Annotated in this window: 55 protein-coding genes, 1 tRNA gene and 1 other RNA gene (2 of these 57 cut by a window edge); 37 read left to right on the top strand and 20 right to left on the bottom strand. The window is 70.4% G+C overall.

Going from position 1 to position 54,939, the window contains the following annotated elements; all coding sequences use genetic code 11:
* Positions 1–106: the final stretch of a PHB depolymerase family esterase gene (locus CEP17_RS00535; protein ID WP_112930862.1), read on the top strand. It extends 1,199 nt beyond the left edge of the window; only the last 106 of its 1,305 coding nucleotides appear in the window; its start codon lies off the left edge, out of view; it ends in the stop codon at positions 104–106.
* A 265-nt stretch (positions 107–371) separates the two neighbouring features.
* On the opposite strand, the gene CEP17_RS00540 is transcribed toward CEP17_RS00535, so the two are convergent.
* The 5 genes from CEP17_RS00540 to CEP17_RS00560 form a co-directional block, all read right to left on the bottom strand.
* Entirely contained in the window at positions 372–1,304 is a 933-nt protein-coding gene (locus CEP17_RS00540) for a PHB depolymerase family esterase (protein WP_112930863.1), read from the bottom strand.
* 22 nt (positions 1,305–1,326) lie between these two features.
* Complete coding sequence (locus tag CEP17_RS00545; protein ID WP_112930864.1) at positions 1,327–1,971, bottom strand: dihydrofolate reductase family protein; 645 nt, start codon at positions 1,969–1,971, stop codon at positions 1,327–1,329.
* Between the two features lie 168 nt (positions 1,972–2,139).
* Complete coding sequence (locus CEP17_RS00550; protein WP_112930865.1) at positions 2,140–3,171, bottom strand: LLM class flavin-dependent oxidoreductase; 1,032 nt, start codon at positions 3,169–3,171, stop codon at positions 2,140–2,142.
* Positions 3,172–3,216: 45 nt separating this feature from the next.
* Positions 3,217–3,708 (bottom strand): FBP domain-containing protein, encoded by a 492-nt coding sequence (locus tag CEP17_RS00555; RefSeq protein ID WP_112932823.1) that lies wholly within the window; start codon positions 3,706–3,708, stop codon positions 3,217–3,219.
* A 184-nt stretch (positions 3,709–3,892) separates the two neighbouring features.
* On the bottom strand, positions 3,893–4,225 hold the full coding sequence (locus tag CEP17_RS00560; RefSeq protein ID WP_112930866.1) for a hypothetical protein: 333 nt from the start codon (positions 4,223–4,225) through the stop codon (positions 3,893–3,895).
* Between the two features lie 56 nt (positions 4,226–4,281).
* Between CEP17_RS00560 and CEP17_RS00565 the strand changes: the two genes are divergently transcribed.
* The 6 genes from CEP17_RS00565 to CEP17_RS00590 all read left to right on the top strand — a co-directional run bounded on the left by CEP17_RS00565 (position 4,282) and on the right by CEP17_RS00590 (position 10,852).
* A complete protein-coding gene (locus CEP17_RS00565) occupies positions 4,282–5,232 on the top strand; it encodes an aldo/keto reductase (protein ID WP_039411528.1) in 951 nt (316 codons plus the stop codon).
* Positions 5,233–5,252: 20 nt separating this feature from the next.
* On the top strand, positions 5,253–5,999 hold the full coding sequence (locus CEP17_RS00570) for a sulfurtransferase (RefSeq protein WP_112930867.1): 747 nt from the start codon (positions 5,253–5,255) through the stop codon (positions 5,997–5,999).
* Between the two features lie 50 nt (positions 6,000–6,049).
* On the top strand, positions 6,050–7,126 hold the full coding sequence (locus CEP17_RS00575) for a crosslink repair DNA glycosylase YcaQ family protein (protein ID WP_112930868.1): 1,077 nt from the start codon (positions 6,050–6,052) through the stop codon (positions 7,124–7,126).
* A 33-nt stretch (positions 7,127–7,159) separates the two neighbouring features.
* Positions 7,160–8,125: a squalene cyclase gene (locus CEP17_RS00580; RefSeq protein ID WP_112930869.1), complete on the top strand. Its 966-nt coding sequence runs from the start codon at positions 7,160–7,162 to the stop codon at positions 8,123–8,125.
* Positions 8,126–8,228: 103 nt separating this feature from the next.
* Entirely contained in the window at positions 8,229–9,539 is a 1,311-nt protein-coding gene (locus tag CEP17_RS00585) for an aminotransferase class V-fold PLP-dependent enzyme (protein WP_112930870.1), read from the top strand.
* The gene (locus CEP17_RS00590) at positions 9,536–10,852 is read left to right on the top strand and encodes an LLM class flavin-dependent oxidoreductase (RefSeq protein WP_112930871.1); all 1,317 of its coding nucleotides are present in this window, start codon (positions 9,536–9,538) and stop codon (positions 10,850–10,852) included. Before CEP17_RS00585 ends, CEP17_RS00590 begins: the two co-directional genes overlap by 4 nt.
* Positions 10,853–10,996: 144 nt before the next feature.
* Here the strand turns inward: CEP17_RS00590 and CEP17_RS00595 are convergent, their stop codons facing one another.
* From CEP17_RS00595 to CEP17_RS00610, 4 genes are read right to left on the bottom strand one after another with little or no spacing between them, the layout of a single operon-like run.
* Positions 10,997–11,926: an ABC transporter substrate-binding protein gene (locus CEP17_RS00595; protein WP_112930872.1), complete on the bottom strand. Its 930-nt coding sequence runs from the start codon at positions 11,924–11,926 to the stop codon at positions 10,997–10,999.
* 36 nt (positions 11,927–11,962) lie between these two features.
* Complete coding sequence (locus CEP17_RS00600) at positions 11,963–12,676, bottom strand: ABC transporter permease (protein ID WP_112930873.1); 714 nt, start codon at positions 12,674–12,676, stop codon at positions 11,963–11,965.
* Positions 12,673–13,365: an ABC transporter permease gene (locus CEP17_RS00605; protein WP_112930874.1), complete on the bottom strand. Its 693-nt coding sequence runs from the start codon at positions 13,363–13,365 to the stop codon at positions 12,673–12,675. Before CEP17_RS00605 ends, CEP17_RS00600 begins: the two co-directional genes overlap by 4 nt.
* A complete protein-coding gene (locus CEP17_RS00610) occupies positions 13,362–14,186 on the bottom strand; it encodes an ATP-binding cassette domain-containing protein (RefSeq protein ID WP_112930875.1) in 825 nt (274 codons plus the stop codon). Before CEP17_RS00610 ends, CEP17_RS00605 begins: the two co-directional genes overlap by 4 nt.
* Before the next feature lie 94 nt (positions 14,187–14,280).
* Between CEP17_RS00610 and CEP17_RS00615 the strand changes: the two genes are divergently transcribed.
* The gene (locus CEP17_RS00615) at positions 14,281–15,708 is read left to right on the top strand and encodes an NAD(P)/FAD-dependent oxidoreductase (RefSeq protein ID WP_112930876.1); all 1,428 of its coding nucleotides are present in this window, start codon (positions 14,281–14,283) and stop codon (positions 15,706–15,708) included.
* A 30-nt stretch (positions 15,709–15,738) separates the two neighbouring features.
* On the opposite strand, the gene CEP17_RS00620 is transcribed toward CEP17_RS00615, so the two are convergent.
* The gene (locus CEP17_RS00620; protein WP_112930877.1) at positions 15,739–16,599 is read right to left on the bottom strand and encodes an NmrA family NAD(P)-binding protein; all 861 of its coding nucleotides are present in this window, start codon (positions 16,597–16,599) and stop codon (positions 15,739–15,741) included.
* 95 nt (positions 16,600–16,694) lie between these two features.
* Here CEP17_RS00620 and CEP17_RS00625 point away from each other — a divergent pair, with 95 nt between their 5' ends.
* Complete coding sequence (locus CEP17_RS00625; RefSeq protein ID WP_036286201.1) at positions 16,695–17,057, top strand: helix-turn-helix domain-containing protein; 363 nt, start codon at positions 16,695–16,697, stop codon at positions 17,055–17,057.
* Positions 17,058–17,066: 9 nt separating this feature from the next.
* On the opposite strand, the gene CEP17_RS00630 is transcribed toward CEP17_RS00625, so the two are convergent.
* Entirely contained in the window at positions 17,067–17,783 is a 717-nt protein-coding gene (locus tag CEP17_RS00630) for an NAD(P)-binding domain-containing protein (RefSeq protein ID WP_275427303.1), read from the bottom strand.
* Positions 17,784–17,803: 20 nt separating this feature from the next.
* Between CEP17_RS00630 and CEP17_RS00635 the strand changes: the two genes are divergently transcribed.
* From CEP17_RS00635 to CEP17_RS00645, 3 genes are read left to right on the top strand one after another with little or no spacing between them, the layout of a single operon-like run.
* Positions 17,804–18,586 (top strand): isocitrate lyase/phosphoenolpyruvate mutase family protein, encoded by a 783-nt coding sequence (locus CEP17_RS00635; RefSeq protein ID WP_112930879.1) that lies wholly within the window; start codon positions 17,804–17,806, stop codon positions 18,584–18,586.
* Between the two features lie 30 nt (positions 18,587–18,616).
* Positions 18,617–18,997: a DUF3054 domain-containing protein gene (locus CEP17_RS00640; RefSeq protein ID WP_112930880.1), complete on the top strand. Its 381-nt coding sequence runs from the start codon at positions 18,617–18,619 to the stop codon at positions 18,995–18,997.
* Positions 18,998–19,024: 27 nt separating this feature from the next.
* A complete protein-coding gene (locus tag CEP17_RS00645; protein ID WP_112930881.1) occupies positions 19,025–20,305 on the top strand; it encodes a M18 family aminopeptidase in 1,281 nt (426 codons plus the stop codon).
* 12 nt (positions 20,306–20,317) lie between these two features.
* Here the strand turns inward: CEP17_RS00645 and CEP17_RS00650 are convergent, their stop codons facing one another.
* Complete coding sequence (locus tag CEP17_RS00650; protein ID WP_112930882.1) at positions 20,318–21,553, bottom strand: MFS transporter; 1,236 nt, start codon at positions 21,551–21,553, stop codon at positions 20,318–20,320.
* A gap of 267 nt (positions 21,554–21,820) precedes the next feature.
* On the opposite strand from CEP17_RS00650, the gene CEP17_RS00655 reads away from it, so the two are divergent.
* The 3 genes from CEP17_RS00655 (at position 21,821) to CEP17_RS00665 (ending at position 25,018) form a co-directional block, all read left to right on the top strand.
* Complete coding sequence (locus CEP17_RS00655; RefSeq protein WP_112930883.1) at positions 21,821–23,131, top strand: MFS transporter; 1,311 nt, start codon at positions 21,821–21,823, stop codon at positions 23,129–23,131.
* A gap of 62 nt (positions 23,132–23,193) precedes the next feature.
* Positions 23,194–24,090 (top strand): SDR family oxidoreductase, encoded by an 897-nt coding sequence (locus tag CEP17_RS00660; RefSeq protein ID WP_112930884.1) that lies wholly within the window; start codon positions 23,194–23,196, stop codon positions 24,088–24,090.
* Positions 24,091–24,184: 94 nt separating this feature from the next.
* Positions 24,185–25,018, top strand: coding sequence for an SDR family NAD(P)-dependent oxidoreductase (locus CEP17_RS00665; protein ID WP_112932824.1), 834 nt, complete (start codon positions 24,185–24,187; stop codon positions 25,016–25,018).
* Between the two features lie 69 nt (positions 25,019–25,087).
* Here CEP17_RS00665 and CEP17_RS00670 read toward each other — a convergent pair whose 3' ends face one another.
* Positions 25,088–26,122 (bottom strand): beta-propeller fold lactonase family protein, encoded by a 1,035-nt coding sequence (locus CEP17_RS00670; protein ID WP_112930885.1) that lies wholly within the window; start codon positions 26,120–26,122, stop codon positions 25,088–25,090.
* Positions 26,123–26,158: 36 nt separating this feature from the next.
* Here CEP17_RS00670 and CEP17_RS00675 point away from each other — a divergent pair, with 36 nt between their 5' ends.
* The 5 genes from CEP17_RS00675 (at position 26,159) to CEP17_RS00695 (ending at position 29,998) form a co-directional block, all read left to right on the top strand.
* Positions 26,159–26,806, top strand: a complete 648-nt coding sequence (locus CEP17_RS00675) for an NAD(P)H-binding protein (RefSeq protein WP_112930886.1) — start codon at positions 26,159–26,161, stop codon at positions 26,804–26,806.
* Between the two features lie 37 nt (positions 26,807–26,843).
* Positions 26,844–27,023 carry a hypothetical protein gene (locus CEP17_RS00680; RefSeq protein ID WP_039411607.1) on the top strand — a complete coding sequence of 60 codons (180 nt, stop codon included), beginning with the start codon at positions 26,844–26,846 and terminating at the stop codon, positions 27,021–27,023.
* A 70-nt stretch (positions 27,024–27,093) separates the two neighbouring features.
* On the top strand, positions 27,094–27,648 hold the full coding sequence (locus CEP17_RS00685) for an NYN domain-containing protein (protein ID WP_112932825.1): 555 nt from the start codon (positions 27,094–27,096) through the stop codon (positions 27,646–27,648).
* Positions 27,649–27,733: 85 nt separating this feature from the next.
* Positions 27,734–28,306, top strand: a complete 573-nt coding sequence (locus CEP17_RS00690; RefSeq protein ID WP_112932826.1) for a PadR family transcriptional regulator — start codon at positions 27,734–27,736, stop codon at positions 28,304–28,306.
* A 6-nt stretch (positions 28,307–28,312) separates the two neighbouring features.
* A complete protein-coding gene (locus CEP17_RS00695) occupies positions 28,313–29,998 on the top strand; it encodes an AarF/UbiB family protein (protein ID WP_112930887.1) in 1,686 nt (561 codons plus the stop codon).
* Here the strand turns inward: CEP17_RS00695 and CEP17_RS00700 are convergent.
* Positions 29,995–30,903, bottom strand: coding sequence for a hypothetical protein (locus CEP17_RS00700; protein WP_112930888.1), 909 nt, complete (start codon positions 30,901–30,903; stop codon positions 29,995–29,997). The genes CEP17_RS00695 and CEP17_RS00700 overlap by 4 nt on opposite strands.
* 81 nt (positions 30,904–30,984) lie before the next feature.
* Here CEP17_RS00700 and CEP17_RS00705 point away from each other — a divergent pair, with 81 nt between their 5' ends.
* The 4 genes from CEP17_RS00705 to CEP17_RS00720 all read left to right on the top strand — a co-directional run bounded on the left by CEP17_RS00705 (position 30,985) and on the right by CEP17_RS00720 (position 33,218).
* The gene (locus CEP17_RS00705) at positions 30,985–31,434 is read left to right on the top strand and encodes a hypothetical protein (RefSeq protein ID WP_036319929.1); all 450 of its coding nucleotides are present in this window, start codon (positions 30,985–30,987) and stop codon (positions 31,432–31,434) included.
* 26 nt (positions 31,435–31,460) lie between these two features.
* A complete protein-coding gene (locus CEP17_RS00710) occupies positions 31,461–32,165 on the top strand; it encodes a CoA pyrophosphatase (protein ID WP_112930889.1) in 705 nt (234 codons plus the stop codon).
* Between the two features lie 208 nt (positions 32,166–32,373).
* Entirely contained in the window at positions 32,374–33,090 is a 717-nt protein-coding gene (locus CEP17_RS00715) for a hypothetical protein (protein WP_204359842.1), read from the top strand.
* A 39-nt stretch (positions 33,091–33,129) separates the two neighbouring features.
* A tRNA-Ser gene (locus CEP17_RS00720) sits at positions 33,130–33,218 on the top strand.
* Between the two features lie 48 nt (positions 33,219–33,266).
* On the opposite strand, the gene CEP17_RS00725 is transcribed toward CEP17_RS00720, so the two are convergent.
* Positions 33,267–33,758 (bottom strand): GNAT family N-acetyltransferase, encoded by a 492-nt coding sequence (locus CEP17_RS00725; protein WP_204359843.1) that lies wholly within the window; start codon positions 33,756–33,758, stop codon positions 33,267–33,269.
* A gap of 20 nt (positions 33,759–33,778) precedes the next feature.
* Positions 33,779–34,126 carry a metalloregulator ArsR/SmtB family transcription factor gene (locus tag CEP17_RS00730; protein WP_112930891.1) on the bottom strand — a complete coding sequence of 116 codons (348 nt, stop codon included), beginning with the start codon at positions 34,124–34,126 and terminating at the stop codon, positions 33,779–33,781.
* Positions 34,127–34,214: 88 nt separating this feature from the next.
* Here CEP17_RS00730 and CEP17_RS00735 point away from each other — a divergent pair, with 88 nt between their 5' ends.
* From CEP17_RS00735 to CEP17_RS00745, 3 genes are all read left to right on the top strand, one after another.
* Positions 34,215–35,537, top strand: coding sequence for an FAD-dependent oxidoreductase (locus tag CEP17_RS00735; protein ID WP_112930892.1), 1,323 nt, complete (start codon positions 34,215–34,217; stop codon positions 35,535–35,537).
* Between the two features lie 19 nt (positions 35,538–35,556).
* Complete coding sequence (locus tag CEP17_RS00740; RefSeq protein WP_112930893.1) at positions 35,557–35,961, top strand: arsenate reductase ArsC; 405 nt, start codon at positions 35,557–35,559, stop codon at positions 35,959–35,961.
* Positions 35,962–36,171: 210 nt separating this feature from the next.
* Entirely contained in the window at positions 36,172–37,581 is a 1,410-nt protein-coding gene (locus CEP17_RS00745) for a dicarboxylate/amino acid:cation symporter (RefSeq protein ID WP_036286241.1), read from the top strand.
* Positions 37,582–37,603: 22 nt separating this feature from the next.
* On the opposite strand, the gene CEP17_RS00750 is transcribed toward CEP17_RS00745, so the two are convergent.
* Genes CEP17_RS00750 through CEP17_RS00760 form a run of 3 tightly spaced genes read right to left on the bottom strand, consistent with a single transcriptional unit; the run spans position 37,604 to position 42,120 of the window.
* Positions 37,604–39,850, bottom strand: coding sequence for a DUF3488 and transglutaminase-like domain-containing protein (locus CEP17_RS00750; protein WP_112930894.1), 2,247 nt, complete (start codon positions 39,848–39,850; stop codon positions 37,604–37,606).
* The gene (locus CEP17_RS00755) at positions 39,837–41,126 is read right to left on the bottom strand and encodes a DUF58 domain-containing protein (RefSeq protein WP_112930895.1); all 1,290 of its coding nucleotides are present in this window, start codon (positions 41,124–41,126) and stop codon (positions 39,837–39,839) included. The genes CEP17_RS00750 and CEP17_RS00755 overlap by 14 nt, the downstream gene beginning before the upstream one ends.
* A 13-nt stretch (positions 41,127–41,139) precedes the next feature.
* A complete protein-coding gene (locus CEP17_RS00760) occupies positions 41,140–42,120 on the bottom strand; it encodes a MoxR family ATPase (RefSeq protein WP_112930896.1) in 981 nt (326 codons plus the stop codon).
* 82 nt (positions 42,121–42,202) lie between these two features.
* Between CEP17_RS00760 and ffs the strand changes: the two genes are divergently transcribed.
* From ffs to CEP17_RS00790, 6 genes are all read left to right on the top strand, one after another.
* Positions 42,203–42,299: signal recognition particle sRNA small type (ffs, locus tag CEP17_RS00765), an RNA gene on the top strand.
* Positions 42,300–42,479: 180 nt separating this feature from the next.
* Positions 42,480–42,959, top strand: a complete 480-nt coding sequence (locus tag CEP17_RS00770; RefSeq protein ID WP_112930897.1) for a hypothetical protein — start codon at positions 42,480–42,482, stop codon at positions 42,957–42,959.
* 85 nt (positions 42,960–43,044) lie between these two features.
* Entirely contained in the window at positions 43,045–45,195 is a 2,151-nt protein-coding gene (gene pta, locus CEP17_RS00775) for a phosphate acetyltransferase (protein ID WP_039411671.1), read from the top strand.
* Positions 45,192–46,382: an acetate kinase gene (locus CEP17_RS00780; protein ID WP_036315461.1), complete on the top strand. Its 1,191-nt coding sequence runs from the start codon at positions 45,192–45,194 to the stop codon at positions 46,380–46,382. Before pta ends, CEP17_RS00780 begins: the two co-directional genes overlap by 4 nt.
* A gap of 34 nt (positions 46,383–46,416) precedes the next feature.
* Entirely contained in the window at positions 46,417–47,157 is a 741-nt protein-coding gene (locus CEP17_RS00785; RefSeq protein ID WP_112930898.1) for an HAD-IA family hydrolase, read from the top strand.
* Between the two features lie 29 nt (positions 47,158–47,186).
* Positions 47,187–49,730, top strand: coding sequence for a glycosyl hydrolase family 65 protein (locus tag CEP17_RS00790; protein ID WP_112930899.1), 2,544 nt, complete (start codon positions 47,187–47,189; stop codon positions 49,728–49,730).
* A gap of 6 nt (positions 49,731–49,736) precedes the next feature.
* Here CEP17_RS00790 and CEP17_RS00795 read toward each other — a convergent pair whose 3' ends face one another.
* The gene (locus tag CEP17_RS00795) at positions 49,737–50,900 is read right to left on the bottom strand and encodes an NAD(P)-binding domain-containing protein (RefSeq protein WP_112930900.1); all 1,164 of its coding nucleotides are present in this window, start codon (positions 50,898–50,900) and stop codon (positions 49,737–49,739) included.
* Positions 50,901–50,971: 71 nt separating this feature from the next.
* Here CEP17_RS00795 and CEP17_RS00800 point away from each other — a divergent pair, with 71 nt between their 5' ends.
* The 4 genes from CEP17_RS00800 to CEP17_RS00815 form a co-directional block, all read left to right on the top strand.
* The gene (locus CEP17_RS00800; RefSeq protein WP_204359844.1) at positions 50,972–53,176 is read left to right on the top strand and encodes a DNA polymerase III subunit gamma and tau; all 2,205 of its coding nucleotides are present in this window, start codon (positions 50,972–50,974) and stop codon (positions 53,174–53,176) included.
* A 3-nt stretch (positions 53,177–53,179) separates the two neighbouring features.
* Positions 53,180–53,773: a recombination mediator RecR gene (recR, locus tag CEP17_RS00805; RefSeq protein ID WP_036286253.1), complete on the top strand. Its 594-nt coding sequence runs from the start codon at positions 53,180–53,182 to the stop codon at positions 53,771–53,773.
* Positions 53,773–54,687, top strand: a complete 915-nt coding sequence (locus tag CEP17_RS00810) for a DMT family transporter (protein ID WP_112930902.1) — start codon at positions 53,773–53,775, stop codon at positions 54,685–54,687. Before recR ends, CEP17_RS00810 begins: the two co-directional genes overlap by 1 nt.
* A 150-nt stretch (positions 54,688–54,837) precedes the next feature.
* Positions 54,838–54,939, top strand: the 5' end (the start) of a protein-coding gene (locus CEP17_RS00815; protein ID WP_112930903.1) for a hypothetical protein. It continues 399 nt past the right edge of the window; the window shows 102 of its 501 coding nt (coding positions 1–102); its start codon is at positions 54,838–54,840; its stop codon lies off the right edge, out of view.

The following is a 54,939-nucleotide window of genomic DNA, read 5'->3' on the forward strand; positions in this document are numbered from 1 at the left end:
CATCCCGGGGGTCGGGCACACGGGAGACGCGTTGAAGCTCGGCCTGGTCGAGGGATTCACCGTGCTCTATCCCGTCCTCGGCCTCTCGGTCGGCACCAAGCTTTAGCGAGCTGTTGACTTCTTGTCAAGACTGACTTCCTCAAGATTTGCGCAAGATCCATGCGTTCCGAGTGGTCGGCACGCCCGTCCGAAGCGTTCCATTCACTCGAATGTGGAGGTCAGCGCAAGATTGGCTGTATTCGCTGGGCGTGCGCGGCTCGGGGACGTAGCGTCGTGAGTACGCGATCCGGCGCCCGAAGCCGGACAGCGACACGATGAAGGCGATCGTCGGTCTGGGGGGATGCGACGGTCGCCTTCATCGTCCTGCCCGCTCAGCCGGATGCCGCTCGCCGGTGCGCGTCGAAGAACGACCACAGCTGCGCGGTGGCGTCCCATCCGCGGTACACCTGCTCGCCCTGCGGCGTGGATCCGCCGTCGGGCGAGGGCCATTCGTGGCCGTACCCGGCGATGCTGACCAGCTGCACCGCGCGGGAATCGGGGCAGGCCGCCGTCTCGGTGCGCAGCGGCGGTGCCGAGGTGGTGACGTCCTCGTCGCACGACGCCGCGCGCGCCCAGAGCGTGTGCACATCCTGCTGTGCGGTGGCGTCGATCCGGGCGGTGCCGACGGTGGACGCACCGCCCTCGTAGAGCACACGGGTGTCGTCCACGCCGTGAACGGCGATCACCGAGATCGGGGCGGGAGCCGCGCATTCCAGCCCGACCGGCATCGTTCCCGACACGGGGCCGATCGCGGCGAACAGCGTCGTCTGGCACGCGAGTCGGTAGGCCATCATTGCGCCGTTGGACATGCCGGCGCCGAAGACGGCCCCGGTATCGATCGAAACCCGCTTCTGCACGTCGGTGACGGCCGCAGCGATGAACGCCACGTCGTCGGTGCCGTCGCGGGCGGGCCGCCCGCAGCATCCCCCACCTGCGTTCCAGGCCCGCCCATCGCCGTCCGGGTAGAGGATGACGACGCCGTGCTCGTCGGCGATCCGGTCCCACCCGTACGACGCCTCGGCCTGCTGCGCCGACCCGTAGCCACCGTGCAGCATCACGACGAGTGCCGCCGGCGCGGAGAGGTGAGCGGGCACGTACAGCCGATACGACCGGTCGTGGCCGCCGACGGTGAGGCGATGCTCCGAGCTTCCGGGGGCGCTGACGCCGGCCGTGGAGAGCGCAGGCGGGTCGAACCGAGAGCCGGCGCACGCGGTGAGGCTCGCCATGATCGCGAGCAGTGCGATGACGGCGATCGCCCGGCGCATCCGCGGCTGTCTTCCCGATGCCTCAGCGGCGGAACGTGAGGTGGGTCACGCCGCTTTCGGCTGCCTCGGCGCGCACCTCGTACCCGTTCTCCAGGCCGCGCAGGTCGTCCCAGAGGCGGATGCCGCGCCCCAGGATGATGGGCACGACAGCGACGTGCAGCTCGTCGACCAGGCCGGCATCGAGGAAGGAGCGCGCCGTCCTGGCGCCCCCGCCGATACGGATGTCACCCCCGGCGGCGACGGCGCGCGCCTGGGCGAGGGTATCCTCGGCTGACGCATCGATGAAGCGGAAGCTCGTGCCGTTGGCCATCTCGATGGACGGCCGCGGCGTGTGGGTGAGCACGAACACGGGCACGCGGAACGGCGGCTCGTCCCCCCACCATCCCCGCCAGTCGGGGTCGTCGCCGTGGTCGTGCAGGCCGAACATGCCCGCGCCCATGATCTCGGCGCCGAGGTCGGCGAAGTAGCGCTGCGCATACTCGTCGTCGACGCCGGTGGTCCCTGCGCCCGTGTCGTCGTGCAGCACGCGCTCCCGGAACGTTCGCGTCGCGGTGTAGTCGCGGGTCAGGCGCCCCCAATCGTCACCGAAAGGGTTCTCCGGGGTCTGATCGGTCGTCGTCGCGAATCCGTCGAGGGAGATGTTCAGGTCCAGGCGCACACGGCTCATGACGACCAGCGTCGGTCATCGTCAGCCTGCGCGCAAGGTCGCCCCGGCGCTCGCCCCGCGCGCATCGGATTCGGATCTGCGCACCGGATGCGGATGCCGCGGCATCCACGGTCCGCATCCGGTGCGCATCTCCGAATCTGCGCGTGCGAAACCCCCGCGAGCGACGGGTCAGGCCGACGCGAGGGTGGACTGCCAGCCGAGGGCGGGCGCGACGTGCGTCGCGAACGACTCGATGATGCGGAGGTTGAACTCCACGCCCAACTGGCTGGGGATGGTGAGCATCAGGGTGTCGGCGGACATGACCGCGGCATCCTGGAGCAGCTGCTCGACGAGCACGTCGGGCGCGGCGGCATACGTCTTGCCGAACGTCGAGCGGAAGCCGTCGATGTAGCCGATGCCGTCGCCCTCCTGGCTGTGGCCGAAGTACAGCTCGTCCTCGGCGGTCGTGATCGGGAACACCGAGCGGCTCACCGAGACCCGCGGCGTGCCGGCGTGGCCCGCCTCGGCCCACGCGGCGCGGAAGCGGTCGATCTGCTCGGCCTGCAGAATATCGAACGGGCGTCCGTCGGCCTCGGTGACGAGGGTCGAGGACATCAGGTTCAGTCCCGTGCGTCCCGCCCACTCGGCCGTGTCGCGCGAGCCCGCGCCCCACCAGACGCGCGAGCGCAGACCCGGCGCGTGCGGCTCGATGCGCTGCAGTCCGTGACCGCCGCCGAAAGGCGAGTTGGCGTCGCGCTCGGCCAGGCCCTCGCCGTCGATCGCGCGCAGGAACAGGTCCATGTGCTCGCGGGCGAGGTCGGCGCCGCGCGGGTCGGATGCCGTGTAGCCGAACTTCTCGTAGCCGCGCACGACCGTCTCGGGTGACCCACGGCTGACGCCGAGAGCCAGCCGACCGTCGGAGATGAGGTCGACTGCGGCCGCCTCCTCGGCGAGGTACAGCGGGTTCTCGTAGCGCATGTCGATGACGCCGGTGCCGACCTCGATCCGCTTCGTCTTCGCGGCCATCGCCGCCAGTAGCGGCATCGGAGCTGCTTGCTGGCGGGCGAAGTGGTGCACCCGCACCGCGACACCGTTGACACCGAGATCGTCCATGCCCTGCGCGAGATCGATCGCCTGGTGCAGCATGTCGCCGGCGGTCAGCTCGCGACCGCCGCCGAGCGGGCCGTAGTGGCCGAACGAGAGAGTTCCGAAACGTTGCATGATGATGACAACGCTACGCTTCCGATATCCATTCCGCTGAATGGGTCAACGGCCGTCGCGGACGCTGCGCACGAAGGCCTCGACGTTCTCGCGCAGCGCGGCGATGCGCGTCGCGCGCGCGGCCTCGACGTCGAACCCGATGTATGCCGACGCCGGGCGGCGTCGCACGTTCTCATTGCATTGGAAGCGGTCGCAGGCGAGCGTGCCGACTGTGTCGCCGCGCCGTCCGGCATCGCCGACGCGCTTGGCCGTGAACAGCAGCACGTCGTTGGGCAGATGGATGTCGTTGCACCACGAGCACTGCGCGCGACTCTTCGGTCGAGCGTCGGCCTGTCGCAGCAACAGCCCGGTCGGTTCCCCGTCGAGTTCGACGACGACGTAGCCCACCAGCGCGAGCTTGCGGTCGCGTGCGCCGTAGAACTGCAGCGCGTCCCAGGGTGTGTCGGAGACGCCGTTCGGGAGGGTGAGGCTGCGGCGCTCGGACTGGGTGACGTTGATGAGCGATGCGCGGATCTGCGCTTCGGTGAGTGCGTGCATGAGCATGCCTTTCGTGAGGTCGTAAGAGCGGATGCCCTGGCGGCATCCGTGAAGCGAGGTCGACGTTCGGCGCCGGGCGCGTCTGACACGCGGCTCACGGCGCCGAGGCGGACTCACCTCTCATCGGCGAAGAGCTCGCCGATGACCTCCCTCTGGCCCGCACGTCGGGGGCCGTTCCCGATACTCACCCCTCCAGGCTACGCCTCTGGTCTGCGGTGGTGGCGCGCGGGGGTCGAAGGCCGGTCTCGATCACGATGCGACCGTCCGTGATCACGCCCGGGCCGTCACCGGGAATCGGGGCGGGGGCGGGAGTGATCTGCTCGGCTTCCCACACCGCCTGCGCCTCTGCCACGCTCGGACGCCAGACCTCGTCGAACCCGAAGGAGCCGCCGGACGGCCGAGAGACGGCCTCGCCTCGCCGGCGTCGGTGCGCCGTGTCCCACGCGTACCAGCAGAACCACAATGGTGCCGCGCTGAGGATCACCAGGAAGAACCACATCACGGCAGCCCCGATCATGACGTCAGCGTAAGACCCGGGGAACACCTCCGCCACGGCGGTGGTTGGATCGAGGTATGACCCGCATCGCGCACACCGACATCGACGTCTTCCCCCTCGCCCTCGGCGGCAACGTGTTCGGCTGGACGGCCGACCGCGAGGAGTCCTTCCGGATCCTCGACGCATTCCACGCCGGCGGCGGCACCTTCATCGACACCGCCGACTCCTACAGCGCCTGGGCGCCGGGACACACCGGAGGCGAAAGCGAGACGATCATCGGCGCATGGCTCGCCGAGCGCGGCCACACCGACGTCACGGTGGCCACCAAGGTCAGCCAGCACCCGCAGTTCAAGGGCCTCGCGGCATCCACCGTCCGTGCCGCCGCCGAGGCTTCGCTGGAGCGGCTGGGCGTCGAGTCGATCGACCTGTACTACGCGCACTTCGACGACGCCGACACGCCCCTGGAGGAGACGGTCGCGGCCTTCGGCCAGCTCGTGTCCGACGGTCTCGTCCGCTACACCGCCGTGTCGAACTACTCCGCCGACCGCATTCGCGAGTGGGTGCGCATCGCCCGCGAGCTGGGCGTCGCCGAACCCGTCGCCATCCAGCCCCACTACAACCTCGTGCACCGCGAGACCGAGAACGACATCGTGCCGGTCGCCGAGGAGTTCGGCCTGTCTCTGGTGCCGTACTTCTCGCTCGCGAAGGGCTTCCTGACGGGCAAGTACCGTTCCACGGATGCCGCCGCGCACGACACCCCCCGCGCGCAGGGAGCGGCCGTGTATGCCACCCCCCAGGGGCTTCAGATCATCCAGGTGCTCGAGCGGATCGGCGCCGCGCACGACGTGTCGATCGCCGCGACCGCCCTCGGCTGGCTGCGCGCGAAGCCGACCGTGGTCGCCCCGATCGCGTCGGCCTCGAAGCTGTCGCAGGTCGCCGACCTTCTCGACGGCGGCCGCGTCGAGCTGACGGCCGACGAGGTGGCCGAGCTCGACGAGGTCTCGGAGTGGACTCCGACCGACATGTGAGCGCGCCGTAGGCTCGAACGGTGTCTGCCGCTCCTGCCGTGCTCAACGTGTCCGCTTACCTGTTCACCGCGCTCACGGATGCCGCGCAACTGCGCGGGCCGATGCGGGAGCGGGCGGTCGCTGCGGGGCTGAAGGGGACGATCATCCTCGCCGAGGAAGGGATCAATCTCTTCCTGGCGGGTGCGGCGGAGCCGTTGCGCGCCTACCTCGACGAGCTTCGCGCCGACCCTCGCTTCGCCCCGCTGCGGGCTACCGAGAGCTGGTCTTCCGCGCAGCCGTTTCGCAAGATGCTGGTGAAGCTCAAGCGGGAGATCATCCGGATGGACCGCCCGACGATCCGCCCGGCAGAGGGGCGCGCTCCGGCGGTCTCGCCGGAGACGCTGCGCCGCTGGCTCGATCAGGGGCACGACGACGCGGGCCGCGAGGTCGTCATGCTCGACACCCGCAACGCCTTCGAGGTCGACGACGGTGCCTTCGAAGGGGCCCTGGACTGGCGGCTGGAGCGTTTCACGCAGTTTCCGGATGCCGTCGCCGCACATCGTGGCGAGCTGCGCAACAAGACGGTCGTCAGCTACTGCACCGGCGGCATCCGGTGCGAGAAGGCTGCGCTCGTCCTTCGCGAGGAGGGCGTCGAGGCCTGGCAGCTCGATGGCGGCATCCTGGGGTGGTTCGCTGCGCAGGGGCAGGCGCACTACCGCGGCGACTGCTTCGTGTTCGATGAGCGCGTCGCCGTCGACAGTGCACTCGCACCGGCCACGGCGGGCTGAGGGCGGCACGGGCAGCGGTGCGTGTCCGTGACGGCGAGTAGGCTCGCGGCATGCATCACCTGAGTCGGGAGCAGGCGCGACGCATCGCCGTGCGCGCTCAGCTGCTCGACGCCGACCGCCCCGGAGATGTCGTCGAAGTCGGCGAACAGCTCGGGTCGATCAAGATCGATCCCACGGCCACGATCGCGCCCGCTGAGCAGACCATCCCGTTCACCCGGATCGGCTGGGGGTACGAACCCGGCCAGCTCACCAAGGCGGTCGAGGACGATCGGACGCTGTTCGAGTTCGACGGGCAGTTCCACGCGGCATCCCTGCGACCTGCACTGCTCGCAGGCATGCGTGCGCGGGTGTTCCGAGCGCAGGCGGCGGGCTGGTTGGAGGCGAATGCGCGTTTTCGCGCAGACGTTCTCGCGCGCCTGCGCGCCGACGGCCCGTTGCTGGCGGGCCAGATCGACGATACGAGCCAGGTCGCGCACAAGGACGAGGCCGGCTGGTACGGCTCGAACCAGGTGCCGCGGATGCTCGACCTGCTGTCCTCCGTCGGCGAGGCGGCGGTCGTCGGCCGCGAGGGCCGCCAGCGCGTGTGGGACCTGGGTGAGCGGGTGTACGCCGACGTGCCCGTGATCGATCCCGACGAGGCGGCGCGCGTGCTGCAAGAGCGCCGGCTGCAGGCCGCCGGCATCGCGCGGCAGAACTCGCGATGGACGCCGGTGGGCACCGTGGGGGAGCCGGCAACGGTCGAGGGATCGTCATGGTCATGGCGGGTCGATCCGGCAGCACTCGCCGCGCTCGACGACGACGCCGGAGGTCGGGTGGCGATCCTCAATCCGTACGACGGCATGCTCTTCGACCGTCCACGGTTGACCGAGCTCTTCGAGTTCTCCTTCGTGCTCGAGCAGTTCAAGCCCAAGGCCCAACGTCGCTACGGATACTTCGCACACCCCATCCTCGTGGGTGATCGCTTCGTCGGTCTCCTGGATGCCGAGCTGGACAAGAAGAAGGAGAACCTCGTGGTGACCGCCGTGCACGAGTTCATCGAGCTCGAACCCGAGGAGCGCGAGATGGTGGAGGCCGAGATCGGTGATCTGGCCGACTGGCTCAGTGTTCCCGTTCAACGGGCGCGGTGAGGCGCGCGGGTCTGGCGAGGGAGGGGTGTGCGCATGATCGACGAGACGGTTCGGGACTGGCTGCTCGATTCGGACCCCACGCTGCGATGGCAGGTCGAGCGCGACCTCCTGGACGAACCCGCCGAGGTGTGGCGCGCGACGCGCGCCCGAATCCCTCTCGAGGGCGACGGCGCGCGTCTGCTTTCGTATCAGGATCCCGACGGGCAGTGGGCGGGCGGCGCCTTCTTTCCGGACGGCTTCGATGTCGCCACCCAGGATGAGATTCCCGGTCAGCCGTACACCGCGACGACCTGGACACTGACGACCCTGCGCGAGTGGGGGATGGATGCCGCCGCGCTCGGCGACACGGCCGACCGGCTGGCCGTGAGCGCCCGTTGGGAGTACGACGATCTGCCCTATTGGGACGGTGAGGTCGATGTCTGCATCAACGCGATGACGCTGGCGAACGGGGCGTGGCTGGGTCGCGACATGTCGCCGCTCGCCGCGTGGTTTGACGCTCATCAGCTGCCGGACGGCGGCTGGAACTGCGAGTGGGTCGACGGGTCGGTGCGCTCATCGTTCCACTCGACGATCAATGCCGTGCGCGGCCTGCTCGCGTATGAGGAGCTGACCGGTGACAGCTCTGTGACGGCCTCGCGGCGACGAGGCGAGGAGTACCTGCTCGCCCGGCGTCTGCGCACCCGCCTGTCGACCGGCGAACAGGTCGGACCCTGGACGGATCTGCTCGTGTATCCCTACCGAGCGCCGTTCAGTGCGCTGAAGGCCGCCGACCACGTCACGGCGGCGGCCGTGCGCGACGGCATCCCGCTCGATCCGCGTGCCGCGGACACTCTCGAGATCGTGCGTGCCGGCTGTCAGAGCGACGGTCGCTGGCTACAGGGGTTTCACTTTCCCGGCGAGGTGTGGTTCCCCCTGGATGTCGAGGTCGGTGAGCCCTCCAGATGGGTGACGTTCCTCGCACTGCGCGCGCTGTCGCGGGCGGGAGCGGCGTCGGCCTGAGTGGGCCGTCACACGACGAAACGCGATTGGTCCTCGACCGCGCTCGACCGCGACGATGGGTCGGTCATCGACGCCCGATCCGTCGATGTCGACAGGAGGACCCGTGAGCAGGCGAGCATTCAGCACACGGCAGCTGCACGACCGGCCGCGGCGAGACCACGGCGCGATCGCGGCGGCCCGTGCGACACCGATCTATCTCACCGCCGGCTTCGAGTTCGGCGAGTACGACGACGCCGCCGCGCATTTCGGTCGGGGAGAGGGCTACGCCTACACGCGCATCGGCAATCCGACGATCGACGCGGTCGAGCACACCCTGGCCGCCCTGGAAGGCGGCTCGCAGGCACTGCTGCTGGCCAGCGGCCAGGCGGCGACGACGGTCGCTTTGCTTTCGCTGCTCGAAGCGGGGCAGCACATTGTGGCATCGACCCACATCTACGAGGGAACCCGCGGCCTGTTGCGCGAAAACCTGCCACGTTTGGGCGTGACGACCGATTTCGTCAGCGAGATCGACGACCTCTCCGCCTGGGAGGCCGCCATCCTCCCGACGACCCGTGCGCTGTTCGCAGAATCGATCTCCAACGCGAGCAACCGACTCGTCGACATTCCGGCGCTTGCGGCGCTCGCGCATCGGCACGGGATCGTTCTGGTCATCGACAACACCTTCGCCACTCCGTACCTCGTCCGACCGCTCGAGCTCGGCGCCGACATCGTGGTCCACTCTGCGAGCAAGTTCCTCGCCGGCCACGGCAGCGTGCTCGGCGGCGCCATCGTCGACAGTGGCCGTATCGACGCCGCGACGATCGCGCAGACCTACCCGCATCTGGTGGCGCCGGGTCGGGGCGGCGCGCCGAGCATCTTCGAGCGGACGGGCGCAGACGCGCGCATCGCGTATGCCCGTGAGTCGGTTGCTCCGCGATTCGGCCCCACGCCCTCGCCGCTGAACGCGTTTCTGATCGGACAGGGCATCGAGACTCTCAGCTTGCGGGTCGAGCGCCAGAGCGCCAACGCGTGGGCACTCGCGCAATGGCTGGAAGCGCGCCCCGAAGTGGCCGCGGTCGACTACGTCGGTCTCGCTTCGCATCGCGATCATCAACTCGCCCAGCGCGATCTCGCCGACGGGTTCGGATCCGTGTTCAGCTTCACACTCCACGGTGACGCCCAGACGGCGCGCCGGTTCGTCGAGGCCCTCGACGTCTTCACCCACATGACGCACCTCGGCGATGTGCGCTCGCTCGTGCTGCACCCGGCATCCACCTCCCACGCGGCGCTGACCGACGCCGAGCGCGCCGCGGTCGGCGTGCACCCCGGAACGCTGCGGGTCTCGATCGGCATCGAAGACGTCCACGACTTGATCGACGACCTCGCCCAGGCGTTGTCGGTCGCCAGCGACGTTCCCGTCGCGGTGCTCGCGTGAGCCGGCTGCAGCACTTCGGCTGGTTCCTGGCGCGCGGGTTCGGGCCGCATGGCTGGGGGCATCCGTACCTGGACTGGAACTGGGACTGGACGCGTCCCGATCTCTACCAGCAGTCCGCACGAGAGCTCGAACGTGCCGGCTTCGAGTTCGTGCTCATCGAGGACGCGCCCTCGCTCGGCTCGCCCGAGACCATCGACCTGCGCGTACGGCACGCCTTCGGCGGTCCGAAGCTCGACCCGCTGCTGCTGGCCCCGTACCTCTTCCAAGCGACGACCCGCCTGGGTGTGATCCCGACGGTCAACCCGGCCGCGTACCTTCCCTACACGGCCGCCCGCCAGTTCGCGACGCTGCAGCATCTCAGCGGCGACCGGCTCGGATTGAACGTCGTGACCGACACCGGAAGCGCCCGCCACTTCGGTGGCGCTCCACAGCTGAGTCATGACGCGGCCTACGATCGCGCCGAGGAGTGGCTCGACGGCATCCGCGCCCTCTGGAACTCGTGGGGTGAGGGGTCGCTGGTGCGCGATGCGGCCACCGGCGTCTACGCCGACGGCACGAAACTGGATCCGGTGCGACACCGCGGCGAGTACTTCGCTTTCGACGGCCCGCTCAATGCCGTGCCGTTCCGGCGCGGCGAACCCGTCATCGCCTCACCCGGAGGGTCGGGGCGTGGGCTCGGCTTCGCGGGCGCGAACTCCGACATCCAACTGGCGCTCGCGCCGCTGACGGAGCAGAGCGTGCGCGCCTACCGCGCGAAGATCCACGCCGCCGCCGCGGAGCGCGGGCGGGCGCCGTCCGACGTCAAGATCCTGTTCGCGCTGCAGCCGGTGATCGTCTCGTCGGCGGAGGAGGCGGACCGGGTCGTCGCCGCCTCCGCGCACCCCGACGACGCCGCTCTGCGTGTGATCGCCCAACGGCAGTCGAGCGACCTCGAGACCGACCTCACCGTCCTCGATCTGGATGCTCCGCTGCCGGAAGGCATTTTCGCTGAACACGTCTCGCAAGGATCCATCCGTCGGCTCATCGGCGACCGGGATGCCGCGACCGCGCCACTGCGGACCCACCTCACCGCGCTGTCACGGGCGGGTCGCATCTCGGACCGCACCGGCTTCGTGGGCACGGCGGAGGAGTTCGCCGATCTCGTCGAGGAACTCGGCGAGTGGGGCAACGACGGGGTGCTGCTGTGGGGCGACCTGCACCCCGTGACGATCCACCGCACGCTCGACGAGCTCGTACCGGTGCTGCGTCGCCGCGGCATCCTGCGCGACGAGCTGTCGGACGGCGGCCTGCGCGCGAGCCTGCAGTCGTTCTGACGCCGCGACCGAGGGCGCGGCGTTTCGACGCGCTGCGCTCGCTCAACGACCGGGGGGTTTGTAGCCCGGTCGTTGAGCGAGGAGCGCAGCGACGAGTCGAAACGCAGACGAGTCGAAACGCAGACGAGCGAAGCGGGGGCGAGGTCAGCCCAGGCCGTTGGACTTCAGCCAGGCGGCGGCGATGTCCTTCGTGGACTTCTGGTCGACCTTGGACTCGACGTTCAGCGCGACGAGGCCCTCGGGGGTGAGCTTCGCGTCCACCGCGTTGATGACGTCCGCCGCGTCGGCCGGGAACGAGCTTCCCACGAGCGGCACGACGTGCGACGCGAGGAACAGACCCTTCGGGTCTTCCAGCGTCACGAGGTTCTTCGTCTTGATGCTCGGGTCGGCGCTGTACACGTCGGCCAGCTGGATGCCGCCGGCGACGAGCTCGTCGACGGTCGTGTCGGCCGTGGCGCTGAAAGTCACCGTGACGCCGTACTTGTCCTTCAGTCCGGTCGGACCGTAGGGGCGCTGTTCGAGCTCGGGCGCGCCGCCGAGGACGAGGTTCGGCACGTTCGCCAGGTCAGCGATGCTCTTGAGGTTGTGCTGCGCTGCGAAGGCCGCCGTCACGTTGTAGGAGTCCTGGTCGGTCGCCGACGCCTGGTCGAGCACGCTCAGTCCTTCGGGCAGTGCCTTCTTGAGGGCCGCGTACACGTCCTCGGTGGTCGTGGCGGTGGTGCTCTTGTCGAAGTACTGCAGAAGGTTTCCGGTGTACTCCGGGGTCAGCGAGATCGTGCCGTTCTGCAGTGACGGCACGATCGCGTCGCGCTGTCCGATGTTGAACTTGCGGTCCACCGTGAAGCCGGCGCCTTCGAGCGCCTGAGCGTAGATCTCGGCGATGATCTCGTTCGAGTAGTAGGCCTGCGAGCCGATGGTGATCGTCTCGGACGAGCCGGTCGCGCCGCCGGTGGCGGCCGGCTGCTCGAGGGAGCCGCTGGAGCCGCAGCCGGTGAGGGCGAGGGCGGTGACGGTGAGCGCCGTGGCCGCCAGGGCCAGGCGCGCTCCTACGCGGGAGGTGCGCAGTGCGGACATGAGGGGTGCCTTTCGTTGGGTGCTGTGAGGAGGGAGTCAGGATGCCGTGGCGGGCCGGTTCGCCGGCCGTGCACGCGCGGCGCGACCGGCGACGCCGCGCGGCACGACGATGCGCTGCAGCAGCGCGAAGATTCCGTCGATGACGAGTGCCAGGGCGACGACGAGGAGGGAGGCGCCGAGGATCTGGGCGGTGTCGCGCAGCTGGATGCCCTGGATGATGTAGAAGCCCAGGCCGCCGAGACCGACATAGGTGGCGATCGTCACGGTGGCGACGACCTGCAGGGTCGCGGAACGGACGCCGCCGATCAGCAGTGGCAGGCCGAGCGGCACCTCGACCTTCCAGAGGATCTGGCGGCCGGTCATGCCGACCGCGCGCGCCGCGGAGATCGTGGACCGGTCGATCGCCTCGAAGCCGGCGTAGGCGCCGGCGAGGATGGAGGGAATCGCGAGGATGACGAAGGCCACGACGGCGGCCTGGCTCTTGTAGACGACGCCGACCAGCAGATACAGCAGCACGACCAGACCGAGCGTGGGGATGGCCCGCGCCGCCCCGGAGAGGGCGACCGCGAATTCCCGTCCGCGGCCGGTGTGGCCGATCGCCCAACCGGCGGGGATGGCGATGAGCGCTGCGACGAGAACCGAGCCGAAGGTGAACGCCAGGTGCTGAGCGATCGCCTCGGGCAGCGGGAGCGAGCCGGTGAGGCGGTCGGGGGAGAAGATCCACGCGAAGGCGTCGGCGAAGAGGTTCATGCCGCCCCCTCGGCCGCAAAGCGGCGCAGGGCACGTCGCTCGGCGCGACTGCCGTCGCGGCGAGGCACCCACGGCATGAGCAGGCGTCCCGCGAGAACGAGCAGCAGATCGAAGAGGAGCGCGATCAGCACCACGATCACCACGCCCGCGAGCACTTCGGGGATGATCCGCCGTTGCAGGCCGTTGGTGAACAGGTAGCCGAGGTTCTCCACGCCGATGAGGATGCCGACCGTCGCCAGCGCGATCGTGGACGTGGCCGTCACGCGAAGCCCCGCGAGCAGCACCGGACCGGCCAGCGGGAGGTCGACGGTCCAGAAACGTCGCCAGGGCCCGTAGCCGACCGCGATGGCGGCGTCGCGGGTCGCGGCGTCGACCGCGTCGAGGCCGTCGGCGACCGACCGTGTCATGATCGCGACGCCGTAGACCGTCAGCGCGATGATGAGGTTGTTCTCCGACAGGTAGGGGATGCCGAAGACCGCCCAGAGCAGCGCGAAGAGCCCCAGGGAGGGGATCGTGTACAGCAGGCCGATCGTGGTGAGAACCGACCCCCGCAGAGCCGTGTAGCGCCAGGCGACCCAGCCGAGGGGAAGCGCGATGACGAAGGCCGCGACGATCGCGATCGCGCTCTGGCGCAGATGCGCGAGGGTCAGCCCGCCGATCAGATCGAGGTTGTTGACGACCCAGTTCATGGCGCTCCGTCGACCAGCACGCCCTGCGCGCGACCCGCGGCATCCACGAGCACGGTGCCGTGCGCGGTCTTCTTCGCGGTGAGGGCGCGTGAGCCCCGCTCGACGCCGACGAATTCGGCGACGAACTCGCTGGCAGGCGCGGCGATGATCTCGTCGGGGGTGCCGACCTGGGCGATGTGGGCGCCCTTTTCGAGGATGACGACCTGGTCGCCCAGCAGGAAGGCCTCGTCGATGTCGTGGGTGACGAAGACGACCGTCTTGTCGAGGTCGCGCTGCAGGCGGATGGTCTCGGCCTGCAGTTCCTTGCGGACGATCGGGTCGACGGCGCCGAACGGCTCGTCCATCAGCAGGATGTTGGGGTCGGCGGCGAGGCCGCGCGCGACGCCGACGCGTTGCTGCTGTCCGCCGGAGAGCTGACGGGGGTAGCGATCGGCCAGAGACCGATCGAGACCGACGATGTCCAGCAGCTCGAGGGCGCGCGCTCGAGCCTGCTTCTTCGGAGTGCCGTTCAGGACCGGAACCGTGGCGACGTTGTCGACGACGCTGAAGTGGGGGAGCAGTCCTGCGTTCTGCAGCACGTAGCCGATGCCACGGCGCAGCTGCACGGGGTTGCGGTCGCGGATGGGTTCTCCGTCGATCGTGATCTCGCCACTGGTCGGCTCGATGAGGCGGTTGATCATCCGCAGCAGTGTCGTCTTGCCGCAGCCCGAGGAGCCCACGAACACGGTGGTCTTGTGCGCGGGCAGGACGAGGCTGAAGTCGTCCACAGCGGCGGTGCCGTCAGCGAAGCGCTTCGTGACGGAGCGGAACTCGATCGCCATACGTCCTCCGGGGTCGGATGATCCACCCAACCACATCCCTCCGACACCGTGACAGGGGCTGGAATCTGGCGTCACAGTCGGGTATGCGTGAGGGATGGAATCCGCAGAGTACGACCTCATCGTGATCGGTGCCGGGCCCGTGGGCGAGAACGTCGCCGACCGTGCCGTGCAGGGAGGGCTGACGGTGGCGATCGTCGAGTCCGAGCTCGTCGGGGGCGAATGCAGCTACTGGGCGTGCATGCCGTCGAAGGTGCTGCTGCGCGCCGGCGCCGCCCGCGCCGACGCCGCCGATGCCCCCGGCGCCCTGGCAGCCGCCCCGTCCGGGCCCGTCGACGTCGCGGCGGTGCTTCGCCGGCGCGACGAGATCGTGCACGACTGGAACGATTCCGGACAGGTCGAGTGGCTCGACGGTGCCGGCATCGCCCTCGTCCGTGGCCACGGGCGTCTGAGCGCCCCGCGGGAGGTCACGGTGCGCCAGGAGGGGACGGATGCCGTCGTGCTGCGCGCCCGGCACGCCGTCGCCGTCTGCACCGGATCGGCGGCGTTGCTGCCGGACATCGCCGGGCTCGCCGATTGCGCACCGTGGACCTCGCGCGAAGCGACGGGCGCACATCGGGTGCCCGACTCTCTCGTCATTCTCGGCGGCGGAGTCGTGGCGTGCGAGATGGCGACCGCGTACGCCTCCTTCGGCTGCCACGTCACCGTGCTCGCCCGTTCCGGCCTTCTGGGGGGGATGGAGCCGTTCGCCGGCGAAGCGGTGGCGACAGCCCTGCGCGCGGCGGACGTCGAGGTGCGCACCGGCGCCGAGGTCCAGGCGGTATCGCGGGATGCCGCGACCGGCGCGGTCACGGTGACGCTGGCCGACGGCGAGATCACGGCATCCGAGATCCTCGTCGCGACGGGGCGCGTGCCTCGGACGGGGGACGTGGGCCTGGAGACGGCAGGGCTCACGCCCGGCTCGTGGCTGGATGTCGACGACACGATGCGGGTTCGCGGCAGCGACTGGCTGTACGCCGTCGGCGACGTCAACCACCGGGCACTGCTGACCCATCAGGGCAAGTACCAGGCGCGGGCGGCCGGTGACGTCATCGCGGCCCGCGCCGGCGGCCGCGCCGTCGACGACCAGGAGTGGGGCACCCACGTCGCGACGGCGGACCACGTCGCCGTCCCGCAGGTCGTGTTCACCTCGCCCGAGGTCGCCGCCGTCGGCCGGACGGCCGCGCAGGCGCAGAAGGAAGGGCTCGCCGTCCGGGTCGTGGACTACGACCTCGCGAACATCGCGGGGGCGAGCACGCGCTCCGCCGACTATCACGGGCACGCGCGGGCGGTCATCGACACCCATCGGGGCGTGCTGGTGGGAGCGACCCTCGTCGGTGCGGATACGGCAGAGCTTCTGCAGGCGGCGACGATCGCGATCGTCGGCGAGGTTCCGCTCGCGCGGCTGTGGCACGCCGTGCCGGCCTACCCCACCCTGAGTGAGGTGTGGCTGCGGTGGCTCGAGGCGATCGGGCGCCCGGAGTGAGCGCCGCGCCGACCGCCTCGAGCCGTCGATTCAGCCCGCCAGCGCGGCGCGGAACGTGTCGACGACGGGAGTCGTCGGGCGGCCGATGAGGCGCGACAGCGTGCCGTCGGTGTCGGCGAGGACGCCACCGCGGATGCCGTCCTCCATGCTCGCCACGAACTCGGCGGTTCCGGCGTCGAGTCCCGATCCCTGCAGCGCGGCGACGAAGTCGTCGCGCGAAACCGGCACGTAGGCGACCTCTCGCCCGAGGGCCTCGGCGGCGGCGGCGGCGAGGTCGGCGTAGCCGAGGCTCGCATCGCCCGCGAGCTCGTAGACCTCACCGATGTGTCCGTCTTCCAGGAGCACCACCGCGGCGGCTTCGGCATAGTCGGCGCGGGCCGCGGGGGCGACCCGGCCGTCGGCGACCGAGGCTGCGATGACGCCGGACTCGGCGGCGCGCTGCACGTCGCCGACGTAGTTCTCGGTGTACCAGTCGTTGCGCAGGATCACGGTGGGCAGCCCGCTCGCGGACAGGGCGTGCTCCGTGGCCTTGTGCTCGGCACCCAGCGGCCAGTCGAAGCTCGTGGCCTTCGACACGCTCGTGTAGACGAACTTCGCAACGCCGGCGGCGACGGCTGCGTCGATGACGTTCTTGTGGCCGGCATAGCGGCGGCCCGCCTCCGAGCCCGAGACCAGCAGCACGGTGTCGACGCCGTCGAGCGCCGCCGCGATCGTCGCGGGGTCGTTGTAGTCGAGGTGCACGGTGCGCACGCCGCGCGCGGCGAGGTCATCGATCGCGGAGAGGGTGCGCGCGCCGGCGACGATGTCGGATGCCGTGGCGCCGCGAGACAGCAGTGCGTCGATGACGAGGCGGCCGAGGTGCCCGCTGGCACCGGTGACGAGGATGGTCATGGGAGGTCCTTTCCTTGGGGTCCGAGGAGAAGAACCCTGCGGGGCCTTCGATGCATTCCGTCGATCGGGTACCCACTTTTTGGTAAGGTACCCACATGGCGGTAAGTCTCGCGGAAATCCGGACACAGCACGACCAGGTCTTCACCGAGAACTGCCCCACGCGCACCGTGCTCGACCACGTGATGAGCAAGTGGGGCATTCTCGTGCTGCTGGCGCTCAGCGAGGGCACGGCCCGGTGGGGTCAACTGCGGCGAGCGGTCGACGGCATCAGCGAGAAGATGCTCGCGTCGACGCTGCGCACCCTCGAGGCCGACGGCCTGGTCGTGCGTACCGCCTACCCCGAGGTGCCGCCGCGCGTCGAGTATGCGCTCACCGCCCGCGGCGACGAGCTCATGCAGCGAGTGCTCCCGCTGATGGGCTGGATCGCCGACAACGCGGACGAGATCGTCGCGCGCTGACGGCGTGTCTCAGCGGGTCGCTCGGGCCAGGTTCGCGCGGAGCTCGTCGGCGTCCTGACGGACGACGTAGGCGGGCTGGTCGCGCTCGACCCGCCAACTCTCGGCGACCGAGCCGATGTCGACGGTGTCGAAGCCGAACTCGTCGTAGACGGCGGTCGCGAGGGCCGCGGCATCCGCGTGGTCGCTCGCGATCGCGAGCGCGCGACGACCGGGGGTGCCGGCCGGGGCGCCGTCGGTGAGGATGGCGGCGGCGGGGATGTGGTTGAACGCCTTCACGACGCGCGCGTCGGCGAGGTGGTCCTGAACCATCTGCGTCGTGGTCGTCTCCTTGGCCTCGAGTGCGTCGATGCGCCCGTCGCGCTCCCAGTAGTAGTTGTTCGTGTCGAGCACGACCTTGCCGGCCAACGGCGCGGCCGGAATGTCGGCGATCGCCTTCAAGGGAACGGTGACGATCGCCCAGTCCGCGGCTTCCGCTGCTTCGGCGGGCGTCGCCGCGCGCGCGTTCGCGCCCAAGCGGGCCACCAGCCCTTCGAGCGTCTCAGGTCCTCGCGAGTTGCTGATGACGACGTCATACCCACGTCCGACGAGGCCCTCCGCGAGCGCGCTGCCGATGTGTCCTGCTCCGATGATTCCCACAGTGGTCATGCGGGTTCCAACACCGGCCGCGCCCCCGCATTCCCACGAGGCTGCTGAGAAGACCGTGTCAAGAGGTGGTGCCCGCGGCATCCGGTGGTCAGGCTGGAGACATGACAGATGCCTCCCTCGCCGCCCGCGCTCAGCGCCTGCGCGACCTGTACGCCGCCCCCGAGATCCTCCGCGTCGCCAACGTGTGGGACGTGGTCTCCGCGAAAGCCGTCCTCGCGCTGCCCGAGACGCGCGCCCTGGCGACCGCGGGGCACTCCATCGCCGCATCCTTCGGCTACGAGGATGGGACGATTCCGCTGGAGACGACGCTCGACATGATCGGGCGCATCGTCGCCGTCGCCGGTGAGATTCCGGTCAGTGCCGATCTCGACGACGGGTACGACGACCCCGCCGACACGATCCGCCGCGCGATCGCGGTCGGCGTCGTCGGTGCGAACATGGAGGATCGCCTGCGCCCGTTCGACGAGTCCGTCGCTCGGGTCGCGGCCGCCGTCGCCGCCGCGGATGCCGAGGGCGTCCCGTTCGCGCTCAACGCCCGCACCGACGCGGTCGTCCGCGGAGGCGAGCGCCCGCTGGCCGATTCGATCGACGACGCCATCGCACGCGGACGGGCCTTCCTCGATGCCGGCGCGACCTCGGTGTTCGTCCCGGGGGTGCTCGATGCCGAAGCGACCGCGCAGCTCGTCGCGGGCATCGGTGAGCGGTCGGTGAGTGTGATCGGCCTTCCCGGTGCCCTCGCCGCGGGGGAATACGAGCGGCTCGGCGTCGCCCGCATCTCGTACGGTCCGCTGACGCAGCGGGTCGCGCTGACCGCGTTCCAGGACGTCACCCGCAGCCTCTACGCCGACGGTGTGATCCCCGCGGGCACCCGCGCGCTCAACTGACCCACCGCGCGACAGGAGGAGGATGGAGGCATGTCACGATCCGCCTCCGTCCTCCTCTTCTTCGCCCTCGACGCGGCGCTGGTCGTCACCTTCGCGGCCGTGGGCCGCGCCAGCCACGATTCCGACGTGTGGACGGGGCTCGCCATCACGGCGTGGCCGTTTCTGGCGGCTCTCGTGCTCGGGTGGCTGATTGCGCAGGCGTGGCGGGCGCCGCGCGCGCTCGCTCGCACCGGGCTGCCGGTGTGGGCGATGACGCTCGCGGGCGGCATGCTGCTGCGCGTCGTGTCGGGCCAGGGCATCGCCGTGTCGTTCGTGATCGTCGCGGGCATCGTGCTCGCCGTCTTCCTGCTGGGGTGGCGGCTGATCGCGCTGATCGTTCAGCGCGCGGCGGCACGACGCCGCGCGGCATGAGCCCGGACCCCGAACTACGCTGAGGAGATGCCCGCTTCCGCTGCCGCCCGCGCCCACGCCGACGATCTCGCCGATTTCGTCGCCGCGTCTCCTTCGAGCTTCCACGCGGCTGCGGAAGTCGCGCGACGGCTGGAGGATGCCGGATTCACCTCCCTCGTCGAGGCAGAGGCGTGGTCGCTCGCTGCGGGCGGGCGGTACGTCGTCGTGCGCGACGGCGCCGTCATCGCCTGGGTGGTGCCGCGTGCGGCCGATGCGCGCACCGGCATCCACGTCTTCGGCGCCCACAGCGACTCCCCGGCGCTGAAGCTCAAGCCGAAGCCGACCACCGGGCGCTTCGGCTGGCTGCAGGCGGGAGTCGAGATCTACGGCGGCCCGCTGCTGAACTCCTGGCTCGATCGCGAGCTGCGCCTCGCCGGCCGTCTGGTACTCGATGACGGCTCCGCCGTGTTGACCGCAACCGGGCCGTTGCTGCGTCTGCCGCAGCTCGCGATCCACCTCGACCGTGAGGCCAACGACCACCTCGCTCTGAACAAGCAGACCCAGACCCAGCCCGTCTGGGGGCTCGGCGACGCCGCGTCGGCCGACCTGCTCGGTGAGCTCGCGGCCGCCGCCGGCATCGACGCCGCACGCATTCGTGGCTACGACATCGTGACCGCCGACGCCGCGCGCGGCGCTGTCTTCGGCAAGGAGGACGTCTTCTTCGCCAGCGGCCGTCTCGATGACCTCGCGTCGGTGCACGCCGGTGTCACCGCCCTCGTCGCCGCGCCGTCCGACACCGCGCACATCCCGATGCTCGCGGTCTTCGACCACGAGGAAGTCGGCTCGGCGACGCGCTCCGGCGCCGCCGGCCCGTTCCTGTCGGACGTGATCGAGCGGGTGCAGCGCGGACTCGGGGCCGATCGCGACGAGCAGCTGCGGGCACTCGCGGCATCCTGGTGTGTCTCCAGCGATGTCGGCCACTCCGTGCACCCGAACTACCCCGAAAAGCACGACCCCATCGTCCAGCCCGTTCTCGGCAGCGGTCCGATCCTGAAGATCAACGCGAATCAGCGCTACGCGACGGATGCCGCCGGTGCGGCCGCGTGGCACGGCTGGTGCGACGCCGCGGGCGTCGTCTCGCAGGAGTTCGTCTCGAACAACGCCGTGCCCTGCGGGTCGACGATCGGGCCGATCACGGCGACGCGACTCGGCATCCGCACCGTCGACGTCGGCATTCCCATCCTCTCGATGCACTCCGCCCGCGAGCTCGCCGGCACGGCCGACCTGTTCGCCCTCAGCCGCGCGGCAGAAGCGTTCTTCTCCGCCTGAGCGCCGCCGACCTCAGCAGCGGCGGTGCGCCGCCGACGTCGCCACCAGGTTGACGAGGGCGAAGAGGGCGCCTGCGCCGAACAGCAGGGGGTACCCGATCACAGGGCTCAGCGAGGCGAGTACGGCCGGAACGAAGAAGCCGAGGTAGCTGAGGGAGTAGTAGACGGCGGTCAGACCGGCCAGATCGTCGGGGCCGGCGATCCGTTGCACTTCCTGCAAGCCGGTGACCAGCAGAAAGCCGTAGGCCGTGCCCAGAGCTGCCGCGGCGATGATCGCGACGGCCAGTGACATGCTCAGCGCCGCCGCTGCCGCGAGGGCCAGCCCGATCGCCGTTGCCGCGAAGGACGCGATGATCGTCCGCGCGCTGCCGGCCCGATCGATGCGCCGCACGAGGCTCTGGGCTGCCACACCGCATCCGAGCGCGATGAGACACAGCAGACCCGCGAACCCGACTTCGAAGCCGGGCACCTGGGCGGAGAAGAGCACGGGCAGGATCGCATAGGCGCTCGCCGCCGTGCCGAACACCCACGGGGCGAGTGGGGCGACGACGAACACGAACCGGCGGTGAGTCGCCGCCGGGATGCGGAGGTCGTCGCGCAGTCGACCGGGGTGCGCGCTGCGCGTGCGCGTCTCGGGGGCCGACCACATGAGCGCGAGAGCGAGCGCGCACAGCAGGACGTTGACGAGATACGGCAGCACTTCCGGAGCCGTCCCCGATTGCGCGATGGCGGCTGCCACCGCGGCTCCCAGGGCGAACCCGACCGTCAGCACGAGCGCCGCGCGGCGCGCACCGGCGCCGGCGTCGGCGTCGGCGTCGAACGGAGCTGCCGAGAGCTCTTTGATCCAGGCCGTGCCCACGGCCATCACGAGACCGAGCGCGAGGCCCGAGAAGACCCGGCCGGTGAAGAGTTGCGCGGCCGATCCGCCGCCGGCGGCGAGAACGGCGGAGCCGGTGAGTGCGAGGACGGGCGCGGGCAAGGCGAGGGCCCGGCGGCCGAACCGATCCGAGAGGGGGCCGCCGATGAGCAGGGCCGGCACGATGCCGAGGACATACGCGCCGAGGAGGAGGTTCACGGTCAGAGCGCTGAGGTGCTGCTCCAGCCGGTAGGTGACCAGCAGGGGAGTGAACTCATTGCCGCCCCATGCCACGGCGAACACCGCGGCGCTCACGCGCAGCCAGGGCGCCACGCGTGCACGGCGTCTGGCCCCTGCGACCGGAATCGGCAGGGAGGAGGTGGCGACTGACATGCGCGGGTGCCCATCTGTGAGGAGGCGGCACCGTTGTCGCTGGCGGTCGGGGACCGTTCGATGCTACTCCGATTTCGCCGTGTGGTCAGACCACCGGAGATATCCATCCGGTACACTCGAGTGTCGTGCTCCTTCGCGGAGCGCGAAGTGCATCTACCTGCTCCACCCAGCCATCCGACCGCGACGTCGCGGACGGCACCCGGCCCCGGATTCGTTCGGAGGGCAAGGCGGCACGTGAACAACGAGCCCATGTCCCGGAGGAACCCCGTGCACCACCCCTCGACCGCCAGCGGTCGTTCATCGCTGATCGCGCACACCGGATGGGCGTACTGGCCGATCGCGTTCGTTGCACGTCTGCCCTTCGCGATGATGACCGTCGGCGTGCTCATGCTCGTCGTCCACGCGACCGATTCGGTCGGCTTCGGCGGGCTCACCTCGGCCGCCGTCGGCATCGGCGTCGTCATCGCGGGCCCCATCATGGGCGATCTCGTGGACAGACACGGACAGCGGCGCGTGCTCGTCCCGGTGGGGCTCGCCAACGGCATCCTGCTCGCGCTGTTCCCGCTGGTGGCGACGGCGGAGGCGCCCCCGGGCGTGATCCTTGCGGCGGCTCTGGCGATCGGGCTGACCGGACCGCAGGCGGCGGCCATGTCGCGCAGCCGGCTGCTGGCCATCGTCGCCGCGCGCATCGCTCCCGAGCGGCGCACGAAGACGACCTCGCGGCTGATGTCGTACGAGTCGGCTGCCGACGAGACGGCCTTCGTCATCGGCCCGTTCCTGGTCGGCATCCTCGCAGCCCTCATCGCACCGTGGGCTCCGATCGCGGTGGCCGCAGCGCTCAGCTTCGGCTTCGTGCTCGCGTTCGCGCTGCACCCCACCGCGCGCCTGCTGCAGAGTCGCGCCGACACCGCGGCGGAGCGCGCCGCCTTCCGCGCGGTGCTGACGCCCTCGATGCTCGTGCTGGTGGCGGCGACGTTCGGGGTGGGAATGTTCTTCGGCGCGGCGCTGACGTCACTGACGGCCTTCGCGCGGGCTGCGGGCGACGAGGCGCAGGCGGGCCTGCTCTACGGGCTCATGGGCATCGGCTCCGCGGTGCTGGCCCTCGGCGTCGTGCTGCTGCCCGCGCGCTTCGCCCTGCGCCACCGTTGGCTCGCCTTCGCGGGAGTGCTGACGGCGGCATCCGTCGGGTATGCGACCTCGTCGAGCCTCGGCATGGTCGCCGGCTGGCTGCTCGTCATGGGGCTCGGCGTCGGGCCGACGCTGGTGACGCTGTTCTCGCTCGCCGGTGAGCGCGCCCCGCGCGGACGATCGGCGACGACCATGACGCTGCTCAGCTCCGCCCTCACGCTCGCGCAGGCGCTCGCCGCGGCGGCCACCGGCTGGATCGCCGAAGAGTTTTCGCTGAGCGTCGCGATGGTCGTGCCCGCCCTGGCCGCGGCGATCGTCCTGTCGCTGGGTGTCGTGAACGTCGCGATCGCACGCCGAGGCCGCACCGCCCCCGCCCGTCCGGCCGCAGATGTCGCTGTGGACGAGGCATGGCGGCGCGACGGGACGGACGAGCGCGCCCGCGCGCGCTAACACCGCCCGACGGCACTGTCAATCCACCTGCGCGGCGGCGCCCGGTCGCCGAGACTGCCGGAATGACCCGCGACCAGTACACGTTCACCGACCCGGCCGCCCTCTACGCCGACATCGAGCCGCAGAAGCAGCGGATGCCGGAACCCGGCCTCGAGGCCGAACTGACGCCCCGTCCGGATCTCGGCGAGGACACCTACCGCGGAACCGGGCGTCTGCGCGGCCGCCGCGCCCTCATCACCGGCGGCGACTCGGGCATCGGTGCCGCCACCGCGATCGCGTTCGCGCGCGAAGGCGCCGACGTCGCGATCTCCTATCTGCCCGAAGAGGAGGAGGACGCGCAGCGCATCGCCGGGCTCATCCGCGACGCCGGCGTCACGGCGCTCACCTTTCCGGGGGATCTGAAGGATGCCGCCTACTGCCGCGACCTGGTCGAGAAGACCGTCGACGGCCTCGGCGGACTCGACATCCTCGTCAACAACGGGGGCAAGCAGATCTTCAACGAAGATCTCGAGACCCTGAGCGACGAGCAGTTCGACGACACGTTCAAGACCAACGTGTACGCGATGTTCTGGATCACCAAGGCCGCCCTCGCGCACCTCGAACCGGGCTCGTCGATCATCAACACGACCTCCATCCAGGCGTACAAGCCCTCTGATGTGCTCGTCGACTACGCGTCGACGAAGGCCACGATCAATGCGTTCACGAAGGCGCTCGCCCAACAGGTCGCGCCGCGCGGCATCCGCGTCAACGCGGTCGCGCCCGGGCCGATCTGGACGGCGCTGCAGCCCACCGACGGCCAGCCGCAGGACAAGCTCGACAGCTTCGGCGAGGACACCGCACTCGGGCGAATGGGCCAGCCCGCCGAACTCGCCCCCGCCTACGTGTTCCTCGCATCGGCCGAGTCCAGCTATGTCATCGGCGAAACGCTGAACGTCAACGGCGGCATCCCCTCGCCCTGACCCCTGCACTCCTGTCGGGTCGCGGTCATGCAGGGGGCGGCCCGGCAGGACCCTCTGTCGGCGGACGTAGACTCGCCGCATGACCCCTCCCGGCATGAACGAGAACGACCCCCGCACGATCGTGATCACGGGAGCCAGCAGCGGCATCGGTGCCGCCGCGGCCCGACAGCTCGCCCTGGCCGGGCAGCGGGTGGTGGTCGTCGGGCGCGACCCGCGGCGGACCCGGCAGGTGGCCGAGGGGATCGGCATGCCGTTCCACGTCGCCGACTTCGCCGTCCTCGCGCAGGTGCGCGCGCTCGCCGATGAACTGCGGGCGAGCTATCCGCGCATCGACGTGCTCGCGAACAACGCGGGCGGCATCTTCGGCGATCGCACCGTCACGGTCGACGGATTCGAGGCGACCTTCCAGACGAACCATCTGGCGGCGTTCCTGCTCACCAATCTGCTGCGCGATCGCCTCGTCGACGCGGGAGCCGCGGTCATCCAGACCTCGAGCGTCGCCGCGCGACGTTTCTCGCGCTTCGACATCGACGACCTCAACGCCGAGCGGCGATATTCTGCGAGCTCGGCATACGGCAACGCGAAGCTCGCGAACATCCTGTTCACGAAGGAGATCGAGCGGCGCTGGGGCGACGACGGCGTGGCGGCGGCCGCATTCCACCCGGGCGTGATCGGCAGCAGCTTCGCGGCCACGGCCAAGGGTCCGTGGCGCTTCATGTACACCAATCCCGTGACGAGCCGGCTGCTGACCTCGACCGATGTCGGCGGGGCGCGGCTGGCCTGGCTCGCGCTGGGCAAGCCGGGTCTGGACTGGGAGCACGGCGGCTACTACGTCGCCAACCGCCGGGCGCGCACCTCGCCGGTTGCCGCCGATCCGGTCATCGCCGCGCGCCTGTGGGAGCGCAGCGCGGAGATGGTCGGCCTCTGAGGCGGTTCATCCGTCCGCTCTCGTCGTCATCGGGCGGCGGATGCGGCGAGGCGGGACGGACGACGGGCGTCAGTCGATGAAGCGCACCCAGTTGGCGCCGTTGCCGGTCTCGGCGCGCTGGAGCAGCTCGAGGCGCTCGCCGTCCACGGCGTACAGCGACACCGACGTCGACTTCTCGCCGGCGGCCACGAGGTAGCGACCGTCGGCGCTCGTGGCGAAGCCGCGGGGCTGCTGCTCGGTGACGGTGAAGGTCGCGGCATCCGAGAGGCTGCCGTCGGCGGCCACCGGAACCGCGGCGAGCGTGCTCTCGGTGCGCTCCGACGCCCACAGCACGCGGCCGTCCGCGCCGGCGTGCAGGTCGGCGCCCCAGATGAAGTGGTGGGCGAGGGGATCGGCGCCGAACTCGCTGTGGCCGAGACCCTTCGAACGGTCGAAGGCGGATGCCGCGCCCACCAGCTCCAGCGTGCTGGTCGCCGTATCGCGGGCGTAATGCAGCACCTCGCCGGAGAACTCGGTCATGACGTAGACGGCATCCTGCGCGTCGTTCACCAGCAGATGGCGCGGTCCGCTGCCGGCGGGAGCCGCCACGGTCGCGGGTTCCAGCGGGACGAGGGCGAGCTCGTCGGCGATCGCGTACTGGGCGACGAGGTCGGCGCCGAGCGAGACGAAGTAGGCGAACCGGCCGTCAGCGCTCGGCAGCACCGAGTGCAGGTTGGGGTAGGAGATCGTCGATACCGGCTCGCCGACGACGCCGTCGACGATGGGGGAGAGGATGCCGTAGCCACCGCCGTAGCTCGCGCCGAGAAGGGCCGTGCCGTCGCGCGTGAGCGCGAGGTAGTTCATGCCGCCGGCGGGGAGATCGCGGCGCGACAGCGGAGTGAGGATGCCGCTCGTACGGTCGAGCGAGAGGGTGACGATGCCGGCAGGATCCCCCTTGACCGCCGCGTAGACGAGGTCGCGCGCGGCATCCACGGCGAAGGTGGAGCATCCCGTCAGCCCCTCGGTCACGGCGAGGCGCTCGAGGGTGCCGTCGGCGAGGCGGAAGGTGGTCAGGGAGCCGTCTGCGGCGTTGGCGACGAGAACGAGAGCGGTCGTGGCGGTCATGGTTCCAGCGTAGGCGGCCGCGCGTAGGCTGGAACCATGGCACGCATCCTGATCATCGGCGGGCACGGCAAGGTCGCGCTGCAGGCCGAGCCGCTGCTGGTTCGGGCCGGACACGACGTGAGGGCGGTGATCCGCAATGCGGATCACGCCGACGATGTGGCGGCTGCCGGGGCACATCCCGAGGTGGCCGACGTCGCGGGTCTCGACATCGCGCAGCTGACCGACCTCGTCCGCGGCTCCGACGTCGTGATCTGGTCGGCGGGCGCCGGCGGCGGTGACGCGGCCCGCACCTACGCCGTCGACCGTGACGCCGCGATCCGCACGATCGATGCCGCCGTGGCGGCGGGCGTCGACCGGTTCATCATGGTGTCCTATTTCGGTGCTGGAGCAGACCATGGCGTCGACCCCGACAACGGCTTCTTCGCCTACGCCGAGGCGAAGGCCGCTGCCGATGATCATCTGCGCGCGAGCGGCGTCGACTTCACGATCCTGGCGCCGTCCAGCCTGACCGACGACGCAGCCACCGGTCTGATCGAGACGGATGCCGAGTCGGGCACCTCGGTGTCGCGCGCCGACGTCGCCGCGGTGCTCGCGGCCGCGGTCGACGAGCCGGCGACGCGAGGGCGCACCGTGAGCTTCAACACCGGCTCGACGCCGATCGCCGCCGCGCTGGCGGCCGCTTGACGCGCGGCGTGACGGCGCACGCCCCTACGCTGGACGCATGAGCAGGAGCACTCTCTGGAGCGTCGTCGGCGTGATCGTGGCGATCGCGATCGCCTGGGTGATCGTCAACGTGATCTTCAGCGTGCTGTGGTTCGTGGCCAAGCTCGTCGTGGTGCTGGTCGTCGCGGTGATCGTCTTCTTCGTGCTGCGCCGGATGTTCTCCCGCGGCGACGAGTGAGCTCGTGCGCCCCTGCTAGCGTCGAAGGGCGCGGCCCGGGCGGGTGCGCGCGGATGCCGAGGGAGGCAACGTGACGGACCGCACCAGCTGGATCCTCGTGGACGGCGAGAACATCGATGCCACGCTCGGCGGATCGATCCTCGGCCGTCGCCCGCAGCCTGACGAGCGTCCCCGGTGGGATCGCCTCCTGGGCTTCCTCGAGGAGCGCTGGCAGCAGCCGGTGCGCGGCCTCTTCTTCCTGAATGCGTCGACGCATCTGCCGATGCCATTCGTGCAGGCGCTGCTGGCGCTGGGCTACACTCCGGTGCCGCTGTCGGGCCCCGCCGACGCGAAGGTCGTCGACCTCGCCATCCAGCGGACGCTGCGGGCGCTGGAGGACCGCAGCGGCGACGTCGTTCTCGTCAGCCACGACCGTGACTTCGTCGATGACCTCGCAGCACTCGTCGACGACGACCGACGTGTCGGGCTGATCGGATTCCACGAGTTCCGCAGCAGCGAGTTCGCCGCCGTCCCGGGTATCGAGTTCTTCGATCTCGAATACGACGTGCATGCTTTCGACGCCCAGCTGCCGCGCGTGCGCGTGATCCCCATCGAAGAGTTCGACCCGCTCCAGTTCCTCGGCTGAGCGCGCAAGAACTCACGGCGCGAACATAGGTGAACGATATATCGTTCACTATCGCCGAATGATCGGCGCGATTTCGGGAGGCATCATGAACGGTTCATTCTCCGGTCCGAGCTTCGGCGGACGCGGGTTCGGCTCCGGGTCCTTCGCGGCCGGTTCGGCGGGCATGTGGGAGGCGATGGAGAATCTCCGCGCGTCCTTCGAGCAGCGCACCGGCCCCCGCATGGGACGAGGTGACGTGCGCGCGGCGGTGCTGGCCCTGCTGTCCGAGCAGCCGATGCACGGCTACCAGATCATCCAGGAGATCGAACAGCGCAGCGACGGCGCGTGGAAGCCCAGCGCCGGCTCGGTGTACCCGACGCTGCAGATGCTGGCCGACGAGGGCCTGATCGTCGCCGAGGAGGCGAACGGCCGAAAGACGTATGCGCTCACCGACGCCGGTCGCGCCGAGGCAGAAGCCTCCGCGGACCGTCCGGCGCCCTGGGAGACACCGGGTCAGCGCGACGGCGGCCGCATGAGCGCGCTGCCGAAGGCCGGCTTCGCGCTCGCGCAGGCGGTCGGGCAGGTGGGGCGCACCGGCACGCCGGAGCAGGTGCAGAGCGCCGTCGAGCTCCTCGACGAGGCCCGTCGCCGCGTGTACGCGCTGCTCGCACAGGGCTGATCGGCGGTGCAGTCCGGCTCACGCGCGCGGTACCGGCGCATCCTCCGCTTCGCCGCACTGTCGCTGGCGCAGACCTGGTGGTACGACCTGTTCCTGCCGCGCGTGGGCCTCGCGCGCCTCGCCGCGCGCTCGCGCAGCGCGCGGATGCAGCGCATCGCCCGCCGCTTCCACGCGCTCGCCGTCGACCTCGGCGGTCTCATGATCAAGGTCGGCCAGTTCATGTCGTCGCGCCTGGACGTGCTGCCGCCGGAGATCACGAAAGAACTCGAGGGGCTGCAGGACGAGGTGCCGCCCGTGCCCTTCGCCGATATCCGCGCCGCAGCGGAGGCGCAGCTCGGGATGCCGCTGGAGCGCGCGTATGCCTGGTTCGACGAGACTCCGGTGGCCGCGGCATCCCTGGGGCAGGCGCACCGCGCCCGACTGACGCCGGCAGATGCGACGCTGAGCGGATTCGGCGCCGTCGTCGTGAAGGTGCAGCGCCCGGGGATCGACGAGATCGTCGACGTCGACCTGGCGGCGCTGCGCCGAGTCGCAGGGTGGCTGAGTCGCGTGCGACTGGTCTCGGACCGCGTCGATGCGCCCGCGCTGACCGAGGAGTTCGCGGCGACGTCGCGCGAGGAGATCGACTACCTGCACGAGGCGCAGAACGCGGAGCGATTCGCCGCGGACGTGGCGGATGATCCCGCCGTCGCCGTGCCGAAGGTCGTCTGGGAGCGCTCGACGCGCAAGGTTCTGACGCTGCAGGATGTGACGGCGATCAAGATCTCCGACGTCGCGGGTCTGCGCGCGGCCGGCATCGATCCCGTGGAGGTGGCCGAGGCCTTCGCGACGACCATGTTCACGCAGCTGTTCCGCACGGGTTTCTTCCACGCCGATCCGCACCCGGGCAACGTCTTCGTGACGCCCCGCCCAGCCGGCGCGGATGCCGCGGCGCCGGCGTGGACACTGACCTTCATCGACTTCGGCATGATGGGCACCGTCGACGACCGGCTGCGCTCAGGGCTTCGTACCGTGCTGCTGGCCGTCGCGGCTCGCGACAGCAAGAGACTGGTGCAGGGCATTCTCGATGTCGGCGCGCTCTTGCCCGGCGCCGACACCCGTGAGCTCGAGCGTGCCTACGCGAAACTGTTCGCCCGCTTCGGCGGCATGGGATTCGCGCAACTGCGCGAGGTCGATCCCCGCGAGTTTCGCGACTTCGCGGAGGAGTTCGGCGATGTCGTGCGGAGCCTGCCGTTCCAGCTGCCGGAGAACTTCCTGCTGATCGTGCGCGCCATCTCGCTAACCTCGGGCGTCTGCAGCACGCTGGAGCCCGAGTACAACATCTGGGAGAGCATCGAGCCGTTCGCCGGTCAGGTGCTGCGTGATGAGGGCGGCAACGTCGTGAAGGACGCGCTCGCGCAGGTCGCGGAGGTCGCCACGACCGCGTGGCGTCTGCCCGGACGCCTCGACGGGCTCATCACGGGTTTCGAGGAGGGCACGGTGTCGGTCGACATGTCGCGCCTCGAACGCCGACTCGATCGCCTGGAGCGGATCGCTCAGCGTGGCCTTGCTGCGGTGGTCTTCGGCATCCTGCTCATCGGCGGCATCCTGCTGCGGGTGACCGACGAGGTCTTCGGTGTCGCGATGATGATCGCGTCACTCGTCCCGCTCGTCGTCAGCCTCCTGCCGCGCGGTCGGCGCCGGCGCCGCTAGGACGCTCCGCCTCGCGCCGCCGTGAGAAGCGCATCGACGACGGCATCGGTGACGTGTGGCGCGACGTGCAGGTTGAGGGCGGGCTCGACGAGCTCGACCTCCAGCAGCGCCAGGCCGTAGGCCCGCGAGCGCACGGTGTCGACGCGGGCGTAGAGGGGGAGCGGACCGCCGGTGACGGCCTGCACCGCCCGCACGACGGCGGTGGCGAAGGCGATCTCGTCGTCGTAGGCGGGTACCTGTTCGGGATGTTCCTCGTAGACGCCGCCGATGAGTCCGCCGCCCACTTCGAGCAGGGCGCCCTTGGAGATGGCGTGCGTGAATCGTCCGTCGACGAGGTAGAGGGCCTTCTCCCACCCGCGGGACAGTTCGGGCACCTCGGGCTGGATCATCGCGGTGTCGCCGGCCTCGATGATCCGTGTCGCCAGGTCGAGGGCCCGCTCGTCGGCGGCGTCGAAAAGGCCGGTGTCGCGCGCCCCCGCCGACACCGCCGGCTTCACGACGACGCGGTCGTGCGCGGCCAGCGCCGCGCGGACGTCGTCGACGCTGTCCGCGTACGTGGTGGGTACCACGCGGATGCCGGCGCCCTCGAGGTCGGCGAGGTAGTGCTTGTCGAGGTTCCAGCGCATCGTCGCCGGGGCGTTGACGACGCGGGTGGATGCCGCCGCGCGCTCGAGCCAGGCCTGGAACTCATCGGGACGCTCGGGGTAATCCCACGGGGAGCGGATCGCGAGCAGGTCGAAGGCGGCGAGATCGACGGTGTCGTCGTGCCAGACGACGGCCTCGGCCGCCGCGCCGCGAGCGCGGAGTGCATCCAGGAGCACCGGGGTGTCGTGGTCGGGGTCTTCGTCGGAGTAGAAGGCGGCGTCGGTGACGACGATGCCGATCCGTGATGCAGGCGAGGTCACGAGAGACCACCCTACCGAGGGCGTTCTCCTTGACCGGGCCCCTCCCGGGCGGCAGGCTGGCGGGAAGACCACGGAGGTGTCATGGCAGCTACGGCCGTTCCCCTCGTCGAGAGCAGTACGCTCCCCGGCGTCATTCTCGTCGAGCGCGTGCGTCGACTCGTCCTGCTGTCGGTGCTGCTCGCGTGCGGCTACGGCATGTTCGTGCGCGGTCAGAAGCAGTCGTGCATCGGGCAGGCCTCGGGACCTGGCGCGTGCGCGGAACTCGTTCTGAGTCCGAGCCCTCTGGTCTTCGTCGCGGCCGCCGTCATCGTGCTGCTCTCGCTCAAGCGTGTTGTTCATCACGCGGCATCCGATGACGATGCGCGGCGGATTCTCGGGCGCGCGGCCACCGGTGTCGTCGTGCTCTTCGTCGTCGCGACGGTCGTGTCGCTGACGTGGCTCGCCCTGGTGCCGGTGCCGGACCCCGGCGAGCCGTACGCGATCGCTTTCCCGTTCCCCTTCGCGTCCGGCGAGTTGCGTATGACCCCGTAGCGACCGACGCGTCGTAGCCTGAACGGGTGCCCTCCGACTCCACCGCTTCCGCCGCCGGGGCACGCGCCGAGTTGGCCGCTGTGGCTCGCGATGGCCGGGACTGGGGAGTGCCACGGCAGAGACTGCCTGCAGCGGTCTCGCCACGCGCCGCCGCCGTGCTGATCCTGTTCGGCGTGCTCGATGCCGTGCCGAGTGCGCGCGCGGCGCAGGATGCTGCGGTCTCGCGCGATCTCGACGTCCTGCTGCTCGAACGGGCGACCACGCTTCGTGCTCACCCGGGGCAGGTCGCCTTTCCTGGAGGACGGCTCGATCCCGGCGACTCCGGACCGATCGCCGCCGCACTGCGCGAAGCCGAGGAGGAGACGGGGGTCGATCCGGCCGGCGTCGAGGTGCTGGGCGCACTGCCGCCGGTGCCGTTGGATTTCTCCGGGCACCTCGTCACGCCCGTGTTGGGGTGGTGGCGGCATCCGTCGCCCGTGCGTGTCGTCGACGATGCGGAGTCCGCCGCCGTGTTCCGCGCACCGGTGGCCGACCTGCTTGACCCGAGCAACCGCGGGGTGACGGTGATCGAGCGCGAAGGGCAGACGTGGCGCGGGCCCGCCTTCGAGGTGCAGGGTCATCTCGTCTGGGGTTTCACCGCGATGGTGATCGACGCGCTGTTCGACCGGCTCGGCTGGACCGAGCCGTGGGACCTGGGCGCCCAGACCCGGCGCATACCGCTGCCGATCTAGGCTGCCGGGCGCCCTGTGCCCGCGGCGGCGCGGGTCCGAAACGGGGACCCGATCTGCGGTGTGCGCGACGTCGTGAGCACCGTTTGCGACCCCGCGTTCCGTGTGGCTGCTGGGCGTTTCGCCAGCACGCCCGATGAACATGCTCGGTCCGTGGAGTTGGCGCGGACCGGCGTGTGACGATCGGCGAGCACGATCGGAGAAGGAACACATGGACGAACGTCGGCAGGCGCGCGACGCACTCTCGCGACGGACCCTCCTGACCGCGGGTGTGGGGTCTGCGGCGGCGCTGGCGCTCTCGGCGTGCTCCGCGGTGGCGACGGGCGCTCCGCCGACGACCGTCCACGCGGCGTCGGCATCCCCTTCTGCGAACGACGCGCCGCTGATCATGCTCATCCGGCATGCGGAGAAACCGGCGGCATCCGGGGTGCCGTACGGTGTGGAGCCCGACGGCTCGCAGGATGCCGAGTCGCTCACCGTCGCCGGATGGCAGCGTGCTGGTGCGCTCGTGGGACTGCTCGACCCGCGCACGTCGCAGGGCCCGGTGCCCGTGCGTGCGAGTCTCGGGCGCCCGACGCGCCTCATCGCGGCCGATCCGGAGAAGGGGAGCAAACGCCCCGCGCAGACGGTGACCCCGTTGGCCGCGCGGCTGGGGCTCACTCTGGAGACGACGTGGAAGAAGGACGACACGGCCGCGCTTGCCGCGGCGCTGCGTACGACGACGGGGTGCACGCTCGTCGCCTGGGAGCACGAGCTGATCCCCGACATCCTGAGCCACCTCGGATCGATCGACCCGCCCCCGCCCGCCGCGTGGCCGGGGGATCGATTCGACCTGGTGTGGTGCCTCAGCCCCGCGGATGCCGGGGCGTGGCGATTCACGCAGGTGCCGCAGCTGCTGCTCGCCGGGGACCTTCTCGCGACCGCGTGAGCGACAACGGCCGTCGCGGCGGCTGATAGGATCGTCGACGGAAGTGTGTCCGAGCGGCCTAAGGAGCATGGCTGGAATCCATGTAGGCGGGGTAACTCGCCTCGCAGGTTCAAATCCTGTCACTTCCGCTCAGTCGAGAACCCCGTCCACGCGAAAGCCTGGGCGGGCTTCTCGCGTTACGGCGCTGCGTCGGGGCGGCGACGTTCGACCAGGATCGTGTCGCGCCACTGACCCGCCCACGGTCCGTAGGTCATGAGCGCGATGCGCTCCCGGTGACCGACGCGGCGGAACCCCGCTCGCTCGTGAAGGGCGAGGCTCGCATGGTTGTCCGGGAAGATGCTCGACTGCACGGTCCATACCCCGGCGGCATCCACCGCCTCGACGAAAGCGGCAAGCAGCGCCCGTCCCATACCGCCCCCGCGAACGCGGGCGGCGACGTACACCGAGTGTTCGACGACGCCGCGGTACACCTCGCGGGTGGAGACGGCCGACGCGGCGACCCAGCCGGTGACGCCGCCGTCGGCGTCGACGGCGACCAACCGGCCGACGCCGAGCTTGCCGGTGTCGAAGGCCTCCCACGCGGGCGGCTCAGCCTCGAAGCTGGCGTTTCCCGTGGCGAGGCCTTCGCGATAGATCGCCTCGACCTCCGGCCAATCTTCGGGCCGCATCGCGCGGATCGCGACCGCCTTCACGGGCGGAGCGCGTTCGCGGCCTGGTCGAGGGCATCGGTGACGACGCGGAAGTACGCCCAGCGCCCACGCTGCTCACGCGTGGCGAGCCCGGCATCCACGAGAAGCTTCATGTGGTGGGACACGGTCGGCTGGGACAGGCCGACCGGTGCGGTGAGGTCGCAGATGCAGGCTTCACCGCCCGGCGATGCGGCGATCAGCGACAGCAGGCGCACCCGCGTGGGGTCGCCAAGCGCCTTGAAGGTGCGGGCGAGCATCTCTGCATCGTCCGTCGTCAGTGCATTCGCGGGCGCGGTCGAGCGGCACCCGTCGGCGGTGTTCGTCAGGAGGGGCAGCAGCGTCGGCATCTTTCGATTGTGCACCTCGTATTGACATCTGTCGATGCATGCCGGAATCTTGACCCATCGACAGATGTCGATACGAAGGAGGACTCCGGTGGATGACGCACTGCCCGTCGTCGTGATCGGCGCCGGCCCCCAGGGGCTCGCCGCCGCCGCTCACCTGATCGAACGCCGGATGCCGGTCGTCGTGCTCGAAGCGGGAGACACTCCGGCCGCTGCGGTGGCCGAGTGGGGCCATGTGCGCCTGTTCTCCGACTGGTCCGAGCTCGTCGATGCCGCCAGCGCTCGCCTCCTTGACGCGACGGGCTGGACACCGCCGCCGAGCGGCTACCCCACCGGCGCGCAGTGGATCGGTCGCTATCTCGCACCGCTGGCCGACGCACTCGGCGATCGTGTTCGTTACGGCGCGCGCGTCGTCGGCGTCTCGCGGTCGGGACGCGACCGCCTCGTCGATGCCGGTCGCGGCGATCAGCCCTTCACGGTGCACGTCCGACCGACCGGCGGCGACGACTACCGCCTCGCGGCACGCGCCGTCATCGACGCCTCCGGTACGTGGGAGACCCCCAACCCCGCGGGTGCGGACGGTCTGCCGGCTCTCGGCGAGCGCGCGGCGGCCGACCGGCTCAGCTACCGCATCCCTGATTTCCGAGATCGCTCCGGGTTCGAGGGCAGACACACCGTCGTCGTCGGTTCCGGGCATTCCGCCCTCACCGCGGTCTTGGCCCTGGCACGATTGGCGCGCCGCGACCCGTCCACGACGGTGACCTGGGCGCTGCGTCGTGCGAGCGCGCGGAAGGCGTTCGGCGGGGGTGAAGCAGACGAGCTGCCCGCGCGCGGAGCCCTCGGCATCCGGGCGAAGGAGTTCGTGGATGCCGGTCTCGTCTCGCTCGTGACGGGGTTCCGCGTGGAACGCGTCACGGATGCCGGTGATGGCGTGGTCCTCGTGGCGGAGGACGGTCGTCACCTCGCTGCCGACAGGGCCGTCGTGCTCACCGGGTTCCGCCCCGACTTGTCGTTCCTGTCGGCGCTGCGTCTGGAGCTCGACTCCACCTTGCAGGCTCCCGTTCGCATCGCCGCCGAGGTTGACCCGAACGTGCACTCGTGCGGCTCGGTCGCCGCCACCGGCGCCGCCGACCTCGCCCACCCCGAACCGGGTTTCTTCATCGTCGGCGCGAAGTCGTACGGCCGCGCGCCGACCTTTCTCGCGCTCACCGGGTACGAGCAGGTGCGCAGCGTCGTGGCCGAAGTGGCGGGCGATCACGAGGCCGCACGGCGTGTCGAGCTGGTCTTGCCCGATACTGGCGTGTGCGGCGGTGCCGGGCTCTTCGACGCCTCGGGCGCTTCGCGTGGCGGCGCCTGCTGCGCACCGCCGCCTCAGCCCGTCTCGATCATCCCGACCGCGCCCGCCCTCTCCTGACACCCGAACGAGGAATGCCATGACCGACTCCACCAAGCCCGCCGTCCTCTTCGTCTGCGTGCACAACGCCGGCCGCTCTCAGATGGCCGCCGGATACCTCCGTGCGCTCGCCGGCGACCGCATCGATGTGTTCTCGGCCGGCAGCGAGCCGGGCAACGCGGTCAACCCGGCAGCCGTGGCCGTGATGGCCGAAGAAGGCATCGACCTGTCCTCGGCCACCCCGCAGATTCTGACCACGGACGCCGTGCGCAAGGCCGACGTCGTCATCACGATGGGATGCGGGGATGCATGCCCCATCTTCCCCGGAAAGCGCTACGAGGATTGGCAGCTGACCGACCCGGCGGGCCAGCCCGTCGAGGTCGTCCGCGGGGTGCGTGACGACATCAAGGGCCGGGTGCAGGAACTCATCGCCAGCCTGAGCTGACCGGCTGCGGCTCGAGGGGGCGGGAAACGAATCCCGACCGCCGGGAATGCGCCGGTCATCGCCGCCGTTGGAGTGACGGGCGGTCCGCGTTCGCGTCTCACCCGCGTCATCGTGCGTCATCGTGACTCGCGAGTGCACCGGCCGCGACGTAACGTCGACACCCTGCGAAGTTCCACCCGGCATCCGCCGAAACAGGAGATATCCCCCCTCATGAGTTCCACCAGCACCACCGCGCCCGCCGCGCGTCCGCCCAAGCCGAAGAAGCCGTTCTACCGCTCGTTCGGCTTCCAGATCACGGTCGCGCTGATCGCCGGCATCCTGCTCGGCATCCTCGCCCTGAACCTCGGTCCGGATGCCGCGGGCAACCCCAACGGCCTGTCCGCGACCCTGTCGACCATCGGTTCGTCCTACGTGACGCTGCTGAAGGCTGCCGTCGTCCCGCTCATCTTCCTCGCGGTCGTCGCCAGCATCACGCAGCTGCGCAACGTGACCAACGCCGCGCGGCTGGCGGGTCAGACCCTGCTGTGGTTCGGGATCACGGCGCTCATCGCCGTCACCATCGGCATCGTCCTGGGCATCACGATCCAGCCCGGTAACCGCGTCGCCCACGACCAGCTCACGACCGGCGCCCCCTACACGGTCGGCACGTGGTGGAACTTCCTCAAGGGCCTCATTCCGCAGAACGTCCTGGGTCTGACCGTCTCGAGCTCCGCAAGCGACTCCGGTGCGATCACCTCGACGGTCGGATTCAACGTGCTCCAGGTCATCGTGGTCTCGGTCGCCGTCGGCATCGCCGCGCTCAAGGTCGGCAAGCGTGCCGAGCCGTTCGTCGCGTTCACGCAGTCGTCGCTGAAGATCGTGCAGCGAGTGCTCTGGTGGATCATCCGCATCGCGCCCCTCGGCACGCTCGGCCTCATCGCCTCGGCGGTCGTGCAGTACGGCACCGACAAGCTGCTCACGCTGGTCTGGTTCGTCGTGGCCGTCTACGTCGGACTCGTGCTCGTGCTGTTCGTCGTCTACCCGATCCTCGTCAAGAGCCACGGCCTGTCGATCAAGCAGTACTTCTCCGGCGTCTGGCCGGCCGTGCAGCTCGGGTTCGTCTCGCGCTCCTCGATCGGCACACTCCCGCTGACCCAGCGCGTGACCGAGCGCAACCTCGGCGTGCCGCGCGAGTACGCGTCGTTCGCGGTGCCGCTGGGCGCTACGACCAAGATGGACGGCTGCGCCGCGATCTACCCGGCGATCGCCGCGATCTTCGTCGCCCAGTTCTTCGGCATCGAGCTGAACATCGTGTCGTACCTGCTGATCGCGCTCGTCTCGGTCGTGGGCTCGGCGGCCACGGCCGGCACCACCGGCGCGACGGTCATGCTCACGCTGACCCTCTCCACCCTCGGCCTGCCGCTGGAGGGTGTCGGTCTGCTCCTCGCGATCGACCCGATCCTCGACATGGGCCGCACCGCGGTCAACGTCGCAGGCCAGGCCCTGGTGCCCACGATCGTCGCGAAGCGCGAGGGCATCCTCGACCGCGAGCTGTACGACGCGCCGCGCGACGGCGAGCCGTTCGCCGACGACTCGGCCGACGACGCCGACGAGCAGGCCCCGGCACTCGCGCGCAGCTGATGACTGATCGCGACGCGCCGGTTCAGGCCGGCGCGTCGCGATCGGCCAGGCCGGAGCCCGGCCGCACGACGAGCGACCACGGCAGCGCCACGACGCGCGCGCGCCGCGCTGCGGGCAGTGCCGCCAGCATGGCCGATCGGATGCCGACAGCGGCGCTCATCGCGGCGGTATCCGGGCCCGCGCCGGCCGCGTCCGCCGCGTAGTTCGCCCGCTCGACGGCGGCCACGAGCTGAGACATCGGCGTCGCGGGGGCACCCCCGGCGCTGACGAGGAAGGCGCCGAAGGCGCGTGGCGAGCGCGACGACGGCACCGGCAACCCCGCGTCGATCGCGGTGTCCTGCACGAGGCGCCACGCGGCGGTCACCGTTCCGCGCCGGCGCAGCATGAGCCGCCGCACCGCCCCCGCCACCCCCGGCAGCGCGGCGACCACGATGACGGCGCCGAGGATGCTCAGCAGCGGACGCAGATCGATCAGCGTCGGGCCCGAGCCTGCGGCATCCGTCTGCGCGCCCTGCTGCGGATCGTTCACGTCGGCCGTCGGAGCGGTCGTCGGAGCGGTCGTCGCCTCCGGAGTGGCCGAGGTCGTCGGCGGCGTGGTCGCGGTCGAGGCGGCGCTGTCGAACCGCGTCTCGGTGCCGAGGCCTTTGGTCGGCTCGAACGGGACCCATCCGATGCCGCGGAAGTACACCTCGGGCCACGCGTGCAGTTGGCGCCCCGTCACATCGATGACGCGCTGGCCGTCGATGACCTGGCCCGTGAACGAGCCGGGAAGGAACCCGACCACGATCCGCGTCGGCATGCCGAGGCTGCGAGCCATGAGGGCGAAGGCGCCCGCGAAGTGCACGCAGTATCCGGTCTTGGCTTGGAGGAAGGCGGCCACGGCGTCGACGCCCTGTCCGTCGAAGCCGTCCTGCACCGGCGCGTCGAGCGAGTACGTGAACTCCGGACCGCGGAACCAGTCCTGCAGAGCGATGAGCTTGTCGTAGTCGGTGGCGGCCTGCGCGGTGACCTGGCGAGCGAGGCGCGCGATGATCGGCGGGCTGCCTGCCGGGATGGAGTCCACGTCGATGCGCAGACCCGCACCTCCTGCCGACGAGGCGCGGATCTGCTCGAGCGTCGGCTGGGCGATGTCGGAGACGACCGTGTACTGCTGTCCCTGCGTCGCTCCGGCCGCGCCGGCGACGGTGCGGTTGTACGGGGCGAACTGCCACGCCCCGGTCAATCCGTCGACCTCGGTGGCCGGGTAGGGGACGGGCGCGTACGCCGACGCGAGGTTCTTGATCGCGACGGTCGTGCGGGTCTGTACGACGGCGATGTCCGCCGAGAGCTCGACGGGCTCGAGCGGCGCTGCGCTCAGATCGACCGTGCTCGTGCGATCGGGCTGCCACACCGTGCCATCGAACAGCGACAGCGTCGCCACGCGCAGGTAGGGCACGCTGGTGCCGTCGGTGCGCAGGGTGAGCACCGTCGCGCCGTCCTGGCGCCGCAGGTCTTTGCCGAGATCCAGCGACGGATCGATCATCGTGGAGGTCCCGAACCCCGCCGCGGGAACCGACGCTTGCAGCGTGGGTCCGACCGCGAGCGCCGCGATGATCGCGACGGCGCCGATCGAGGTGGCGACGGCCGCGACGCCGCCGGCGCGCGCGGTGACGGCGCGTGGGGACGCGGCGGCGCTGGGTGTCTCGCGGGTGCGGGTCTCGGCGCGGATGAGCAGCAGCACGGATGCCGCGAGCAGGACGAACGCCACGACGTCCACCCCGGCCGGTACGGCGATGGCCGGGATGAGCCAGACGGCGACCAGGGCGACGCTGGCCAGCAGCGGCATCCGTGCGGTGACGACGACGTGATCGAGGGCGACGGTCAAGAGCCCCAGCGATGCGACGATGAGGAACACCAACGGCTGCGTCGGCGTCAGGGGAGCGACGCCGTCCGCGATGAATGTGGATGCCGCAGCGATCGTGCGGGGCAGCGCCTCGACGAGCCCGCCGGTCGGGATCACGCCCAGGAGGGCGTTCGCCGGGAAGAAGACAGCGGTGACCGCCCCGGTCCACACGGCGAGCTCGACGAGCGTGACGACGATCACCGGCAGACGCAGGCGGCGCAGCCCGTAACCGAGGGCGAGCAGTGCGAACGGAAGGGCGATCGCGCCCCACAGCCATGAGCCGCTCTGCACGACGCGGGTCAGGGGGACGAGCGTGCTGAGGATGCCGAGCCACAGCGCCACCGCGAGGCGCAGCTCTCCGCGGCGGCGGCGCTCACGAGGCGGCATGGTGCACGCTCCGCGTCTCGCGTGACGCCAGCGCGTCGCTCCAGGCGGCGGCGACGTCGCCGCCCGCGGTCAGCGCGCCGACGCGCCAGCCGGTGTCCACGGCGGCGGCCAGCGCCTCGCGTGACTCTGATACGGGAAGAAGGATCGGCATGGTGCTGTGGTGCGGCACGGGGGCGAGCGCGACGACGTCCGCGGTCGTGAGGCCACCGGTCACGACGATCACGGGACCGGCCGCGATTCCCGTGAACAATCGGGCGAGCGCCTCGAGGGGAAGATCGCGCCGTGCGGTGATCGTGGCGAGGGCGACGGCGAGATGCTCGACGCCCGCCGTGTCGCCCCCCTCGATCGGATCGCACAGCACGGCGCCGTCGGCGTCGATCACGGTGACGAGGTAGCCTTCGCGCACCAATCGCGCCGTCGTCGAGACGCAGGCGGAGACCGCCGTCTCGAAGGCGGGGTCGGCCCCCGCGGCACGCCCCGCGGCCGGCGACCAGCGTGCCGCGCCGCGATCGAGCACGACGACGGCTTCGGGGGTCGTCTCCTGCTCCTCCTGACGCACCATCAGCTCGTCGCGATGAGCGCTGGCACGCCAGTGGATGCGTCGCATCGAGTCGCCGGGTGCATACGTGCGCGGGATCAGGTTGTCGGCGCCCTGACCCATCCGATCCGTCACGCTGCGGGTGCTGCCCCCGGCGTCGCCGGGGAGGTCGTGCAGCTCGTCGAGATCGACGATCTCGGGCACGATCACCAGCGGCGAGGTGTCGCCGACCGTCCGGCGTCGCCGTGTGAAGCCGAACGGATCGGTCGTCACGAGCGCCAAGGGCCCCACGCGGCGAAGTCCACGGCGTTCGGCGCGCACGGCGTAGTCGACCTCGACCTGCGACGGGCCGGCGATCGCCGACCCGGTCGGCGGCAGCACGCCGTCCGGCGCGGCGCCGGCCGTGGATGCCGCGACCACGCCGTCGGGCACGGCGTCGCGCCACCGCGCCTCGCTGGTGGGCAGAGAGGAACGGATCTCGACGGTGAGGCGTACCCGCACCTCGCTGCCGGCGGCGGCGACGTCGGGGGAGAAGGCGCGGGTCACCCGCGCGGAGCTCGGGAGCAGGTACAGGGTGGCGGCGCTGACGACCACGGCTGCCGCCAACAGTGCGCCCACGTAGGCGAGCTCCGCGATGCCGAAGCGCTGGGCCAGCACGCCGCACGCCGCGGCGAGCACCAGTGCGCCCAGGCCGCGCAGGGTCAGCGGCAGGCGAGACAGCAGGGGCCAGCGGGGCATCGGGCGCTCTCGATCAGCGGGTCGCGAGCGGCACGCGCACCGCGCCGACGATCGCGCGCAGCACGGCGCCGATCGTCTCCGTGCTGGAGCGGCCTCGAGCCGACGCGGTGCCACGCGACGCGATCAGTCGATGAGCGAACACCGGCTCGACGAGCGCCGCCACGTCATCCGGAATGACGAACTCGCGTCCGTCCAGAGCCGCGCGCACCTTGGCGGCCCGCACGAGCTGCAAGGTCGCACGGGGGCTCGCCCCGAGGCGCAGGTCGGGGTGCTCGCGTGTCGCCCGCGACAGCCCGACGGCGTACTCTTCGACGGCGGGGGAGACGTGCACACCGCGCACCCAGGCGATGAGGTCCCTGACGTCGCCGGCGCCGAGCACGGGAGTGAGCGCGTCGAGAGGGTTGATGCGCTCGCGCTGACGCAGCATCAGGACTTCGCTCTCGGCATCCGGGTAGCCCATGGAGATGCGCATCATGAAGCGGTCGCGCTGCGCCTCGGGCAGGGCATACGTGCCCTCCATCTCGAGCGGGTTCTGCGTCGCGACGACGAGGAACGGGTCGGCGAGCGGGTGGCTGGTGCCGTCAACGGTGACCTGATGCTCCTCCATCGCCTCCAGAAGAGCCGACTGCGTCTTCGGTGAGGCCCGGTTGATCTCGTCGGCGATGACGATCTGAGCGAAGACGGCACCCGGCTTGAATTCGAACTCGCGATCGACGGGGTTGTAGACACTCACCCCCGTCACGTCGCCGGGGAGAAGGTCGGGCGTGAACTGGATGCGACGCACGCTCGCGTCGACGGATGCCGCGAGCGCCCGCGCCAGCATCGTCTTACCGACCCCGGGCACATCCTCGATGAGGAGGTGTCCTTCGGCGAGGAGGCAGACGAGCGCGGCGCGCACGGCATCCGGTTTGCCGTCGATGACGCGCGTGATCGAGGATTCGATGGCCTCGGCCGCGCGAGCGAACGATTCGGCGGTGAGCGGGTGGTCGGGCATGCGTCTCCCTGTCTCAGCGGCGGTGCTTGCTCGATGCTAACCCGGCTGGCGAGGGGGGAGCCCGTCGTCGGGTAAACTCGCATACAGCTCTCCGCGAGGCGGCACCCAGGCCAACTCCCCCAGGACGGAAACGTAGCAAGGGTAACCAGGCTCTGCCGGGTTCGCGGAGAGTCTTTCTTTTGCCCGGGGCACGGCAGCGGCGTGGTTGTCCCATCGACGCGCGGGGGCGCTTCCAGCGATCTCGGCTGTGGGTGAAATGGCGCGTGGTTCGGGACGTCGTCTTCGGACTACCTTGCTGTTGTGCGATCGGTGATGTGCTCGAAGCCGATGAATGCGGACCTCCGAGAAGGATGCCGAACATGACCTACGACGCGTCGCACCACATCGGCGCCTGCGTAGGCCTGTACTTCGTGTCGGCGATTCTCGGCTTCACCCTCGTCTTCGCGATCAGGCCCACCGCTTCGGCGAACTGGTTTCGCACCCTGATGGAGAACGGCAATGTCCTCACTTCGATGACGAAGAGCAGGGACAACGCGATCCAGCGCATGACTCCGGGAACCGTGCAGATTCAGGGGGTGATCGGCGCCGTCCTGTGCGCCATCATCGGCATCAACATCGGATCGCTTGCGGTGGAAACGGCCAGAGATGGCGCATTGGCCTTCATCGGGGCGATTGTCATCTTCGCCGCGGGTCTGTGCCTGGCATTCGGCGTCGCGTTCTCGCTGTCGCCGCGCCCTCCGCGATCCTCTCGCCGTGCACCGACACGCATCGTGCTGCTGCTGTCGAGCGCCGCAGCAGTCCTCGCCCTCGCGGGCGCGACTTTCGTGGTTTGCGTGTGAGGCGCGCGATGCTTCCGTCCCGCCGGAAGGTTTTCTCCGGCAGATCCCTGCCGGGCCGCAGCGCCCCCCACCTAGGCTGGAACCCGTGGCGCAGAGCATCTACATCACCTCCACCGAGGGGCTGTCCGGCAAATCGACCATCGTCCTCGGAGTGCTCGACGCACTGACCCGTTCCACTCCCCGTGTGGGCGTGTTCCGGGCCATCGCCCGTTCGATCGACGAACGCGACTACGTGCTCGAGATGCTCCTCGATCACATCGGCGTCGACCTCGACTACGAGGAGGCCGTGGGCGTCACCTACGACGACGTGCGACGAGACCCGGATGCCGCGCTCTCGCGCATCGTCGAGCGGTTCAAGGCCGTCGAGGCGAAGTGCGACGCGGTCGTCGTGGTCGGCAGTGACTTCACGGACGTCGGCTCGACCAGCGAGCTCGGCTACAACGCCCGCATCGCGGCGAACCTCGGCGCTCCCGTGCTGGTCGTGCTCAACGGTCGGGCAGACCAGGGCGACCGCCTCGGGGTGAGCGTTCCGCGCACGCCGCAGCAGCTGGCGCAGCTCACCGAACTCGCCCTCACCGACATCACGCACCAGCGCGCCGAGCTGTTCGCGGTCATCACCAACCGCGCCGACCCCGCGCACCTCGACGAGATCAACGCGGCGATCGGCGACGTCGTGCGCGGCGTGCCCGCGGTCGACGGCAATCGTGAGGCCGAGGTCGCGGTGTGGTCCATCCCCGAAGACGTGTTCCTCGTCGCCCCGGCCGTCCGCGACATCATGCTCGCCCTCGGCGGCACGCTTCTTCGTGGTGACGAGGCGCTGCTCGTGCGCGAAGTGCTGGACGTGGTCGTCGCGGGTATGTCGCTCAACAACATCCTCCCGCGCCTCACCGAGGGTGCCATCGTCATCGTGCCGGCCGATCGCACCGAGGTGCTGCTCGGACTGCTGCTGGCGAACTCGTCGGGCACCTTCCCCTCGATCGCGGGCATCATCCTCAACGGTCCGTTCCCGCTGCCACCGGCCGTGCAGGACCTCATGGTGGGCCTGGACTCGCCGCTTCCGATCATCCAGACCGACCTGGACACGTACGACACCGCCGTCCGGGTCATGAGCACCCGCGGCCGCCTCGCCGCCGGCTCGCAGCGCCGCTACGACACGGCGCTGGCCCTGTTCGAGCAGCACGTCGACACCGACGAGTTCACGCGTGCCCTCGGGCTCGCCCACTCCACCGTCGTGACGCCGCTGATGTTCGAGTACCAGCTCCTGGAGCGCGCCCGCACCGGCCGTAAGCGCATCGTGCTGCCGGAAGGCGGCGACGACCGCGTGCTGAGGGCGGCGGCCACCGTGCTCGCCCGTGGCATCGCCGACCTGACGATCCTCGGCGACGAGGCGGAGGTGCGTGGTCGCGCGGTGGAGCTCGGCCTCGACCTGAGCGCCGCGCAGGTGCTGAGCCCGTTCGACCCGCAGATCGTGCACCGCTTCGCCGAGGAGTACGCCGAGCTGCGCAAGCACAAGGGCATCACGTACGAGAAGGCGGCCGACACCATCACCGACGTGTCGTACTTCGGCACGATGATGGTGCACCTGGGGCTGGCCGACGGCATGGTGTCGGGTGCCGCCCACACGACGGCGCACACCATCCGACCCGCGTTCGAGATCATCAAGACGCGCCCGGGCGTCTCAGTCGTCTCCAGTGTGTTCCTCATGGCGCTCGCCGACCGCGTGCTCGTCTACGGTGACTGCGCCGTGATCCCCGACCCGACCGCCGCGCAGCTGTCGGACATCGCCATCTCGTCGGCCGCCACGGCACGTCAGTTCGGCATCGAGCCGCGCATCGCGATGCTCTCCTACTCCACCGGGGAGTCCGGGTCGGGGGAGGACGTCGACAAGGTCCGCGAGGCGACCGCCTTCGTCCGCGAGCGTGCGCCCGAGCTGCTCGTCGAGGGCCCGATCCAGTACGACGCCGCGGCCGACGCTGCCGTCGCCAAGGCGAAGATGCCCGACTCCGCCGTCGCGGGACGGGCGACCGTGTTCGTCTTCCCCGACCTCAACACCGGAAACAACACGTACAAGGCGGTGCAGCGCTCGGCGGGTGCGATCGCCATGGGACCGGTGCTCCAGGGACTCAACAAGCCCATCAACGACCTGTCGCGCGGCGCGCTGGTCGAAGACATCGTCAACACGATCGCCATCACCGCGATCCAGGCGCAGAACCAGCAGCAGGGAAACAACGCATGACCGTCGTCCTCGTCATCAACAGCGGCTCCTCGTCGTTCAAGTATCAGCTCGTCGACGTCGAGTCCCAGACGGCGCTCGCGTCGGGTCTCGTCGAGCGCATCGGACAGGAGACCGGCTCGGCCCGCCACAAGGTGGGGGATGCCGATCACTCGCGCGAACTGCCGATCCCCGACCACACCGCCGGCTTCCGCGTGATGCTCGACGCGTTCGAGGAGTACGGTCCGTCGCTGGTCGAGACCCCGCCGTCGGCGGTGGGGCACCGCGTCGTCCAGGGCGGCGCCCGCTTCTTCCGCCCGACGCTGATCGACGATCTGGTCGAGATCAACATCGACGAGCTGTCGGTGCTCGCCCCCCTACACAACCCCGGGGCGCTGCAGGGCGTCCGCGCCGCGCGCGCCGCGTTCCCTGCCCTGCCGCACGTCGCCGTGTTCGACACGGCCTTTCACCAGACGCTCCCGCCGGCGGCGTACACCTATGCGATCGACCAGACGATCGCGCGCAAGCACCGCATCCGCCGCTACGGCTTCCACGGCACCAGTCACAAGTTCGTCAGCGAGGCCGCCGCGGCGTATGTGGAGCGGCCTCTGCGAGAGCTCAAGCAGCTCGTGCTGCACCTGGGCAACGGCGCCTCCATCACCGCGATCGATGGTGGGCACTCGGTCGACACCTCAATGGGCCTCACCCCCCTGGAAGGCCTGGTCATGGGCACCCGCTCCGGCGACCTCGACCCCTCGGTGCTGCTCGTGCTCGCCCGTCGCGAGGACATGAGCCCCGGGGAGCTGGACGAGTTCCTCAACAAGCGCAGCGGTGTGCTGGGGCTGGCCGGCGTGTCGGACATGCGTGACATCGAGGAGCGCCGCGCCGAGGGTGCGGGGGCGGCCATGCTCGCCTTCGACGTCTACATCCACCGACTGCGTGCCTATATCGGCGCCTACATCGCACAGCTCGGCGGCGTGGATGTCATCTCGTTCACCGCCGGGGTGGGGGAGAACTCCCCTCTCGTGCGGGCGGAGGCGATGGCAACGCTGGGATTCCTCGGCATCCGCATCGATCCGACGCGCAACGAGGCCCGCGAACGCGGCATCCGCACCATCTCCACCGACGACTCCGCCGTCACCGTGCTCGTCGTTCCCACCAACGAGGAGCTGGAGATCGCGCGGCAGACCCTCGCGGTGGTCGCTTCGTGACGCGCACGGCGCACCGGGCCACTACGCTGAACCCGTGACAGCCGAGCTTCCCGAGCTTCCCGACCTGCGCGCACTCGACGGCGTGCTCTTCGACCTGGACGGCGTGCTGACGCCGACGGCCGACGTGCACATGCACGCGTGGCAGTCGATGTTCACCGAGCTGTTCACCTCGTGGGGGATCGAGCCGCCGTACACGCAGGACGACTACTTCCGCTACCTCGACGGAAAGCAGCGCTACGACGGCGTCGCGAGCCTCCTGCGCTCGCGCGACGTGGAAGTGCCGTGGGGGGACCCGTCCGACCCGATCACCGCCGACACGGTCTGCGGCATCGGCAACCGCAAGAACGAGGTGTTCGCCCGCGTGCTGCGCACCGACGGCATCGCCCCGTATCCGGGCTCTCTCGCGCTGATCGAGCAGCTGCGCGCCGCGGGGACTCCGATCGGCGTCGTGTCGAGCTCGAAGAACGCCGAAGAGGTGCTGACGATCGCCGGCATCCGTGAGTTCTTCCCCGTCGTCGTCGATGGGGTGGTCTCGGCGCGAGAGGGGCTGCGCTCCAAGCCCGCCCCCGACATGTTCGCGGCCGGTGCCCGCATGCTCGGCGTCGATCCCGCCCGCAGCGCCGCGGTCGAAGACGCCCACTCCGGCGTCGCGTCGGCGGCGGCCGCCGGCTTCGGCCTCGTCGTGGGCGTCGACCGCGGCGCCGGGGCGCAGGCGCTGCTCGATCTCGGCGCGACGCTCGTCGTCGACGATCTCTCGGCTTTCGTCACCCGATGACCGGCCCTTCCGACGAAAGGATGGACAGGATGGATCGCGACCGTTTTCCGATCGACCCGTGGCGCCTCGTGGAGACGCGCTTCTCCCTGGACGACGTCGGGGTCACCGAGACGCTGTTCGCGCTCGGCAACGGCTATCTGGGCCTGCGCGGCAATCAGCCCGAGGGCCGCCACGCCCACGAGCACGGCACGTTCATCAACGGCTTCCACGAGATCTTCCCGATCCGTCACGCCGAGCAGGCCTACGGCTTCGCCGAGGTCGGGCAGACGATCATCAACGCTCCGGACGCCAAGGTCATGCGCGTCTACGTCGACGATGAGCCCCTGTCGTTCGACGTCGCCGACATCCGCGAGTACGAGCGCGCGTTGGACATGCGCGCGGGCACGCTCACGCGTCACATCCGGTGGATGACGCCCAGCGGCAAGGACGTCGTGATCGACTTCGAGCGGATGGTCTCCTTCGAGGAACGTCATCTCGCCGTCATGCGCGTCACCGTGACGGTGCTCAACAGCGATGCGCCGGTGACGATCAGCTGCCAGATCGTCAACCGCCAGGACGGGCAAGACGTCTACGGTGGATCGGCGCCCGGCGGCGCTGCGAAGAAGGGCTTCGACCCGCGCAAGGCGGAGAAGATCGAAGACCGCGTCCTGCACCCCGAGGAGTACTGGCAGGACGGCGATCGCGTCGCCCTGTCGTACCGGGTGAACGCGTCGGGGATGACGATGGCGGTCGTCGCCGACCACATCGTCGACACCGAGAACGAGTACTCCTCGCGCACGCTCATCGAACCCGACATCGCGAAGAACGTCTATCGCGTACAGGCGAAGGCGGGCGTGCCGGTGACGGTCACGAAGCTCGTCAGCTATCACACGTCGCGCGGCGTCCCCGCGCGCGAGCTCGTCGATCGGGGTCGCCGCGCGCTCGATCGCGTGGGTGCCGAGGGCGTCTCTCGGCAGTTCGAGCGCCAGCGGGCCTGGATGGACGCGTTCTGGGACCGCTCCGACGTCGCCATCGGCGGTCACGACGACCTGCAGCAGGCGACACGCTGGTGTCTGTTCCAGCTCGCGCAGGCAGCGGCCCGCGCCGACGGTCAGGGCGTTCCCGCCAAGGGCGTGTCGGGCTCGGGGTACAGCGGTCACTACTTCTGGGACACCGAGATCTACGTGCTCCCGTTCCTCATGTACACGACCCCGCTCTGGGCTCGCAACGCGTTGCGGATGCGCTACCTCATGCTGCCGGCCGCGCGTCGTCGTGCCGTGCAGCTCAACGAGGCGGGGGCCCTCTTCCCGTGGCGCACGATCAGCGGTGAGGAGGCGTCGGCCTACTACGCCGCCGGCACCGCGCAGTACCACATCAACGCCGACGTCAGCTTCGCGCTCGCCAAGTACGTGCGTGCCACGGGTGACGACGAGTTCCTCTACCGCGAGGGCGTGGACATCGCCGTCGAGACGGCGCGGCTCTGGGCCACGCTCGGGTTCTGGCGCTTCACCGAGGACGGCCAGCCCGAGGTGTTCCACATCCACGGCGTCACCGGTCCCGACGAGTACACGACGGTCGTCAACGACAACCTCTTCACGAACGTGATGGCGCGCTTCAACCTGCGTTTCGCGGCGCGTGTCGTGCGCGAGATGGCGCAGGATGCGCCGGAGCACTACGCGCAGATGGTGGAGCGGCTCTCGTTCGACCCGGCGGAGGCGGACGCGTGGGATGCCGCCGCGGAGGCGATGCACATCCCGTACAGCGAGGGCCTCGGCATCCATCCTCAGGACGAGGTGTTCCTCGAGCGCGAGGTATGGGATCTGGAGAACACGCCGCCCGAGCAGCGTCCGCTGCTGCTGCACTTCCACCCGCTCGTGATCTACCGGTACCAGGTGCTCAAGCAGGCCGATGTCGTGCTGGCGCTGTACCTGCAGGGCAATCACTTCACCGACGAGGAGAAGCTGGCCGATTTCGAGTACTACGACCCGCTGACGACGGGAGATTCGACGCTGTCGGCGGTCGTCCAGGCGATCCTTGCGGCCGAGGTCGGGTATCAGGATCTGGCTCTGGAGTACTTCTCGCAGTCGATCTTCGTCGACCTCGGCGACCTGCACCACAACGCGTCCGACGGGGTGCACGTGGCCTCCGCCGGCGGCGTCTGGACCGCGCTGGTCGCCGGCTTCGGCGGCATGCGGGATCACTACGGCGAGCTGAGCTTCGATCCGCGCCTGCCCAAGGCCTGGCCGTCACTGTCGTTCACCCTGCACTGGCAGGGCACGCCGCTGAAGATCGAGATCACCGCGGAGCAGCTGCGCGTGGATGCCGGTGCCGGCGAGCCGGTCTCCTTCTCGGTGCGCGGCGAGACGTTCGTCGTCGGACCGGACTCGACGCTGACGGTGCCGCTGCGCGGTCAGGGGCCTGAGCTGTCGGGTCGTCCCACGATCAGCGACATCGGCGACGCCCTGCGCGAAGACGGCACGTTGCTGTCGGCTTCCGTGCCGACGATGACGACCTCGATTCCGGTGATCACCGGCAGCATCCCGATCGTCGGGGCGATGCCGGGCGACGACGCGAACCTCGGCATCGACTCCTGAGTCCCGTCACACCGTCGCGGAGGCGACGGCGCGCGACACCGATGGGCCCGCACCAGGGCTGCGGTGCGCATCCGTCTCGGCGGCGATGGCGCGCGCCGCGTCGCGCCCCGCGCGGTTGGCGCCCACCGTGGACTGCGAAGGGCCGTAGCCGATGAGGAACAGGCGCCCATCGTCGAGCGCGCGACCGTTCGCCACGCGGACTCCGCCCGCCGCGGTCCGCAGGCCCAGGGGGGAGAGGTGGGCGATGTCGGCGCGGAAGCCCGTGGCCCACAGGATCGCGTCGGCGGGTTCGAACGTGCCGTCCGGCATGCGCACGCCGTGCTCTTCGATGCGCTCGAACATGGGGTGGCGCACCAGCACTCCGCGTTTCTCAGCGGCTCGCGCCCACGGTGTCCAGTGCTGGCCCGTGACGGAGATGACGCTTCCCGGCGGGTCGCCGCGGCGCACGCGCTCCTCGACGCCGGCGATCGCGGCGACGCGCGCGGCGGTGTCGAACTCCGCGGCATCCCATCGCACGTCTGCGCGCGTGACCCAGAACGTGTCGGCGACGTGGGAGATCTCCTCCAGCAGCTGCACGGCCGAGATCCCCGCGCCGACGATGACGACGCGCTGCCCGGCGAACTCATCGGCCGACACGTAGTCGTGCACGTGCAGTTGACGACCGGCGAAATCCTCCTGGCCGGGGTAGTGGGGCCAGAACGGGCGTCGCCACGTGCCGGTCGCGTTGATGACGTACCGCGCGAACCATGCGCCTCGGTCGGTCTCGATGCGCAGGAGACCGTTCGGGTCGTCGTCGACCCGGCGAACCGCGCGCACGATCACCGGACGGTGCACGCGCAGATCGAAGCGACGCTCGTAGTCCGCGAAGTACGCGGGCAGCACGTCCGCGCTCGGCGCCATCGGATCGGCGGGCGGCACGGGTGCGCCCGGAAGCTCGTAGATGCCGTTGACCGTTCCCATCCGCAGTGACCGCCAGCGATGCTGCCACGCCCCGCCGGGAGCGGCGTCGGCGTCGAGCACCGCGAAGGTGCGGGCGTCGCCGTCGCCGTCGCCGTCGCTGGGTGCGGGGACGAAGCCGCGGCGACGCAGATGGTATGCGGCCGACAGGCCCGCCTGGCCGGCACCGATGACGATGACGTCCACCGTCGCGGTGGGGACGTCGATGCTCATGTCCGCTTCAACGCTCCGCACCCGGCGATGTTCCCGACCTGGATGTCGGGAGCACACCGTAGTCTGTTCTGGTGACCACCGCCCTGTACCGCCGCTACCGACCGGAAACGTTCGGCGAGATGATCGGGCAGGCGCAGGTCACCGAACCGCTCATGACGGCGCTGCGCAGCGACCGCGTCGGCCACGCCTACCTCTTCAGCGGTCCGCGCGGCTGCGGCAAGACGACGTCGGCCCGCATCCTCGCGCGCTGCTTGAACTGCGCGGCCGGCCCGACCGACACGCCCTGTGGTGTCTGCGACAGCTGTGTCGAGCTCAGCCGCGGCGGCGGAGGTTCACTCGATGTGGTCGAGATCGACGCGGCATCACACAACGGTGTCGACGACGCCCGCGATCTGCGCGAGCGCGCGATCTTCGCCCCCGCGCGCGACCGCTTCAAGATCTTCATCCTCGACGAGGCGCACATGGTGACCGCGCAGGGCTTCAACGCCCTGCTCAAGCTCGTCGAGGAGCCGCCGGAGCACGTCAAGTTCATCTTCGCCACCACCGAGCCCGAAAAGGTCATCGGCACGATCCGCTCGCGCACCCACCACTATCCCTTCCGCCTGGTCGCTCCCGCGGCGATGCTCGAGTACGTCGAACAGCTCTGCGTCCAGGAAGGGGTGCAGACCGAAGCCGGCGTGCTTCCGCTGGTGGTGCGGGCCGGCGGCGGCTCGCCACGCGACACCCTGTCGCTGCTCGATCAGCTCATCGCCGGCTCCGACCCCGTGGACGGCGAGAACGGGGCGACGGTGCGGTACGAGCGCGCCGTCGCGCTGCTGGGGTACACCCACGGCGCGCTGCTCGACGAGGTCGTCACCGCGTTCGCTGCGCACGACGCGGCCGCCGCCTTCGCTGCCATCGATCGGGTCGTGCAGACCGGGCAGGATCCGCGCCGGTTCGTCGACGATCTGCTCGAGCGGCTGCGCGACCTCATCATCGTGGCCGCCACGGGAGAGGGCGCCGGGGCGGTGCTGCGCGGCATCCCCGCCGACGAGCTCGAGCGGATGGGGCGTCAGGCCTCTGCCTTCGGCACCGATCGTCTCTCGCGCATCGCCGATCTCGTCGTCGGCGCCCTCGATGACATGAGCGGGGCGACGTCTCCGCGCCTGCAGCTCGAGCTGCTCGTGGCCCGGGTGCTGGCTCACACCGCCGATGCCGCCGCCGCGGTGCCCGCTGCGCCTCCCGCGACGCCCGCCGTGCCTCCCGCGGTGTCGGGCGCCCTCGCGGCGGCGACCACTGTAGCCGCGGCGCCGGCAGCGCCCGCGCCGGTTGCCGCCCCCGAGACCCCGGTGGTTCCGGTCGTTGAGCGAGCGAGCGCAGCGAGCGAGTCGAAGCGCCCCGAGCCCGAGCCCGCGCCCGCCCCGGTCGTGCCGAGCGGTCCGATCACCGTCGCGCAGGTACGTGACGCGTGGCCCGAGATCTTGCAGCGTCTGGAGCCCGTGAGCCGATCGTCGTGGATGATCGCCGTCGACGCCACCCCGGTCGCGTTCGCCGACGACGTGCTGACGCTGAGCTTCCGCACCCAGGCGGATGTCGCCGCGTTCAAGAAGCTCGCGGCGGGCAAGGGCCCCAGCGAAGACCTGCGCGGTGCGATCCGTGAGGTTCTCGGCATCCGCGTGAAGTACGTGGCGCGGTTCGACGCCGAGGCGACCGCCGAGCCGCCCGCCTCGGGTTCTCCGACTCCACCGGCCGACGGGCCTCGCGCCGACGGCGGCTCCTCTGGGGCGACCCGCTCCGACGGCGGCGAGCGGCCTCGATCGACGCCGACCATCGCATCGTCCGCTGCCGCGCCGGTGACGGAGTGGGCAGTGGCGCGGATTCCGAGCGACCCCGCGCCACAGGCTTCGGCGCCGAGCGAGTCCGCGGGTGGTACGGCGGCGTCCGCTCTGGCCACCGCTGCTCCTGCCGCGGTCGGGCTGGCAGTCGACGAAGAGCCCGAGGACGCCACCGCCGAGCCGGTGCGTACATTGACGATCCCGCGGGACGGCACCGTGCTGCCGACGACGACGGAGTACACGCACACCGACGACGACGCCCCCGACGAGGACGAGTTCCCGCCGCCGTTGGACGACGCTCCGCTGCCGCCGCGCGCGCCCGTCGCCGTCGAACGCACCGCCCCGCCCCGCGCACCCCGTTCCGGCGGCATCGAACGCGTCGGTGAGGCGGTCGTCCGCCAGGTGCTGGGGGCGACGTTCGTGCGCGAAGAGCCGTACACACCGCCGACGAGGTTCAGCTAAGCCATGTACGACGGCATCGTCCAAGACCTCATCGACGAGTTCGGCCGCCTTCCCGGCATCGGGCCGAAGTCGGCGCAGCGGATCGCGTTCCATATCCTTCAGACTCCGACGTTCGACGTCGCGCGTCTGTCGCACCTGCTCGGTGAGCTTCGCGAACGCGTGCGCTTCTGCGAGATCTGCGGCAACGTGAGTGAGCAGGAACGCTGTGCGATCTGCCGCGATCCCCGTCGTGATCAGACCTTCATCTGCGTGGTCGAGGATGCGAAGGACGTTTCGGCCATCGAGCGCACGCGCGAGTTCCGTGGGCTCTACCACGTGCTCGGCGGCGCCATCAGCCCGATCGCCGGCATCGGACCCGACGACCTGCGCATCACACAGTTGATGCAGCGCCTCGCCGACGGCACGGTGCAGGAGGTCATCCTCGCGACGAACCCGAACCTCGAAGGAGAGGCCACCGCGACCTACCTCAGCCGGCTGCTGCACACCCTCGAGATCCGCGTGACCCGCTTGGCGTCCGGTCTTCCGGTGGGTGGCGACCTCGAGTACGCCGACGAGGTCACCCTCGGGCGCGCCTTCGAGGGGCGCCGGGCCGTCTGATGGCGCCGGCCGTCTCCGGTCGTGCCTGGGCGCTGTACGCGCTGATGGCGGTGCTGTGGGGCATCCCGTACCTGTTCATCAAAGAGGCGGTCGACTCGCTGACACCGGCCGCCGTCGTCGCGGGCCGCACCCTTCTCGGCGCGGCGGTGCTGCTGCCCATCGCGCTGCGACGCCGAGCCCTTCGGCCGGCGCTGGCGCTCTGGCCGTGGGTGCTGGCCTTCGGGGCCACCGAGATGGCCGGGCCTTTCCTCTTGCTGGGGCACGCGGAGCAGACGCTGCCGTCCGGGCTCACCGGTCTGCTGGTGGCGACGGTCCCGCTGTTCGCCACCGGGATCGCCCTCGTGCGCGGCGACCGGTCCGCTCTGAGTCCGGCCCGCGCCGTCGGACTCGTCGTCGGCTTCGCCGGCCTGGTGGTCATCGTCGCCGGCCCCGGCCTCGCCGTCGCCGAGCCGGCGCAGGCGCTGGGGGCCATCGCTCAGGTCCTGCTCGTCGCCCTGCTCTACGCGATCGCGCCGTTCATCATCGCCACCAAGCTCGCTCACGTCCCCGCGCTCGGCACCATCACCCTGTCCCTGCTCGCGGTCGGCCTCGCCTACCTGCCGTTCGCGCTGCTGACCCAGCACGAGCTTCCCACCGTCCGCAGCGGACTGTCGCTCGTCGCGCTCGGCATCCTGTGCACCGCGCTGGCCTTCCTGGGCTTCTTCGCGCTCATCGGCGAGGTCGGTCCCGTGCGTGCGCCGCTGTTCACCTACGTCAACCCGGTCGTCGCGATCCTGCTGGGCGTGCTGCTGCTCGGCGAGCCGTTGTCGCCGGGGCTGCTGCTCGGCTTTCCGCTCGTGCTCATCGGCTGCTGGTTCGCCGCGACGGGAGGTCGGCTGCGTCTGCGACGTCAGGCGCCGCCGTTCGCGCGCTAGGGTCGTGCACGTCTCCGGCTCGACGCGCTACCCCTCGTCCGCCGGATCGACGCCCGGCGTTCACCGGTTCGTCCGGTCGCCGTCGCCTCGGACCGCCACTCTTCCCTCGCGGCCGTGTGCACGACCTCCGGTGTCGCGAAAGGGAGAATCATGTCCGCGCGTCTTCTCTACGCGCATTTTCCCGCGGCTTCGCACAAGAGCGCCCTCGAATGGATGCGCGTCGTCGCCGAGATCGCATCCGGGCATCCGGGC

The sequence above is a fragment of the Microbacterium sp. PM5 genome (genome assembly GCF_003293595.1).
Taxonomy (GTDB): Bacteria; Actinomycetota; Actinomycetes; order Actinomycetales; family Microbacteriaceae; genus Microbacterium.

What these genes read in the sequence shown, in the direction of transcription:
- CEP17_RS00645 (WP_112930881.1), top strand. Translation starts at nt 19,025, where the DNA reads ATGCCCGCTTCCGCTGCCGCCCGCGCCCACGCCGACGATCTCGCCGAT.
- CEP17_RS00635 (WP_112930879.1), top strand. Translation starts at nt 17,804, where the DNA reads ATGACAGATGCCTCCCTCGCCGCCCGCGCTCAGCGCCTGCGCGACCTG.
- CEP17_RS00780 (WP_036315461.1), top strand. Translation starts at nt 45,192, where the DNA reads ATGACCGTCGTCCTCGTCATCAACAGCGGCTCCTCGTCGTTCAAGTAT.
- CEP17_RS00680 (WP_039411607.1), top strand. Translation starts at nt 26,844, where the DNA reads ATGAGCAGGAGCACTCTCTGGAGCGTCGTCGGCGTGATCGTGGCGATC.
- CEP17_RS00555 (WP_112932823.1), bottom strand. Translation starts at nt 3,708, where the DNA reads ATGCACGCACTCACCGAAGCGCAGATCCGCGCATCGCTCATCAACGTC.
- CEP17_RS00630 (WP_275427303.1), bottom strand. Translation starts at nt 17,783, where the DNA reads ATGCCGCGGGCACCACCTCTTGACACGGTCTTCTCAGCAGCCTCGTGG.
- CEP17_RS00575 (WP_112930868.1), top strand. Translation starts at nt 6,050, where the DNA reads ATGCATCACCTGAGTCGGGAGCAGGCGCGACGCATCGCCGTGCGCGCT.
- CEP17_RS00755 (WP_112930895.1), bottom strand. Translation starts at nt 41,126, where the DNA reads ATGCCCCGCTGGCCCCTGCTGTCTCGCCTGCCGCTGACCCTGCGCGGC.
- CEP17_RS00615 (WP_112930876.1), top strand. Translation starts at nt 14,281, where the DNA reads ATGGAATCCGCAGAGTACGACCTCATCGTGATCGGTGCCGGGCCCGTG.
- CEP17_RS00760 (WP_112930896.1), bottom strand. Translation starts at nt 42,120, where the DNA reads ATGCCCGACCACCCGCTCACCGCCGAATCGTTCGCTCGCGCGGCCGAG.
- CEP17_RS00790 (WP_112930899.1), top strand. Translation starts at nt 47,187, where the DNA reads ATGGATCGCGACCGTTTTCCGATCGACCCGTGGCGCCTCGTGGAGACG.
- CEP17_RS00625 (WP_036286201.1), top strand. Translation starts at nt 16,695, where the DNA reads ATGGCGGTAAGTCTCGCGGAAATCCGGACACAGCACGACCAGGTCTTC.
- CEP17_RS00595 (WP_112930872.1), bottom strand. Translation starts at nt 11,926, where the DNA reads ATGTCCGCACTGCGCACCTCCCGCGTAGGAGCGCGCCTGGCCCTGGCG.
- CEP17_RS00640 (WP_112930880.1), top strand. Translation starts at nt 18,617, where the DNA reads ATGTCACGATCCGCCTCCGTCCTCCTCTTCTTCGCCCTCGACGCGGCG.
- CEP17_RS00745 (WP_036286241.1), top strand. Translation starts at nt 36,172, where the DNA reads ATGAGTTCCACCAGCACCACCGCGCCCGCCGCGCGTCCGCCCAAGCCG.
- CEP17_RS00665 (WP_112932824.1), top strand. Translation starts at nt 24,185, where the DNA reads ATGAACGAGAACGACCCCCGCACGATCGTGATCACGGGAGCCAGCAGC.
- CEP17_RS00670 (WP_112930885.1), bottom strand. Translation starts at nt 26,122, where the DNA reads ATGACCGCCACGACCGCTCTCGTTCTCGTCGCCAACGCCGCAGACGGC.
- CEP17_RS00540 (WP_112930863.1), bottom strand. Translation starts at nt 1,304, where the DNA reads ATGCGCCGGGCGATCGCCGTCATCGCACTGCTCGCGATCATGGCGAGC.
- recR (WP_036286253.1), top strand. Translation starts at nt 53,180, where the DNA reads ATGTACGACGGCATCGTCCAAGACCTCATCGACGAGTTCGGCCGCCTT.
- CEP17_RS00605 (WP_112930874.1), bottom strand. Translation starts at nt 13,365, where the DNA reads ATGAACTGGGTCGTCAACAACCTCGATCTGATCGGCGGGCTGACCCTC.
- CEP17_RS00600 (WP_112930873.1), bottom strand. Translation starts at nt 12,676, where the DNA reads ATGAACCTCTTCGCCGACGCCTTCGCGTGGATCTTCTCCCCCGACCGC.
- CEP17_RS00690 (WP_112932826.1), top strand. Translation starts at nt 27,734, where the DNA reads ATGAACGGTTCATTCTCCGGTCCGAGCTTCGGCGGACGCGGGTTCGGC.
- CEP17_RS00580 (WP_112930869.1), top strand. Translation starts at nt 7,160, where the DNA reads ATGATCGACGAGACGGTTCGGGACTGGCTGCTCGATTCGGACCCCACG.
- CEP17_RS00730 (WP_112930891.1), bottom strand. Translation starts at nt 34,126, where the DNA reads ATGCCGACGCTGCTGCCCCTCCTGACGAACACCGCCGACGGGTGCCGC.
- CEP17_RS00550 (WP_112930865.1), bottom strand. Translation starts at nt 3,171, where the DNA reads ATGCAACGTTTCGGAACTCTCTCGTTCGGCCACTACGGCCCGCTCGGC.
- CEP17_RS00565 (WP_039411528.1), top strand. Translation starts at nt 4,282, where the DNA reads ATGACCCGCATCGCGCACACCGACATCGACGTCTTCCCCCTCGCCCTC.
- CEP17_RS00650 (WP_112930882.1), bottom strand. Translation starts at nt 21,553, where the DNA reads ATGTCAGTCGCCACCTCCTCCCTGCCGATTCCGGTCGCAGGGGCCAGA.
- CEP17_RS00545 (WP_112930864.1), bottom strand. Translation starts at nt 1,971, where the DNA reads ATGAGCCGTGTGCGCCTGGACCTGAACATCTCCCTCGACGGATTCGCG.
- CEP17_RS00770 (WP_112930897.1), top strand. Translation starts at nt 42,480, where the DNA reads ATGACCTACGACGCGTCGCACCACATCGGCGCCTGCGTAGGCCTGTAC.
- CEP17_RS00715 (WP_204359842.1), top strand. Translation starts at nt 32,374, where the DNA reads ATGGACGAACGTCGGCAGGCGCGCGACGCACTCTCGCGACGGACCCTC.
- CEP17_RS00675 (WP_112930886.1), top strand. Translation starts at nt 26,159, where the DNA reads ATGGCACGCATCCTGATCATCGGCGGGCACGGCAAGGTCGCGCTGCAG.
- CEP17_RS00620 (WP_112930877.1), bottom strand. Translation starts at nt 16,599, where the DNA reads ATGACCATCCTCGTCACCGGTGCCAGCGGGCACCTCGGCCGCCTCGTC.
- CEP17_RS00750 (WP_112930894.1), bottom strand. Translation starts at nt 39,850, where the DNA reads ATGCCGCCTCGTGAGCGCCGCCGCCGCGGAGAGCTGCGCCTCGCGGTG.
- CEP17_RS00725 (WP_204359843.1), bottom strand. Translation starts at nt 33,758, where the DNA reads ATGCGGCCCGAAGATTGGCCGGAGGTCGAGGCGATCTATCGCGAAGGC.
- CEP17_RS00810 (WP_112930902.1), top strand. Translation starts at nt 53,773, where the DNA reads ATGGCGCCGGCCGTCTCCGGTCGTGCCTGGGCGCTGTACGCGCTGATG.
- CEP17_RS00660 (WP_112930884.1), top strand. Translation starts at nt 23,194, where the DNA reads ATGACCCGCGACCAGTACACGTTCACCGACCCGGCCGCCCTCTACGCC.
- CEP17_RS00740 (WP_112930893.1), top strand. Translation starts at nt 35,557, where the DNA reads ATGACCGACTCCACCAAGCCCGCCGTCCTCTTCGTCTGCGTGCACAAC.
- CEP17_RS00610 (WP_112930875.1), bottom strand. Translation starts at nt 14,186, where the DNA reads ATGGCGATCGAGTTCCGCTCCGTCACGAAGCGCTTCGCTGACGGCACC.
- CEP17_RS00795 (WP_112930900.1), bottom strand. Translation starts at nt 50,900, where the DNA reads ATGAGCATCGACGTCCCCACCGCGACGGTGGACGTCATCGTCATCGGT.
- CEP17_RS00560 (WP_112930866.1), bottom strand. Translation starts at nt 4,225, where the DNA reads ATGATCGGGGCTGCCGTGATGTGGTTCTTCCTGGTGATCCTCAGCGCG.
- CEP17_RS00705 (WP_036319929.1), top strand. Translation starts at nt 30,985, where the DNA reads ATGGCAGCTACGGCCGTTCCCCTCGTCGAGAGCAGTACGCTCCCCGGC.